The organism is Saccharicrinis sp. 156 (genome assembly GCF_050589685.1).
Taxonomy (GTDB): domain Bacteria; phylum Bacteroidota; class Bacteroidia; order Bacteroidales; family Marinilabiliaceae; genus Saccharicrinis.
Window position 1 is genome coordinate 115,343 of sequence record NZ_JBNGOS010000001.1, and the last position, 57,671, is coordinate 173,013.

33 protein-coding genes and 1 pseudogene (1 of these 34 cut by a window edge) are annotated in these 57,671 nt (G+C 39.9%); 2 read left to right on the forward strand and 32 right to left on the reverse strand.

Going from position 1 to position 57,671, the window contains the following annotated elements:
• From ACRD64_RS00345 to ACRD64_RS00430, 18 genes and pseudogenes are all read right to left on the reverse strand, one after another.
• On the reverse strand, positions 1 to 204 hold the beginning of the coding sequence (locus ACRD64_RS00345; protein ID WP_430931154.1) for a sulfatase-like hydrolase/transferase. 1,302 nt of this gene lie to the left of the window's left edge; the window shows 204 of its 1,506 coding nt (coding positions 1-204); it begins with the start codon at positions 202 to 204; its stop codon lies off the left edge, out of view.
• A 296-nt stretch (positions 205 to 500) separates the two neighbouring features.
• Positions 501 to 2,015: a sulfatase family protein gene (locus ACRD64_RS00350; protein WP_430931155.1), complete on the reverse strand. Its 1,515-nt coding sequence runs from the start codon at positions 2,013 to 2,015 to the stop codon at positions 501 to 503.
• A 28-nt stretch (positions 2,016 to 2,043) separates the two neighbouring features.
• A complete protein-coding gene (locus tag ACRD64_RS00355) occupies positions 2,044 to 3,531 on the reverse strand; it encodes a sulfatase-like hydrolase/transferase (RefSeq protein ID WP_430931156.1) in 1,488 nt (495 codons plus the stop codon).
• 4 nt (positions 3,532 to 3,535) lie between these two features.
• Positions 3,536 to 6,328, reverse strand: a complete 2,793-nt coding sequence (locus ACRD64_RS00360; RefSeq protein ID WP_430931157.1) for a right-handed parallel beta-helix repeat-containing protein — start codon at positions 6,326 to 6,328, stop codon at positions 3,536 to 3,538.
• A gap of 151 nt (positions 6,329 to 6,479) precedes the next feature.
• On the reverse strand, positions 6,480 to 7,937 hold the full coding sequence (locus ACRD64_RS00365) for an alpha-L-fucosidase (protein WP_430931158.1): 1,458 nt from the start codon (positions 7,935 to 7,937) through the stop codon (positions 6,480 to 6,482).
• A 155-nt stretch (positions 7,938 to 8,092) separates the two neighbouring features.
• Positions 8,093 to 9,508 carry a sulfatase-like hydrolase/transferase gene (locus ACRD64_RS00370; protein WP_430931159.1) on the reverse strand — a complete coding sequence of 472 codons (1,416 nt, stop codon included), beginning with the start codon at positions 9,506 to 9,508 and terminating at the stop codon, positions 8,093 to 8,095.
• A 196-nt stretch (positions 9,509 to 9,704) separates the two neighbouring features.
• Positions 9,705 to 12,416, reverse strand: coding sequence for a two-component regulator propeller domain-containing protein (locus ACRD64_RS00375; protein ID WP_430931160.1), 2,712 nt, complete (start codon positions 12,414 to 12,416; stop codon positions 9,705 to 9,707).
• Positions 12,417 to 13,056: 640 nt separating this feature from the next.
• A pseudogene (locus ACRD64_RS00380) lies at positions 13,057 to 13,394 on the reverse strand (alpha-L-fucosidase).
• Positions 13,395 to 13,400: 6 nt separating this feature from the next.
• On the reverse strand, positions 13,401 to 13,745 hold the full coding sequence (locus ACRD64_RS00385; RefSeq protein WP_430931161.1) for an alpha-L-fucosidase: 345 nt from the start codon (positions 13,743 to 13,745) through the stop codon (positions 13,401 to 13,403).
• A gap of 336 nt (positions 13,746 to 14,081) precedes the next feature.
• Positions 14,082 to 15,635 (reverse strand): T9SS type A sorting domain-containing protein, encoded by a 1,554-nt coding sequence (locus ACRD64_RS00390; RefSeq protein WP_430931162.1) that lies wholly within the window; start codon positions 15,633 to 15,635, stop codon positions 14,082 to 14,084.
• Between the two features lie 33 nt (positions 15,636 to 15,668).
• Positions 15,669 to 17,045 carry an alpha-L-fucosidase gene (locus tag ACRD64_RS00395; RefSeq protein ID WP_430931163.1) on the reverse strand — a complete coding sequence of 459 codons (1,377 nt, stop codon included), beginning with the start codon at positions 17,043 to 17,045 and terminating at the stop codon, positions 15,669 to 15,671.
• 89 nt (positions 17,046 to 17,134) lie between these two features.
• A complete protein-coding gene (locus ACRD64_RS00400) occupies positions 17,135 to 18,715 on the reverse strand; it encodes a sulfatase (RefSeq protein WP_430931164.1) in 1,581 nt (526 codons plus the stop codon).
• A 67-nt stretch (positions 18,716 to 18,782) separates the two neighbouring features.
• On the reverse strand, positions 18,783 to 19,652 hold the full coding sequence (locus ACRD64_RS00405) for a dienelactone hydrolase family protein (protein WP_430931165.1): 870 nt from the start codon (positions 19,650 to 19,652) through the stop codon (positions 18,783 to 18,785).
• A 286-nt stretch (positions 19,653 to 19,938) separates the two neighbouring features.
• Positions 19,939 to 21,069: a glycoside hydrolase family protein gene (locus tag ACRD64_RS00410; RefSeq protein WP_430931166.1), complete on the reverse strand. Its 1,131-nt coding sequence runs from the start codon at positions 21,067 to 21,069 to the stop codon at positions 19,939 to 19,941.
• 58 nt (positions 21,070 to 21,127) lie between these two features.
• On the reverse strand, positions 21,128 to 23,272 hold the full coding sequence (locus tag ACRD64_RS00415) for an alpha/beta hydrolase fold domain-containing protein (protein ID WP_430931167.1): 2,145 nt from the start codon (positions 23,270 to 23,272) through the stop codon (positions 21,128 to 21,130).
• A 10-nt stretch (positions 23,273 to 23,282) separates the two neighbouring features.
• Entirely contained in the window at positions 23,283 to 25,835 is a 2,553-nt protein-coding gene (locus ACRD64_RS00420) for a hypothetical protein (protein WP_430931168.1), read from the reverse strand.
• Positions 25,836 to 25,885: 50 nt separating this feature from the next.
• Entirely contained in the window at positions 25,886 to 27,322 is a 1,437-nt protein-coding gene (locus tag ACRD64_RS00425) for an arylsulfatase (protein ID WP_430931169.1), read from the reverse strand.
• 38 nt (positions 27,323 to 27,360) lie between these two features.
• Positions 27,361 to 31,299, reverse strand: a complete 3,939-nt coding sequence (locus ACRD64_RS00430) for a T9SS type A sorting domain-containing protein (RefSeq protein WP_430931170.1) — start codon at positions 31,297 to 31,299, stop codon at positions 27,361 to 27,363.
• 1,062 nt (positions 31,300 to 32,361) lie between these two features.
• On the opposite strand from ACRD64_RS00430, the gene ACRD64_RS00435 reads away from it, so the two are divergent.
• On the forward strand, positions 32,362 to 35,487 hold the full coding sequence (locus ACRD64_RS00435; protein ID WP_430931171.1) for a glycoside hydrolase family 2 TIM barrel-domain containing protein: 3,126 nt from the start codon (positions 32,362 to 32,364) through the stop codon (positions 35,485 to 35,487).
• Positions 35,488 to 35,995: 508 nt separating this feature from the next.
• On the opposite strand, the gene ACRD64_RS00440 is transcribed toward ACRD64_RS00435, so the two are convergent.
• Positions 35,996 to 36,241: a hypothetical protein gene (locus ACRD64_RS00440; protein ID WP_430931172.1), complete on the reverse strand. Its 246-nt coding sequence runs from the start codon at positions 36,239 to 36,241 to the stop codon at positions 35,996 to 35,998.
• Between the two features lie 278 nt (positions 36,242 to 36,519).
• Entirely contained in the window at positions 36,520 to 39,132 is a 2,613-nt protein-coding gene (locus ACRD64_RS00445; RefSeq protein WP_430931173.1) for a fibronectin type III domain-containing protein, read from the reverse strand.
• Positions 39,133 to 39,932: 800 nt separating this feature from the next.
• Between ACRD64_RS00445 and ACRD64_RS00450 the strand changes: the two genes are divergently transcribed.
• Positions 39,933 to 40,421, forward strand: coding sequence for a hypothetical protein (locus tag ACRD64_RS00450; RefSeq protein ID WP_430931174.1), 489 nt, complete (start codon positions 39,933 to 39,935; stop codon positions 40,419 to 40,421).
• A gap of 1,004 nt (positions 40,422 to 41,425) precedes the next feature.
• Here ACRD64_RS00450 and ACRD64_RS00455 read toward each other — a convergent pair.
• From ACRD64_RS00455 to ACRD64_RS00510, 12 genes are all read right to left on the reverse strand, one after another.
• On the reverse strand, positions 41,426 to 42,004 hold the full coding sequence (locus ACRD64_RS00455) for a DUF6939 family protein (RefSeq protein ID WP_430931175.1): 579 nt from the start codon (positions 42,002 to 42,004) through the stop codon (positions 41,426 to 41,428).
• On the reverse strand, positions 42,004 to 42,309 hold the full coding sequence (locus ACRD64_RS00460) for a hypothetical protein (protein WP_430931176.1): 306 nt from the start codon (positions 42,307 to 42,309) through the stop codon (positions 42,004 to 42,006). Before ACRD64_RS00460 ends, ACRD64_RS00455 begins: the two co-directional genes overlap by 1 nt.
• Positions 42,309 to 46,463: a DUF6531 domain-containing protein gene (locus ACRD64_RS00465; protein WP_430931177.1), complete on the reverse strand. Its 4,155-nt coding sequence runs from the start codon at positions 46,461 to 46,463 to the stop codon at positions 42,309 to 42,311. Before ACRD64_RS00465 ends, ACRD64_RS00460 begins: the two co-directional genes overlap by 1 nt.
• Complete coding sequence (locus ACRD64_RS00470) at positions 46,460 to 47,740, reverse strand: hypothetical protein (protein WP_430931178.1); 1,281 nt, start codon at positions 47,738 to 47,740, stop codon at positions 46,460 to 46,462. Before ACRD64_RS00470 ends, ACRD64_RS00465 begins: the two co-directional genes overlap by 4 nt.
• 101 nt (positions 47,741 to 47,841) lie before the next feature.
• Entirely contained in the window at positions 47,842 to 49,608 is a 1,767-nt protein-coding gene (locus ACRD64_RS00475; RefSeq protein WP_430931179.1) for a type VI secretion system Vgr family protein, read from the reverse strand.
• 60 nt (positions 49,609 to 49,668) lie between these two features.
• Positions 49,669 to 50,061, reverse strand: coding sequence for a type VI secretion system tube protein TssD (tssD, locus tag ACRD64_RS00480; RefSeq protein ID WP_430931180.1), 393 nt, complete (start codon positions 50,059 to 50,061; stop codon positions 49,669 to 49,671).
• Positions 50,062 to 50,169: 108 nt separating this feature from the next.
• Positions 50,170 to 50,559, reverse strand: a complete 390-nt coding sequence (tssD, locus tag ACRD64_RS00485; protein WP_430931181.1) for a type VI secretion system tube protein TssD — start codon at positions 50,557 to 50,559, stop codon at positions 50,170 to 50,172.
• Between the two features lie 231 nt (positions 50,560 to 50,790).
• On the reverse strand, positions 50,791 to 52,167 hold the full coding sequence (locus ACRD64_RS00490; protein ID WP_430931182.1) for a DUF5458 family protein: 1,377 nt from the start codon (positions 52,165 to 52,167) through the stop codon (positions 50,791 to 50,793).
• Positions 52,168 to 52,187: 20 nt separating this feature from the next.
• Complete coding sequence (locus ACRD64_RS00495) at positions 52,188 to 52,631, reverse strand: type VI secretion system contractile sheath small subunit (RefSeq protein ID WP_430931183.1); 444 nt, start codon at positions 52,629 to 52,631, stop codon at positions 52,188 to 52,190.
• A gap of 33 nt (positions 52,632 to 52,664) precedes the next feature.
• The gene (locus ACRD64_RS00500) at positions 52,665 to 55,115 is read right to left on the reverse strand and encodes an ATP-dependent Clp protease ATP-binding subunit (protein ID WP_430931184.1); all 2,451 of its coding nucleotides are present in this window, start codon (positions 55,113 to 55,115) and stop codon (positions 52,665 to 52,667) included.
• A 374-nt stretch (positions 55,116 to 55,489) separates the two neighbouring features.
• Positions 55,490 to 56,002 carry a T9SS type A sorting domain-containing protein gene (locus ACRD64_RS00505; protein ID WP_430931185.1) on the reverse strand — a complete coding sequence of 171 codons (513 nt, stop codon included), beginning with the start codon at positions 56,000 to 56,002 and terminating at the stop codon, positions 55,490 to 55,492.
• Positions 56,003 to 56,041: 39 nt separating this feature from the next.
• Entirely contained in the window at positions 56,042 to 57,511 is a 1,470-nt protein-coding gene (locus tag ACRD64_RS00510; protein WP_430931186.1) for a hypothetical protein, read from the reverse strand.
• Between the last annotated feature and the right edge of the window lie 160 nt (positions 57,512 to 57,671).

Below are 57,671 nucleotides of genomic sequence, written 5' to 3' on the forward strand. Positions count from 1 at the left end.
ATGGTGTGTGTTGCTAAAAACGATTCCCTCCTGAGCCATCTTATCGCAGTTTGGGGTCTTTACATCCGGGTTATTAAAACCAAAACAATCCCAACGCTGGTCATCGGTTAGTAGGAAAATGATATTGGGTTTTTCCTGAGTGTATCCCTTGCTGAAGGACACTATGCATAGTGCAATTAATAATAACTGTTTAAAATAATTCATTGATTTTATGTTGATTTGGTTATATAGTGCATCTAAGAAAACTCTCTGTTTTTGAATATTTCTTCATCATTACCCCTAATCCCTAAAGGGGAATTGGCTCTCTTCGGAGGTTCTGGTTCTCCCTTTGGGGAGTTACCTGTCTGCCACAACTTGTCCCGAACTCGTTTCGGGAGGCAGGGAGGGTATTTAAAGGAATAATGTTGCATGTTCTTATAGCCACTAGATAGTTGTTAATGTATATTTTTAATTCTTTTAAATACTCTAAAGCATCCTGGCTTAGGTGTATAACATTATAATTATTCAGTCTGTTTATTCTTCCAAATTTCGATATTTTCGATATCGTTGCTGACTTTCGTACCTTCTGTACTTCTTCCCCGGGTGACATCGGATTGCAATTGTTGCAATAGTTGATTAACAATTTTGGGATGTGAATCGTAAAGGTTATTCATTTCTTCAGGATCCTTCTCCATGTCGTATAATTGAGCCTCCGGGCTACCTTCCGGCACTTCTTTTTCCCTTGGCGATGTCCATCCTCCGGAACCTTTAGCAAGTACCAGTTTCCATTTGCCTTGCCGGTAGGCAAAATACCCATCAATGGAATGATGAACCACACTTTCTCGCTCAGAACCGTTCTTTTTCCCCTTTAAAGCCGGTAAAAAACTAAAGCTGTCTTCCCCTGCATTATCAGGAAGTTTGCTACCGGTGATGTCGGCGCACGTCGCCATTAAATCGGTCAGGCAAAGAAGTTGATTGCTGGATGACCCAGCCTTCACATTTGCCGGCCAGCGAACAATAAAAGGAATCCGGTGGCCTCCATCCCAGATATCGGCTTTTGAACCGCGATATTGAGCACTTGGATAATGCCCTTGTTCTTGCAGCCCTTTAATATTTGCAGCTTTAGAACACCCGTTATCGCTGGTAACTATTACCAATGTGTTTTCTCCCAAACCTGCATCATCAACAGCTTTCAATATCTGGCCAACTACCCAGTCGGTTTGCATTACAAAATCGCCATATTTCCCGAGTCCGCTTTTGCCCTGCCATTCAGCTCCCGGCAGTATTGGTGTATGCGGCGAAGTAAGAGCCACATAAGCAAAGAAAGGTTTATCCTGTTTTTGTTTTCGAATATAATCTACTGTTTTTCTACAAATTTCAGGAAGTACCTCCACTCGTTTAAAATCCTTTTCTGTAATGGTTTTGTCATCCTCTTCAATTTTCCCAACAAAGCGATTGTTCTCAATATAGATATAGGGAGCCATGTCTAAAGAAGCTGAAATACCATGGAAATAGTCGAATCCCCTATCTACTGGTCCATCTTTAATTTCTTCATCCCATACAATATTTAATTTCTTTGGTTTTCTTCCTTGCGGTAAAATACCGTTTGTTGTAGGCATTGTCATTCCCAAATGCCATTTACCAAAACATGCCGTGGTATAGCCATTTTGTTTCATCACGTTGGCCACAGTTATCCGATCCGAATCTATCAAAGGTTCGCTAAATCCCCAAAGTACTCCTCTTTGTAAGTTGGTTCGCCAGTTGTAGCGTCCTGTTAAAATCCCATACCGTGTTGGTGTGCATACCGATGAACTGGAATGAGCATCTGTAAAAAACATGCCCTCCTCTGCCATTTTATCAATGTGTGGAGTCGCTATTTTTCCTCGCTCAGGGTTCAAATGGTGTACGTCGCCATATCCCAAATCATCGGCCAAAATATAAATGATGTTTGGCTTTTGAATCGTTTGGGACATTGAAAACATAGGGATAAAACCCAAAAGAAATAGTGCTGTTGCGGTTAGTATTAGTTGTTTCATTTCTGATATAAAATTAATACTTGAAAAATTAATTTCTGCTAAAGAAATTTACATAATATTCTGTTACGTCCAGCGGATCTTCCACTTCCTTCTGCAATTCTTTAAACTGTTTAAAAAGCTTATCCATTACTTTTTTGTATTTCATATTTCCAGCTAAATCGTTTATTTCATCGGGATCGTTTTTTATATCGTATAAACGAACCATATTGGCAAGTGGATAGATGATCATTTTATACCGATCGGTGCGAATCATTCTTTGATTACCCACATAGGCTCCATAAATCGCATCGTATCCTTTTTTTGTTTTTCCCTGTGAAAGGGGTAATAGTGATTTAAAATCGACCTCATCAATGGCTTTACTTCCGGCAATATCAAGCGATGTAGCCATGGCATCCTGCAAGTAAACTTTCTCATCAATTACCTTCCCGCCTTCAATACCTGGTCCTGCTACAAACATCGGAACCCGGATACTTCGATCGTACATATTTTGTTTTCCGACAAAACCGTGGTCGCCCAAAGCCAAACCATGGTCGGCGGTAAAAATAACATAGGTATTTTTGGCTTTACCACTTGCTTCGAGCGCATTTAAAATACGTCCAATTTGATCATCCATGTGCGTAATTATGGCATAATATTCCTGGCGGTTTACCTGTATCGAATATTCGGTTCGTGGATAAGGTGCCAATTTCTCGTCGCGAAGTTTATGACCAGAACCAGCTTCTTCGCAATATGGATATTCCGGCAAAAAGTTTTCCGGTATCGAAATATTTTCAACAGGATACATATCGACATACTTTTTAGGCGACTGACGTGGATCGTGAGGCGCATTAAAGGCCACGTACATAAAAAACGGATCGTTATCGTTTTTTGCCGTTTCCAAAAATCCTAAAGCTTCATCTCCCAAAACCTCACTCCAGTGTTTTCCACCTTTCCAGAAGCCATTTTTCGACTTATCATAAGGGCTCCATGTGTCGGATTCTCCTTCGATAAACTTTCTGTCGTAGCGTTCCCGGGTTTGATTGGGCATGCCGCCCCTAACGGTTCCTGTAACATCAAAAATTTCGTTTGCCTTACGTTCCACATGCCATTTTCCTGCAAAATAGGTATCGTAGCCTTCGGCCTTCATAAATTCCGGCCAATACCCTTTTGGCGTTTTCATTCCAACTGTATATTTGGGCATATTCTCCGGTAAATTCTTGTCTCCGCGTGGCTGGGCATTTTTACTGTATTGGGCAGCCCGCCACACAAATTTCCCCGTATTTAACATGCATCGGCTGGCAACACAAACGGCAGGACACCACGAGCCCTGATTAAAAGTGTGTGTGAAAGTTGCACCCATATCTTTTAGTCGATCAAGGTTGGGGGTTTTTATTTCGTTGTTATTGAGCGAGCCAATACTTTCAAAAGTCTGGTCGTCAGCAAAAATAAACAGCACGTTTGGTTTTTTTTGGTTTTGTGCATTTAAGCTTATTGTAAGGATTAACCCAAGTAAACCTGTAATTAAAAACTTCTTCATTTTATTATAGCTTGATTTTAAATTCTTTACTTCCATAATTTCGAACAGCGATAACTTTCACTGTTTGTCCTCTGTATTTTTTCAGTTGTTGCTTTAGCTCTTGAATATTCGTTACTTTATTTCCATTAAGCTGCTGAATAATCCAGGTTTCTGCCAGGCCGGCTTTCAACCACATTTGTCCATTTTCAGCATCGATTGAACGAATAAAACAACCCGAATTATACCCCCCCGATGCATCAATTAAATCCGGATCGTCGCCAATATTAACGAATAAAGCTCCCATTATCGTTTCTTGCAGCGCCTCTTCAGTTTTCTCAATAATTTCATCATCATATTTTCCAGCCAGCAATGTTTTTAACCAACTGGGGTAAGTTAACACATCAACCTTGTTAAATTGGGCCTCGTTTACAAAACCAATTGCATTTCCTCTAATATCAAACGACTGTGCTTTTACTAAAGCGGATGCGTTTAAAACGATTTCTTTGTTGTAAATTGGCGATTGATTATCAGGTTCAGAACCATCTGTTGTATAACGTATTGTTCCGTTGGGTTTCATGCGCGAATCTGCCCGGAGCGTTAGCCTTAGTTCCTCGGCGAAGTCTCCGCCAAAGGGAAGTATACGTGTCATTTCGTGACCAAACTCATCCATGGGAAAGTTTTTAAAACCCAGTTGTAAAGCCGGTGAATTTTTGCTTAATGAATAATCCCCATTTTGTGGATCGACAAATAATGGATCAGCGATTATTGCGTTAAGATCATAACCTTCCACTTGCCACTGTTTCAACGATTTATCTTTAATTATTTCCGGAGTTTCGGGGAAGTTTACATTCCAATACAAATTGTAGTCGTAATTACTGCTCCATTTTGCAGTTGAGGGTAAACGAATAGGGCGGGCAAACTGTTTGGTAGGCTCTCCTTTTCCCGGAACGGCTCCCGAAATCACAAAAACATTTTGGTAAACATCATCTTCCGAATTCTCGGGCCATACATGCCAGCCCAATGGAACGGCACTAACCGTGATGTTATTGTACACTTTCCGTAGCACTCCATCGCGTAACTTTATGGTCGATCCCAGATTTAGGTTGTTGTAAATTTCAAAATTACTCGATCCGTCGTCTAAATCGATGGTCCAGTTTCCTGCACTAATCGATTTTCGGTAATTGGCAATTCTGTTGTTTCGTATAATTACTTTATCAATCGCATCGAGTAAGGTTAGTTCCTTTTTAAAATCCTTATTCGAGCCGCTTCCACTCAGCCATTGTCTTTCGCGCCCCCATGAATTAAAAGGGCCATGCTCCCCGGTTTCGCGAACGGTTTCCCAAATATCACAATTTTCAATAATGTGTCCTCCCCAGGTTCCATCGTTAATACAAATTCCGGCACGCGGACAGTTGTAAATGGTATTGTGCGAAACCCTGATTTTATGGCTCATTGAAATATACACTCCGGCAACCTGTTTCCCAACATTGCCAAAATCGTGCATCACACAGTTCTCTACCACACAGTTTTTCGGATAATCGGGCGTTTTGGGGCCAGGTTCCAAGTCCATGTTTTTACGCATTTCATTCCAATCTTTGCCATCGATTTCTTTGTCGTCCCAGGTTTGATAAAAACGTACTGCTTTGGGAGAACCAACAAAACAAACTCCACTTTCGCCCAAACTTACAAACGCACAATTTTTCACCTGGTTGTTGCGATTGTAAGCGCTCATAAAAACACCGTTTCCACCTAGTTCGTTAAAATTACAATCTTCAACTGAACAGTTTTCTGCACCTTCCATAAATACGGCACCTCCACGATGAATGGCCCAATCTCCACGGGCAACCGGCTCGTAGTCTTCCATAAAAGTAAATCGGCTATGGGTAAATGTAAATCCCCTAAAGTGGATATTCGAAACTGGATTTTCTTTGGTTCCTTTTAATTGAATTAAATCTTTTACAACGGGGACTTCAATAATCAGGTCATTTATAGCCACATCTGCATTGGGATAATAATAAAGTTGGTTTGTTTCGGTATCTAAAAACCACTCTTCGGCCACATCCAATTCCTCAAAAATATTATCGATAAAAAACCACGACGATTTTTCACCCTTTCCGCCAATACCATGAATACGTTGTAACTGCCAGCCCCCTTCGTCAAGAAGTACTTTATTCTCCTTGCGGTCGATACCTTTTATCCGATACTGCATATTTCCCCAGTTGTGGCTCTGAAACGCATGTACTATTCCTGTTTCCGGGTTTTCCCATTCCTTTTTGGTAAACTGTTCAGGATCGAAAGAAAACCATTCGTCGTAGCGGTGATTGGTACCATCGGTGACCTGTTGATAACCGTCCCCTCCACGTAATGGATTATTGTAGTCGTAATTCGGAAAGCGCGCCCTGATTTGTTTTTGCCCATTTACATATAACTGGTCGAAACTCAGACCCGCAGGAACGTCAGTTACATAAATTCCATTTTTGTATTTCTCCCATTTAAGCTCGTCTAAAACTTTCGATCCTTTTACCGTAACTTTTGTACCCGCTATTGCCGAAAATACAACTGGTTTTTCAAGCGTTCCCGAATATTTATTATCGAAAAGTAAGGTTTCATTTAAATAATAGCTTCCTTCCGAGAACCAAAAGGTAACCCCCTCTTTGCCGGCATGTCGGGCAGTTTCAGTTAATGCTCTCTCAAACGATAAGAATGGTAGTTCTTTACTGCCCGGATTTTTATCGTTTCCTTCGGGCGAAACAAAAAAGTCTTTAGCAAATACAACGTTTGCTATTAGTAAAAAAGTGATTAGTGTTTTAAGTTTCATCGGTTTAAAAATGTTTATTGAAAAAGGTATCTTATTAAGTCTTATTCATTCTTCATATTAAGAAGACAAACATAAAAGACGAATTAGCAAACTGGTATTTTTGAGCTAATTTCTTGGTTTCACTAAATTTAGAAGGAGAAATTAAGTGGGATTAGTTCCCTTTCACTCTTATTCTAACCTGTTCCAACAAATCAACAGATTTTTGAGAAACAGTCCCATCCTCATACATTTCAAGATTTATAGAAAGAGGGTACCTATTTTTTTGCGCATTTTGAATGAATCCCACTAACTGATCAACAGAATATTTAGGTGAAGTAATATCTTTATTCCAATCGATATGCCCCCATCTTTCTTCAAGAATGAAACAAGAATGTGCCATTAATCCTTTGTGTTTTCCATTCCTGAAAACACCATCATCAAGATCCTTAAATTGTTTTAATCCCTCGCCTCCGAAATAATCCTGATATTCTGTTAATCGAGGTAATATCCATGAATTGTAGGCTATGATGCGCTCACCATTACCACTGCGAGCTGCCTGGCTTATCGTCCTAAATGGTGCACTTAATATCCCACCGGTTGAACCATCAAAATGACAATCGTAATAACGTTGGCCTCCATCAAACCACCAGCCATTCAGCTTATCTTTATACCGGTCGCCAATCTCTGCCAAAATAGTTGATATATTCTGAAATAATTCTGTTTTATCTGCTTTGTAGCCACCTGCAGCTTGTAACCAGGCGGAGTCTTTTGAATGGTAACAATCGTATCCGTAGTGGTAATAGAAAATGAGTTTTATCCCTTTTTTATGTAACAGAATGGCCATTTCGCCCAACAAATCACGCTTTGTAGTTCGTCCTTCAATAATTTTGTCCAACGATTTTATTGGTGCTGAAATATATTGCTGCCCCCAGGTAATCGACCAAAGCACATAAGCTGCTCCTGTTTGCTCAACCATATTGGCAAAACGTTCAACGTCAAAATCGTTTACTTTATCTTCCCAGTTTTTTATCGTATCACCCTTTTGAGGTGTTGCCCTATTAGTCCATTGAAACATTAATCCATATCCAGCATCACGAAACCAATCATTATATTGCCTGTTAGCTAAAGCTTCTTCGTTCATATTTTGCTGTACTCCTGACTGGGTTAGTTCGATACTGGAAAGGTTGAATTTGTTATCAGTCTTAACAAACATTCTAATTGAGTTTTCCCCCTTTTTCAATTTTACTTTTCCCAGATTAAGCCTCGTCCACTCTGATTCTTTGTTTACTACCTCCAATTTTTGTCTGTTACAACTCAATTCAATGCTAGCCTCCTTTCCTAAAACCAAGGTAGTTACTTCGTAATTACCAGCTTTAGGTAGGTTTACTTTCCACTCCAGGTAATAAAGTTCCGGTGCTACCGACTCCACCCACAAGAACATGTAGTTTTTAACTATGGGGTTCAAATTTGGGCTAATGCGCGCATAACGGGCGGTAAGAACATTTATTTGATTGGGATTAATGTCTATTGTGGTAATTTCTTCCCCCGTTAAATGAGCTTCTGTTTCGGCATAGGGATCAATGGTATTTTGGGAATAAGCACTCAATGTAGATATTAGAGTGAACAACATAAAAGAGGATATAATTCGACACATACAAGATAACTTTCTGATTATTTTAACTTTAATACAATTGGTTTTGCAGATAACCTACATGAACACCATCCATAACAAACAAAATGAATGATATAATTAATAATATACGCTTCATTTTTCAGTGTTTATAATTAATAGTCATTTCCTTCGTCGCTTCTTTTGCACGACTCTACCCACTCTTCCAGTTGCAATTTCATCTCTTCTACTACTTTAGGATGAGTTGCGGCAATGTTATTGGTTTCTTTGGGGTCGTTCAACAAATCGTATAACTCAAACTTTTCACCATCGATTGTTATTAACTTATATTGCTGCGTTACCAGCGACTTTTGCGTTTTACTTTGAAAACCAATAAATCCATCTCGTTCCTTTTTATCTGCCTTTATAGCCTTTATTAAATCAATGCCATCATACGGTCTGTCATCGGGAATATTTATTCCTACTAAACCTAAAACAGTGGAAAAATAGTCGTTGGTTACACCCGGGAAATCAATGCGCTCATTGGGTTGAATTTGGTTCGGCCATACAATAAAAGCGGGAACACGAACACCACCTTCGTATAAGGAACCTTTTCGCCCCCGAAAACCACCGGAAGTACCTTGCTGACGTTTCCCCGGATGTTGTCGAATCCCTCCGCCTTCGCCTGCAGGACCATTATCGGAACAGAAAGTAATTACCGTATTTTTATCAACGCCCAATACTTTTAACTCGCTTTGCAAACGTGCCATTTGCGCGTCCATTGCAGTAATACAACCATAATAATGTTGTTTGTTTTCATCGTATTCTTTATACATATCCAGGTATTTTGGACCCGCAACAACGGGCGAGTGTGGTGTATGAAACCAAATAACGGTAAAAAATGGTTTTTCATCGGCTACCGCTTTTTGCATAAACGGAAGGGCTCTATCCATAATTACACGCGAGTCATCACCTTTAAGGTTCTCTGTTTCGTATACACCCGGTGCAGTCCAGTAGCGTGTTGGATTTTTCAGCGATTGATTCTCCATTGGATTCCAGGTTGGAACAGCCTGTTCGGTCGAGAAACATTCATCGAAACCATTGTCCCAGGGTGTGCTCAGATATTTTGTTTCAGCACCTCCCCGACGGCCATCAAGAATCGTATTTGAAATTGCTCCCAAGTGCCATTTTCCAAAATGCCCGGTTGTATAACCTTCCTTTTTCAAAACCTCAGCCAGGGTAATTTCTTCTTTTTTCATGAATCCTACATTGGCAAAATATATCCCGTAGCGGAAAGGATGCCTTCCGGTTAAACAGCTTCCCCGGGTAGGCGAACAAACAGGTGCTGCCGAATAAAAACGGTCGAGAACAACGCCGGATGACGCCAGTTTATCCAGGCCGGGAGTTTTTATGATTTTATTGCCGTTAAAACCAACATCGCCCCAACCCAAATCATCGGCCATTACTATAACTATATTTGGTTTTTGTTTTTTTAATTGACTTGAAAGTACCTGAGAAAAAGATGTGGCTAGAATAAGCGAGACCAACATTAGTTTTTGCAACTTTTTCGAAACTGATTTTTGATTTAGCATAGATTTAAGATTTTAAAAGTGATTTCAAAAATAAGATACAGGATTCTAAACCGCTACTCTTTAAGGCAATTTGAGGTGTCACTAAATTTAGATGGAGAAATTTCTGTAAAAAACTGATATATTGAATTAACCAGCTGCGCACATTATTCACTAATTAACAAACACTTACACACCAACAATTAAAACTCAACCGATTCTAGCTTTTTTCTTTTAACGACTTTGCAAATTGTGCCGGGGTGATACCTTTTTCGTTTTTAAATGCACGGTAAAAAGTAGATTTTGATGTAAAACCGCACTTTTCGGACAGGGCAGTTAGGGTCAATTTTTCGGCTTCGGGAGTTTGCAGCAGGCAAATAAATTCTTTTACCCGGTGTTTGTTTACGTATTCGTAAAAACGGGTTTGCAAATATTCGTTTAAAATTTGTGACAGTTCGCCCACACTTATATCCACCATTTTTGCCAATTTATCAGCGGTTAAATCGGCTTGTAAAAATGGTTTATCATCCCGCATAATTTCCGAAAGACGTTTAGCAGTTTGCGCTGATTTATCGTCGGTTAATTTCGAAAACTCGTATTTTTTTTCTTTGGGTTTTGGTTCTATTTCATGTTTGTTATTTCTAAGAGACAAGACCAAACCAAGCGTTAGAATTATTAAAAGGCCAAATATAACATACCACCGAAAGTTTGATCGAACCACAACTGGAATAAACACCGGAGCACCTAGGTTTCCTTCTTTTGAAGCCGCACGTATTTTCAGTGTATACGCTCCCGGAGTTATATCTTTTATCACCAACTCTCTATTTCGCGTAAATGTCCATTTTTTATCCTGTCCTTCCAATTTCCATGCAAAAACCTGTTTGTTGGGCGACAACAAACTGGAAGAACCAAATTCCACTTTAAGCTGATCAATTATTCTCCTTTTACGAATAGTGGCTACAATTTCAGATTCATTGTTATTTACCTCCACAAGGTCGCCATTTAATACTACTCTATTAATTAGAACATGAGGTAAAACCATGGTTTTAAACTCCTTCAACGGATTAAAATAATTTACTCCATTTACACTTCCAAAATAATAAGTATTGGTCTTTTTATCGCGGTAAATAGCGTTGCGATTGTATTTCTCGTCGATTAAACCATCTGAAAAAGTAAAGGGAATAAAGCGGCATAAGCGAATACATTCGGGATCGTATTTCATAATTCCCTTCCACGAACTCAACCAAAGCACACCATTTTCCCCGGGCAATATTCCCGACACATAATTATGTGTTAAACCATTTTCCTCAAAAAATCCTTGAAACTTGATTTTTTCGAGAGCATTTTGAAAAATACTGTCGTTGGCCACCTTATAGAGTCCATCCACCGAACCCAACCAAAGGTTTCCATTAGAATCCTGGTTTATTGCCTGAATTTGGTTTGTTCGAAAGGCGGGCTGATTATTTGTATCAAACTTTAAAAAAGTGCCTTTTTCTGGCTTAATCAAAAGGAGTCCTTTATTCGTTCCTCCCCAGATTCGCCCAAAACTATCAACAAAAAAACGAATAACATAGCCTATGTCTTCCGTATAAACATGAAGTACCTGAAATCCTCTTTCCGAAATCCTTTCCAATTCTACGATATCCTCTCCGATTCCCATCCAATAATTCCCGTCAGGATGTTGAACAATTGCAGTAATAAATCCATGCGGGTAGTTTTCACCTGCTTTATCAATAATATTTACTGACGACAAATCGGTATTACCTGTCAAAAAAAGTTTGTTGTCAGCGACTATCCAGATTGAATTTTTATTATCGGTATATATGTATCGAACATGTTTAATATCAACACCAGTTTTACTGTTAAAAGCGGTGAAAATATTTGTTCGTGTATTTAGTTTTGCCAAGCCATTTCGATAACTTCCAAACCACACATTTCCGAGTGTATCCCCATCAATAGGAAAAATATTATTATCGTGTAATGAATTAGAGTCTTCCGGATTGTAACGATAACTACTAAACCAAAGGTGTTGTGGATCGATTTTATTTAATCCGCCATAAGTCGATAACCAAATAATACCTTCGCTGTCGGTATAAATATCGTTAATTTGATTGTTTGATAAAGAATAGGGATCGTTGGGTTGATTGTACAAATGTAGGATTTCGGAAATTTGCCCGTTTTTATTGAGCTGTAACAAATTTAAACCCACTCTTGTTCCTACCCATAACTGCCCTTGGTAATATTCAACTGTAGTTACATCGTTATTGGTGAGCTTATACTTTTCGCCCGACTCGGTAATACGTTTCAGCGCTTTGTTTTCCTTCCCCAATTCCGACTGAGGAACAATAATTAATCCGTTGCTGGAACCCACATACAAATCGCCGTTTGGCGTAAAACAAATATCGCTTACAGCAGTTTCGAAATCAAGCACGGTATCCTGGTCATCATAGATAATCAGACCATCGGAAGTCGATTTCCAAACAGACCCCGAATTATCGACAATTACGGAAGTTATTCTTGCACCCTCACTGGTTTCAACAAAAGAATTTGTAGTACAATTTATCTCGTAATTTCGTTTATTTCCACACGAAACACCCAAGGTACTATCGTTTAACAAATGTAAAAGTTGAACATTTTTTATCGTATTTGGAGCAACTTGTTTAAAGGTATTCTCTGAAGCATCGAGTTTATGTAATCCTGAACTTCCACCCACCCAAATATGGTTTGATTTATCCTGAATAACATCGTAAAACCTGTTGCCTCGAATATACCGGTTTAAGGAATCGGAATGTTCGGTATAATTCACCACATGAAAACCATCGTATTTTGCAACACCGTTTATTCCGGCTATCCACAAATAACCGGAATTGTCGCGGTATGTTTTAAATAATCGATTGCTATAAAGCCCATCCTGAGCGGTAAGTTTTTCCATCCTTATGCTTTGGCCTTGCACCAAGTCATAACATAAAACAATGGCTAAAAGAAATAATAGGCTATATACCGGTTTCATTTGTCTCAAATCAATAAGCCGTAAAAATATGTAAGATTCGATTAATCTTGTTTATAAAAGTATTTTTTTTGTAAAGGTTTTTGTGCAAAAAAAAGAAGACTCCAATCAACGGGGTTTCTTTGTAAAAACATCTACCCAACTTTGTACTGCAAACAAAACAAACTCCATCTGGATTATGAAATTTATATTTTCTACTCATGAAAATTATTCTGGATGAACTGTTTATAAAGATAAAAATAAGTCCGTTACGCTGGTGTCACCTAGTAATTGGTGCCATTGCTGCAAACAATAAAATACTTTTAACCCGGATTGTGTATTGGAGGTTCGTCATGAGCATTGCAAGTACAATAAAACAAGGCATTACTGAAACGAGGCATAGCATCGTTCTGGTGAGTTGAAGTGATGCAACGAAGTGTCTTGTTTTAAAGTAATTTCAATGTGTAATAGAATTTCTAATGCATATTGCGGGTTGAACAACTTAAACCACATGACTACTTTTTGTTTTTACAAAACAATACACTGATCACAGATCAGCGCCAACTGGGCAACTGGGGGCACTATTTCAGCTCGCCGATTGCAAATCGGCGCCAGCGAGTGGAATATCGCGGCGAGCTTTTGCATCAACTACATACTTTTTTGTGGTAAAAAAGCTGGTATGCCTCTCACGGTGATAAGATGGGGCATATTTTAATCCTTTCGCGCGCACTGCTTTACCAAGGTCGCCTACCAAGTCGCGTTTAGGTCCCATATCGACCACATTCCACGGCGTAAGGTCCGAGTCCCAGTTGCCCACCCATCGTGGTGTTCTGGGGTAAGCACCACATACTTTGCTCCAACATTTGCAAACAGTTCCGCCCATTCATTGGGATTCCAGTTTTCAGCCTTAAACTCAGGGATGATATCTTTTTAACCGAATTCCGGAGGCTTAGCACCCCAGCGTTCTTCAACATAAGGATAATAATACTCCGGATCCTCATACATCATTTTGGGAACATGTTCGGCATATCCCCAGCCTCCCTTTCTATGCCCGATTACACTATAGGATCCCCAATGGATAAAAATACCGATTTTTCCATCGTCGAACCAATCAGGAACAGGCATCTTTTGCAAAGATGCCCAGCTTCCATCATAGGGTTTAATATCATTACTTTTTTCCTGCTTATGGTTATTACATGCAACAAGTGCCAATACAACCAGAACCAGGAAAGGTAGATTTTTAATTATTTTTATGCCTTTATCATTTATTTTCATTTATCAAATGGAACTCCCGAATAGCTTTAATCATACGCTGTTAATTAAAGAAATCCTGATCGTAATAAGCACTTTAATAAACCAGCCTGTAACTTTACGGGTGACATAGCCTCTTTGACCAGGGCTTTGGCCTATACATAGCAAGTTTATATTTCTCCGTCTAATAATTCCACCCCACACCTTCGTTCCAAAACCTTTAGTATCGGGCAATTTATTATTTTCGAAACAAAGAATCCCGTCTTTCCAGGATTTGTAGTACGCCACATTGATTTTGTTTTTTCTTAATTTATCAGATATGATATCATAGATATCCTTGATATCAGAAATAGTTCTAACTTATTGTTTAATTACCTTGTGATTTGAAACCTCTCCTCTGTTATTTATTTTTACTAAATATATTCCTGAAGTTAAATCCTGGATATCAACCCTATATTGATTGCTTTCAACAGCATTACCAAGCACTAATCTGCCCAGGCTATTGTATACTTCAAATGTGGCACCAATATTATCTTTGATAGTGAAAAAACTAGATGCAGGATTTGGATAAATCATTATTTCCGGTACTGACTTAAGAGGTGAAGATATATTGTTGCTTACGTCTCCTTGATAAACTTCAACTTCTGCCAATGTCAGCGCATTGGTAACGTTAAGTTTAACTTTTATAATCTGTCCTTGTACATTACCAGCATTGGTTGTAACCGCAAAATCAGGGTAATCAGTAAATGTTTCAGTATGGGTGGTTGTGCCGCTACTATTGATAACAGATACCGTAAAATTGGACATTCTGTCTTTGCAGCAAGCATCGGTTCTATTATATATCCTAATATCACCAATTGTTTTGTCTGCCCCAAGATCAACCTGCCACCAAGCATTAGCCTCACTGTTTGTAACGGTTACCGAACCACTTCCCCAGTTCCCATTGGTATTCCCGTCAATGGCCCGAGAAGCAGGAGAACTGTAGTTTGTGGATGACTGTGTGGCGGTGCCGTTAAGCGCAAGATTAACACCCTTAGTGTAATTCTTTAAACATAAAGTCATAATTTCATCACCTGCCCTATTAATGGACCCATCCGTTAAACTGACTGTATTCCATATATTGTATAAAACCAAACCATCCACCTCATATTGTAAAGCTTTTTCTAAACGCGTACCATTACCTTTAGCATCATTGTGGTTCACTTCGGAATCCCAGACTGGTAAATTCTTAGCATCAGCTGCAGAAATAAAGGTAGGCCAGGATGAGTGATTGAAACCCAAATTATGAGTAGCAGCAACAGTAATATAATTGCTTATAGTCGTATTATTAAAAACATCAATACTGGCCGGTATACCCCATACACAAGGACCTATTAATTCCGCTCCGTTCACATTATTATAAAGAGAGGCGTAGATGGTATTCATTTGACTCGTACTCCAGGCAGCATCAGGCCTTCCATCTTCATTAAATGGATTGATCCATTTGCAAGGGTATTCAGCGGCAAAATCCTTAATTCTATTGATCAGGGTGTTGGTAGCAGCGGCATCGTTAAGAACAGAGGTCAGATCGCCGTTAAGAATTCCATTGGCTATTCGGTGGCCGCCACTTGATTGCGCCGGGTTAGCAAAAATTGGAAAGCCTTCGGCTACTGCTTTGTTATAAAAATAGTCGAACATGGTTTTGTTGGGATTAAGTCCTGCTGCATAAATAGGAATACGTATCCCATTTACGCCCAGGTTTTTCATCCCCTTAATTAGATTATCAGCCTGCGCCTCTGTTGTAATACTATTTGTGATAAAAGCTTGCTTTACATCCCCCAATACATAATCCATATCGTTGGTATAAACGGTACTTTGTGCATATATGCTAGTAAATGATACTAACACAAAAATCATTGAGATCAACTGCTTCATTTTAAATTCTTTAAAGTTTTACCAGAATGGGAATTATTGTTTGTCATTTAGAATTATTTCAATCACGGGAATCTCCACATTCGGTTTATTTACCGGCAACAACAGATTAATGTCGTTTTTATTTGCTTCCTCGTTGCCCCATGCTCCTGATTTTTTACCAATCTTAATTTCGGAAGCATCGTGCAAGAACTGGGCATACTTTACTTTGTCGCCAAATCCTTTCATTAAAAAGTTTCGCATTGGGTAATCCAGTAAATGTACATACAGTCGGTTTGTTTTAGGATTGTAGGTTAACAGTGTATTATCCGGTGCAACAAAATCATCAGGTGCCTGCGTACAACCATAAATTGAACGACTATTGTATTTCATCCATTTCCCCATTCCAGCCAGGGCTTCATCTGCTCTGTAATCAAATGTACCACGCGCAGTTGGACCTACGTTTAACAATACGTTCCCTCCTTTACTTACTGACTCTATCAACAACACCAAAAGTTGTTTATTGTCTTTCCAGGTATGTTCATCGCGATAATACCCCCACGATCCGGAAAAGGTCTGACAAGTTTCCCAAGGGATACGGATACCATTTTCTTCGGGCCACTTCTCTACTTTAAATTGCTCAGGGGTTGTAAAATCCCAACCTCCCTGATACTCTTTCAGGTCTAACCGGTCGTTAACCATAATCTCTGGTTGAAGTTTACGTACCATTTTTATTAACTCCACCGATCCCCAATCTTCTTTACCTTTTCCATACTCTCCCGGGTATGAAAAATCCAACCAAAGCATATCTACCTTGCCATAATTCGTCAGCAATTCCTGAACCTGGTTCTTCAGGTACTCTCTATAAATGGCCATGTCACGACCTTTATTCAGCTTTTGATACTCTTTGTTATTTTGAGGCTTTTGCGGATGTCTGCTATCTATAGTAAAATCAGGGTGATGCCAGTCGATCAATGAATAGTAAAAACCAATTCCCAGCCCTTCAGCACGGAAAGCTTCAACCCATTCCTTTAAAATATCCTTACCATAAGGCGTGTTCATGATATTATAATCGGTATATTCCGAAGCAAACATGTTAAACCCTTCATGGTGCTTTGTGGTAATCACTGCATACTTCATCCCCGCTGCTTTTGCTTTTTTAGCCCACTCTGTTGGGTCAAAAAGATCAGGGTTAAACATCTCGAAATATTTTTGATAATCTTCATCAGAAATACGCTCGCGTTTTTTTACCCACTCGTGACGTGCTGCCTGGGCATACAAGCCCCAGTGTATAAACATGCCAAACCGGGCTTCTGTCCACCAGGCCATACGTTCCGTTTTTTCCTGTTCTGTTTCGTCCCATATCTTTTTTTCCTGCCCGTTCATATTCATTAAAACAAGGCAAGCTAATACTAGAAATGTTAGATTTTTCATCGTTATATATTTTACTAATTAAAAAATTTTGCTTTTTAACCCGGACAGGCGTATAACCCATTTGGTTTTAGTTTGTCCCAATAAGGGTGTTAATCTTTAGTAACCATACTGCCCCACCAGTTATTGCCAGGATCAAAATCTTTGGATAATAATTTCAGGCGTTGTTTTTCAAGCTTAGGCATTTGTTTGTTGATGACATTATTCAGGTGTTTCTTTTCACGTTCTGCAGTCCATGTTGGATCTTTGGCTGGAAAACGTGCCCCCATTTCGTTGAGCATTTCAAACAGTTTCGTACTCATCTGTTTAACGCGTTCACTATTTTCCGAAGCAAGGTCGTTTGTCTCTCCCAAATCATCTTTAAGATGATACAATTCTTCATGACCATCTTCGTAATAATGGATGAGTTTCCAATCGCCCTCACGAATGACTGATGAAGGCTCTCCACCCTGGTTTCCGTAATGAGGATAATGCCAGATTAACGGACGTTCTTCTATACTTTCACCTTTTAAAAGGGGTACTAAACTAACTCCATCCGTATGCTCTTCCGGTTTTAGCTGTGCTCCTACCAATTCAAGCAAAGTTGGGTAAAAGTCAGTTCCGCTAACGGGCGTATTACACCTTTGCCCATTTCCCAATCCGGGTACATTAATAAAAAATGGCTCACGAATACCACCTTCAAACTGGTAACCTTTACCTCCTCGCAATGGAAAGTTTGACGTAGCATACGCATCTCCGGCCACCACACCTCCATTATCACCTGTAAAACAGATAATGGTATTTTCATCCAAATTCATTTCTTTTAATGCATCAAGCACTACTCCTACTGCATCATCCATCGCTTCCACTAAACCAGCATATACCGGATTATCCTGCGATTGACGTATAGGCAGAAAGTGTCCCATTTTAAAACCCGTCTCCGCAATTCCCATGGCTTCGGCTTTGTCTCGATATTTTGCCCATTTCTCCTGAACCGTTTGTATTGGGCCGTGAACGGCGTAAAAGGATAAATAAGCAAAAAATGCGGTGTCCTGATTGTTTTTTATGAAGTCGACTGTTTCATTTGCCAGACGCATAGAGAGGTTCTCTCCGTCAGGACCATTTTCCAAATTCGGATTTTTATATGGAGAAAAGTATCCGCCATGTGGACTACCGGCGTCCCAACCACCTTTGTTTATATCAAAACCATGATCTTCAGGCCACGAACCTTTACCGCCGATGTGCCATTTGCCAGCAAAAAAAGTTTTATAACCGGCCTCTTTCATGGCTTCTGGCAAAGTAGTGTATTCGAGTGCTAAAGTATGTTTATACTCAGGAGGGAGCAATTGTGTTGCCCGTCCTTTTTTACTCCAGGCTTCACCTGTTTTGGCACCTATCCAATCGGTAATACCATGTCGTGCCGGAAACTTACCCGAAATAATACTTGCCCGTGAAGGACTACAAACCCGACAAGCGGCATATCCATCGGTAAAAATCATCCCCTCATTGGCAATACGATCAACATTGGGTGTTTCGTAATATTTGCTACCCATTACGCTGCAGTCTGTATAGCCATAATCATCTACAAGAATAAAAAGTACATTCGGCTTTTTTAGCGCTTTCTTTGGTGGTTGATTTTGGCATGAAAACAAAAGGAACATTACAACCGGAAAAAGAATAATTCTTTTTTTCATTTTTTTTTAGCGTTTTATATAAAATTTTACTTATTCGTTCACCACATTAGGTGTTTTGGCCTTGTATTTATTTGTGCTTCTCCTGACTAAAAAGCCATTCAATCAATTCGGATTCTTTCCAAGCCCGTGCGTACGAGTTATGACCAACACCCTCATAAATAGTTACGCGGGCTTTGTTTTTCTTGAGGCTTTTCAATGAATTGATCATATCTGTTGAACCCGTTAGTGGCACTACCTTATCTTTATCGCCATGAAAAGCCCATATTGGAATTTTCCGGATCTTTTTTACCATCAACGGATCTCCTGCGCCGCATATTGGAACAGCCGCCGCTACAAGTTTGGGATAATGCATAACAAAATTCCAGGTACCATAACCACCCATTGAAGCACCCATCACATAAATACGTTTCTTTTCCACAGACTCTTCTTTTACTATTTTGTCAAAGATTTCCTTTGCCAGTTTCATGGGTTGACTAATAGGAATATCTTTCAACATATATGAACCTTCTTTCCAGGGAACGTTCACCCATTGCTTTTTGATAGGGCATTGGGGCATAAGAATGATACACGGGTATTCATTCTGTACCTTTTCATCCATCCACCCTGCTATCCACGGGCGCAATTGTTTTAAGTTATCATCTCCCCTAGAGCCTGCACCATGCAATGAAAGTAACAAGGGATATTCCTTATTTGGATTATAGCCAGGAGGTAAAAACAACCTGTATGGCATTTTCATCCCGTTTTCATCTGTATATATGCAAGCTATCGTATTCTTTTCATAAAAAGCCCTATCATGTTCTGAAATACCATTATTAAGATGAGAATCAACTTTATCTAACGGTAATGTTTGCGCAAATGCTAGCTGCGCAAATAAACAAACAAAGAATACTATGAAGTTTCTGTTTTTCACAAATAAAAGTATATATAGGTACATCATCGAGTCTGTATTTTTTGAATAAAGGTTTGCGTATTTCAAGGCACTCCACTTTTAACCCGGATTATGTATTGGGGCATTGCAAGTACAATAAAACAAGGCATTACTGAAACGAGGCATCACTTGTCCCGATTACTTTCGGGAGCATCTCTCTGGTGAGTTGAAGTGATGCAACCAAGTGTCTTGTTTTAAAGTAATTTCAATGGGTAATAGAATTTCTAATGCATATGGCGGGTTTAAACTTTATTTACATGTATCACCAGCCGTTTACAATATGCATAGGTGGTAATTACTTGCCCAATTCATAACTTACAGGAATAGCAATATTACCACTTACATCTTTATCAGCAACGGCAACATAAAGCATGATGGGCTGGCCTTTTTCGTTGGTCAAAACAAAGGGACGCTCAACCCGTTTCGGTTTCCAGATAGTTGCATCTGAAAGGGTAAATTCCTTTTTCATAAATATTTTTCGTTCATCAGGCTGCCAGTCAACTCCATTTTCTGAATTAAAGAGTGCCAATTCACTTTTTCCTATCACATGACAAACCATATAATATTTATTCAATATTTCATCATACCATATACAGGCATCTTCGGTTTGGGCTTCGTCATATACTGGTTTTTGTTTAAAATCGAATGGGCCTTCAGGGTTATCTGCATTGCCAACTAACTGAATCCTGAACCACTTGTCGTACTTCATATCATCACCTTTCATAATCATTGTAAATTGATTATTACGGTAGATGACCGCCGGATTAACAGCTATGTTTTTGAATTTGCTATTGTCAGGTTTTACAACTGATTTCCTGGAACGAACAAACGGTCCTGAAGGATTTTCGGCCATGGCTACGCCAATACATTGGCTATTCCTAATTTGTGTTCTGTTTTCTTTAAACCAAATACTGTCAGGATAGCTGGCTTTGTTATTTCCTTCCTTAAAGAGTTCCCTAATATTGTTAGAAATATAGTATAAGCATATTTTCCCATCGGCTACAATAGCATATGGATTATGCGCGTTGTTGATATCCCATCCCGTAGTTTTTTTGTTATGTAACACTACATTCACAAACTCGAATGGCCCTTCAGGTTTGGATGAAACGGCATGCGCAATCTCACTATACGTCATCCATCCATTAAACGTATACTTTTTGTTCCATCGGGAATAGTATGCATGATATGCTCCATTCCATTTAACCACAGATAATCCCCAAACATAATAATCCGGTTCTACCAGAATTAGTTCCGTTTTGGAATGATTAGAAAAACTATCGACAGCACAAGTTGGTAAAGTTGCAAACTTCAACTTTTTGTAATCACTTATTTCTTCATTATTGCGCTGGCTCGATGATGAAGCACGACCACAAGAAAACAAGATGGTGATGCTAGAAAAGAGTATAAATATTGTTGTTAGTTTCATATAATATTAGTTTAATTATTTGTCGAATGTGTCCAATGTCTAGTTAGTTTTTCCTCGTCTATTGCTGAACCACAATTTTTTGCGTCGCTGAAAAGGAGTCTCCTAATACTTTTAAGATATAAGTGCCTGCAGCCGATTTACTATTTTCCAAACAAAGTTTACCCGATCCTTGATAAAGTAAAACGGTCTCGTTCATTATCCTTTGCCCTGTAATATTTACGATTTCAACATTTACATTATTGGCATTCAAATATAAGCCTAATTGGAAATCAAGACAGCCTCCTTCTTTAACCGGGTTGGGATAAACCATAATGTCTGTATTCTTATTATAGTTTGTGTGTCCTATGCCCGAATTTACGTCTTCGTTTTCAAGTACTTCCAACATAAAGTTGACCATCTCGAATAATACATCTTCGTACTCTTCTTTACCTAAATTAAAAAAAGCATGCACTTCGCCGGGATAAATAACCGTTCTTGCTTCTCCACCTTCCGCATTGATTTTATCCGCAAACAATTTACTTTGAGTATAAGGTATAGTTGTATCTTCATCGCCATGCATTAAAATAGTTGCCGGGGGATGGTCTCTTAATTGAAATATGGGAGAATTAGCTTCGGCACTGGGATCTTCCTGGCCATAGCCATTCCATTGGCCAAAACTACCTTGGTCATTCACAAAGTCATAAACGCCATTAAAGCCAATAAATCCAATTACCGAAGGATATCGCTGAGCGGCTAATGCTGCCAAGGGCGATCCTGCAGATCCACCACTAATAAACACCTTGCTTAGGTCGAAATTATAGGTTTCAGCATTGGCAATAGCCCATTGGTATGCCGCATCTATATCTTCCATGGCTAAAGTAAAATTCCCGCTGGAACCTTTGCAGCGGTATGATATCCCTAAAGTTGCCATGCCCAGGTTTTTTGCCAGGTAGGTGCCATGCGGCGAATAGCTTGCAGCTGATGCCGATGATGTACCTCCGGACCAGCCTCCTCCATGAACCCAAATATGAATAGGTATTTTATCATCTCTTTGTTCAGGCAACACCAGGTATAAAGGCAGTTTATGTCCTTCTTGTGGAAAATCAACAGTGGCCATGGGATCGATTACTACAGTTTCTACACCATAGTTGTATTCGGTTTCTACCATAAAATTGTATTCTGACCTTGAAGCAATATCAAGTGGTACCCCATCCGTTGATATCAGACCTTCATCGATTTTTACTGTTACTAAAGCACCCTTGGGCCAGTCTTCATTACGCGAATAAGTCATTTTATTGTCAACTATCGTCCAACTGCCATTAGCTACGGTTTCACTTTTGTTGATAAAAACTTTGGGGTAAGAAGATGTAGCGTCGATATTTTGACTCATAGATAAGATAATGTCGGCAGATGCAACTAAGTTTGTTCTTTCTGCAGGAAGCACTTCATCCATGGTGAATTCTGACTTTACCAATTCAGGATAATCACTCATTAATCTATTTTGCACCGCCTGAAAATCAGCTGTACTGAGGGCGTCATCCATAATCTTTAATTCAGCTACCTCAGTATGATCATAGGTATATGAACCACCTAACTGATGCACCAGGTTTATTACATGATTATCCGTATTATGCAGTATCTGCCCATCTATTTTTCCGGTTTTTAATAGGCTGGAACTATTGTCAAAATAGCTATAGTTCCCGTTCTCATCCAAGCTAAAACCAAAATAGAAAAATTCATTTTCGGGCAGGTTGTTTAAAACCATATGTTTATATGCTGGTCTTCCGTATTGAAAGGCTATATCCCCATTCGCTTTTCGCACAAAGCGCAGACCCGAACAGTTATCCCAACTGTCATTCACTTTAAAGTTGCCCAAAAGTCCGGCTACCGTTCCCACATCACCAACTTTCCCTACATAAAAAACGGTAAACGAATGATCTGAGAAATAAGTACTCGATTCTTCAAGTTGGAGAAATGCCCCATCCTTGCTAAATCCAACATTTACTTTCCCGGGATAGGTTTCCTGCAATTGCTCACCCCCTAATTCCGGGTTGCTTTGTATGGCATCTCCAAACGCCTCTATTTGGTTTTCCCAACGGATTACCGCCCCAAGGTCATCCTCTATTATTCCCTGGTTATTTTTAAGCCATAGCAGGGTATTCTGACTCAGAATATTTGATATTGAAAATATAAGTACTAAAGTAAACGTGATCGAATGTTTCATTACGTATTTTTTATTTGGCAACCTCATATCGCAAAAACTTAAAACTGGCTGGTTGCTCCAGCTCAAATTTCAATTCACCTTTTTCATTAATTGTATCTGACCTTATTTCACCGGTTTCGATATTTGTTAGCTCTATCGTTTTATTTTTGAAAAACCTGATTGCGATTTCCTTTTTTGATTCGCTATTGTTTAGTTCCCTGAAAATCATCAAGTAACCGGTATTACCGCTAGGATTTACCCATTGAAACCCGGTCCAGTTCCCATTGTTTGGTTCATCCCCCAGCGGAAAAACATAACTATCGTACATCTCTTCGCGATAGTTTTTATAGGTCGCCAGCAAAGGTCTTATTTGATTTCTTGCCTCATCAGAATAATACTGTGTTTCCTGAAAGAATAAGGGGGTACCAACTAATCCAATGGCTACAGCATAAGGATGGTTGTGCAAATATGCATCACTCACCCTTCTATTGGTCTTTTCTATATTTTGAATAGAAGTTTGAAATTTATTGATGTTCGTGTATTTAGATACATGCCAGATATCCCTCAAAACCAAATGCGGTATATAAACTACATTTTCCGGCTTATCGGGTTTGCGGTTTTCGAGATAGATACACCCATATTCACGGGCCCAGAAATAACCAAAACGGGGTGCATTTTCTGTTAAATCCCAATTTACTCGCACTTTATGGTCAGTATAGGCCACAAACTTTCTGATTTTACCGATAAGTTTCTCCATGTTGCTATGATTTCCCAAACTGGCAAAATCCAGTTTATAGGTTAAAAATCCAGCGTTATCATAATTCCATTTCAGGGATTCGTAGGTTACTGGCATCGCCGCTGCCCATAGTCCAATTTTCACCCCTGTTTCATTGGATTTAGCGACTACATTGGCCCATCCATCAGGATACCAGTCTTTGCGCAATGTCCATTGCTTGTTTTGCCAGCCATCGTCAATCTGCTGGATATCAATTCCCAGGTCAGCCTGACTTTCCAATTCACGTAACACATTAAGTTCTTTTGAAGCTTCCCGGCCATGGCCCGACCCCCATGTATTAGCCTGCACATATATATCCCGGTTCGGATCAACAGGATAACGCAAGCGATCGAATTGCTTCAATGCCAATTCACATTCATCCTGACCTCCTGCATATAGTATGCTCCATGATGCCCAGCACCATTTGTATTCATCTGCTGAAATTTCATAAGGAAACAAAGAGGTTCCTGTATTTCTCAGACCGCTATGGTCAATCAGGAACTCTCCGGTTTCCACTCCATACTGGTTTACGCATTTATGCGATTCTTTCACCATCATCACTCCTTTGCCATCTTTGTCGATGCGAACCATGTTAGTCCAGTTTACCTTTTCTACCTTATCAACATCCTCTACAGTAACTTTTTCTTTTAATATGGGTGTATCCGGCTTATTTCTGTGCTGCGTATCGTTATAATACCCCATGTAGGTGCGTTGGGTACCCGCTGTATTGACAGGTAGATAATCAACCCGTCCGGTTGCCATCCTTTTTTCGCCTTGAATAGGTTCTCCACAATCCAGGTATCCTACTAACGAATATCCCAATGGTTTATCAGCCCTTATTTCATCTAAACGTTCCAACGTGCCATTGGTCACTTCTATTTCGCGATCACCCTTTTCATAAATGAATATTTCTGAAACCTGTGCTTTATCCCCTTTTAACCTATCAAAAAAGATACGACAGGTTCCATCCATTAACGCTTCCGAGGGAAGATCGACGATGATTGTTTCATATTTTTTACGGCTATTTTTAAAATCAGGAAGCTTTGCGGATGAAACAACCTTCATATTGGTTTCTCCATCCACACTGGTAATGCGAACATCCTGAACGATTCCTTTACCTGAAAAATCCCACCAGGTAAAACCTAACTTATATTGTTTTTTCATTTCCAAACCTTTCGCATGAAACTGAACTGATGTTTCGCTCTGAAGGGTTGTTGTTATGCACCTCTCAGCAAAAGCACCGGCAGCATAATCGTTTTTTTTCATGCCGCTAACAAGATCAAATTGAACATCTTCCCTCTTTTTCAAACCAGGTTTGCTGAGGTATTTATCAGCTTTACCTTTAATATAAAGTTGCGTCCTGATACCGGGAGCATCAGGATAAGCCCATATTACATATTTGACTGCACTTTCTACTTGGGGGTAATTAAATTCTGCTACAATCTCAATATGGTCAGATGTAAAATTCTCATCGTTAGATTTTTTAGCCTTCAGGCTTATCAATTTCCCTTTTGTGTTTCCATCGATTAAACCAAAGTAAGCCCAGTCTGCCTCAATTCCTTCTGGTTGGACCGTTGGTATTTCTCCATTTTTATAATCCCGAAAACTGACTGTTCGTAATCCAGCATCCGTCATTTTCCAAACTCGCTCAACCTTCCCGGTTGAGACAATAAGTTTATCTCCACCGGTTTTCACTACCGCATTTTCAAACTTATAATCAATTACAGGTAACCGCTCCGTTTTAGAGCAAAATGTAAAAAGCAACAAAACGGAGATCGACAATAAGTTATTCCTGGTCTGCATCATCATAAATTGTGGATTACTCAAATTCTAATATTAGCTCTATGCCAGGTTCTGCATCATTTAGCATTCTTTCTTTTCCTTAAAGCCAGCGCCCTCGTTTCTAGTGGGAATTCACTATGCTCCGTTCTCACCTGTTTTAGTATTTCAAGCATCTCCTTTAGCTTTTCTGGCTCTTGTAATGCGAGGTTATTTGATTCAGCTATATCAGAGGAGAGATTATATAGTTCAGGCTCGCCTTCCAATTTCCAAACGAGTTTCCAATCCTTTTGTCTGATGGCCTGAATAGGGCCTTGACGTTCGTTAAACTCCCAATATAGAAATTCATGTTTTTGTTGGTTTTCCTTGTTACCCATCAGCTCAGGAAGCAATGAGATTCCATTGATATCTTTGTGCGTAGGTTCAACCCCTGCCAAATCGCAAGCTGTTGGCAAAAAATCCCAAAAAGCTGAGGGGTGTTCACTTACCGAACCTGCTTTAATTTTTCCCGGATAACGAGCGATGAATGGAATGCGGATTCCTCCTTCGTATAAATCACGTTTTCCACCACGCAAGTCCCCATTGCTATTGAAAAACCTATCTTTCTTTTCATATTCAGGGCCATTGTCACTGGTAAAAAACACAATAGTATTTTCATCAATCCCATACTCTTTCAGCTTATCAAACAGTACACCTAAGTCCCTGTCCATACGCGAAACCATTCCCGCAAATGAGGTATTGCCTTCCGCATCGTTTTTATAATGTCCTTTGGTATTCATTTTGCGTTTGGGCCAACCCAAATTCAAATAAGGCTCTTTTGATTCCTCGGGAACTGTGATTTCTAAATGTGGAATGGTTAATGCCAAATACAGAAAAAAAGGTTGGTTCTTTTCTTTTTGGATGTAGTTTAAAGCTTCATTTACAAACACATCGTGGGTATACTTACCTTGTTTGGTTTTAAAATCATTACCTTCAAGCAGGTAAATTTCATTATTCTGATATAAGGTATCCCAATAATAATGATGCGCATGACCATGTTTTTTGTAGCCTAAAAAATAATCGAAGCCATGCTCCGAAGGCATGTTGCTTTCGGTGTTACCTTCTGACAGACCCCATTTACCAATAATTGCTGTGTTGTAACCTGCTTGTTTAAGTTCGTTGGCCACCGTCAGCTCACTTGGCTTAAGATTAACTGGTTTGCCACTCTGTGTCCAAACAGGATTTCCTCTCACCGAAGCATGTCCCTGATCGTATCCGGTTAACAAACTGGCTCGTGATGGCATACATACTGTTGAGCCTGCATAATGATCTGTAAACCTCATGCCCTCGGCTGCCATTTTATCCAGATTAGGTGTCTTAATTTTAGTTTGCCCATAACAACCTAAGTCACCATAGCCCAGGTCATCCGCCATAATGAAAATGATATTGGGTTTATTCGTTTCTTTTTTTGCCTCAACGCTTTTACAACTTACGGTAAGTAAAATGAGTAAGACCGATATTACAACGTTTAGTTTCATAAATTTTTACTTCTTAATAATCATTTCATTTTGGCATATTATCTTACCTGTATCTTCCTTTGGAACATACCCTCCTCTGTAATAAAAAGAAGAATATATATTCCGGTTGACAATTCAGAAACCTGTATCTCTTCGTGTTCTATTACCTGTCCTGTTTTCAAAACTGTACCACTAATATTGATAAGTTTATAATGAATGTTACCTGGATACTGACCTACCTCAATATGAAGCATATCGTCAGCCGGAACCGGATAAATACTAACCGGATGGTCAAAATAACTTAAATCATGAACTGAATTTTCCTCCTCCCAGGTATCCACAGTGGTAGTAATAGTATATTTGTTTGAAGAATAAAAGCTCTCATCATTGATGTTTTCTGCCTTTACAGTATAAAACCACAATCCAGGCTTTTCTTTGGGATTAAAGGTATGTGATGTTCCTGTAACACCCTTTTTAACCAATTCATAATCGCTATAAGCCTTATCGCTTCGGTAAATATTGTATGTTGCCCCGTAAGCATAATCCAATGAGTTTTCCCATTGAATAGTTAACTCACCATTAACTGTATTTTCCGATAATCTGACCTGATGAGGAGACACGGGTCGCATTTCGGTGGTTGTAGCTTCCAGCTCATTTGATTCAGCACTTTCACCATAACCATTGTAAGCAACAATGTTAATATAATAAGTTTGGCCAACCGGTAAATTGCTCATCCTAAATCCAGAAACATTACCAGCATCAATCGTGTTGGTATAAGCGCCTGATGAAGTTCCATATTTTATTTTATATCCATGAGCATCTGGTACACTGCGCCATAATAAAGTAATGATTCCGTCTAATCGGGTATTAGTGCGTCCGTTGGCAGAAACCAGAACCGGGGCATCAGGAAATGCCATCTTTGCATCCACCACATTCGATTTCACTCCTTCCGCCACACTGTTTTTACCCGCTACTGCAAAGTAATAAGTAGCACCATCGGTTAATCCGGTAACCGTGCCCGAATTGGTTTTTCCTCCTGAGATTTCAAGTGACTGACTCAAGTTTTCCTTATCACTACCATAATAGATTATATAACTGTCGGCATTTTCCTTTGTCCACCATTTTAAACTAACCTGACCACTATTAATTTTTACATCGTATATTCTGCTGGGCGACGGCGCTATATCCCCCTGGAACCATTCGATTCTATTCACACTATAAGGACGAATAATGATATTGTCACTTTCTTGCGTCTCTGCTTTTTCACTAATGTCTGAATTCTCAGTGGTTGCTTTATCTGATGCAATATAAGTTACCTCTACTTCTGAAGGTAAGGTTATCCCTTGCACATCCAATTTATGCGGCACACCTGACTTATTGGTTATTATTATGTACCTCTTTCCATTGGTTCCTTTAAAAACGCCCGCTGATAAGGCCGGAACCTGGGTAACAGCAGTATGCTTATTGTCTGCTTCCACCATTACATCACCAGTTATGGTGGATTGATAACGATAATCACTTTTATTAATTCCGTGATTAATAATACGGTGGGCTTTCCCTTCTACGCTTAAATAGTAACCACAAACCAGCTCATCCACTCCAGTTAAAGTGGTTCCATTATTGTAAGCAGCTTCCAGTTCCGAAGAATAATAATTATATGGATTAGCTGTGGATACATTGCTGTGTTTACCTAATAATTTAGTATTCGAAAACTCAGTCATACGTAAAATATATTCAGCCATATAAATGCCGGTCATCATGATCTTACTAGATACAGTATTCCAAGTTTGATATTCAGTGATATAAACAGGAATATCGTTTCCATAATTATCCAGAATGGATTGGTATGATTCAGTTCCTCCATAGTACATCCCCCCAACCAACTCTTTTACTGCTTCATCCATTGGTATAGATGTATTTGTATTATATGCGGCATATGAATGCTTAGAGAAAGCATTAAAAAAGCGGGGTGAATAGTCTGCTATTCCTCTTGAAAAATCATTACCCGGATCGTCCCAACTGGCATTCGGAGCCATAACAGCGTCAGGCAAATAGGCTTTTATGGAATCCGCGATAGGGTGCATTTTTCGGGCAAAATCCGTACCGTCGTTCCAGAAATACGAACCCCGGTTAGGCAAATGAAAATACGGCTCATTGACAAACTGCCACATATCCACTTCTATATGATTGTCTTTACAGAATTTTGCAAACAAAGCTGCCTCCCACGGTTCTCCGATAAAACCCGACCACGTTACCACCAAACGGGAATTAATCTCTCCCAATCCCTGGTATAAATCATAAACTGTTTGCGGACCTTTGGCCTCTACCCTCTTATGACAAGTTACGTTTCCACTTGCTGTCTCTCCATCTTCAATCAATTGATCCAGGTCTTCAACTTCATACAAACCAATATTCATATTAAAAGCATTGTTACGTGTACCGGACATATATCGCAACCATCCTCCTCCAACGTCTTGCATAGCTTGTCTCCATTCGGGGTTCTTAAAGCTCCAGCCACTATCTGCCAAACGACTGTTATATCCGCTCAGTCCCTCAACAATATCATGTCCCTTGGCGTCATCCACCGTTAATGTGGCCACCTGTTTATTGGCGTCTAACACAAACTGACCGTTTGCATCCTGGATTTCTGATGTAGTAGCATCAATAGTTGCCTGTGAAGCATCTGGATTTTTCATTATATCTGCTGCAGCAACTAATGTAGCTTGGTACGTATCAAAAACATTTTCGGCATACTCTCCTGAACCGGTTCCTACAACTGCCTGTGATAATCGTTCCTGACCTTCAACCAGCGCAATCAGAAGCGCACTTCTTCCGGCTGGAATCACATAACCATCCATCGACAAATCATCAACCGTCCAGTATTCAGACTGGGCAGGATCGCCCCAACGATTTACACTAAACGTAAAGAAATGCTGGGTATCAAAGGTAAAATCATCGCTTATTTCCGATACTTTTAAATCACCGCCATTTACATCATCTCCAAAAATTTCCCGCCCAGCATAGCTGGTAAAGTCATCCTTTTTTACTAACACACCATCCTTACTTCTGGATATATCGCGATAAATACCTACCCTGCTTACCCGAGACTCACCCGCAACACCACTTCCTGCATGTGTGTATCGATATTGTTTAAGTACTATTTCATAACCAGAGTTGGGAGTGATATCGCAATATAATCCCATTGCTTTGTATCCAATAGAATTGGTATTAGAATTGGTTTTTAACCATATCCTGCCTCCACTGGTTACTCCGCTGGAATTAGCATTGACACTTATGTCGGAGGCTGACAATTGTGTTTCTCCGGAAATAACTGAACCCAAACTTGAATTCTCAAAATCGTAGCTAACCTTGAACTCAGGCAACTGCAAAATAGCCACATAGTTTCCTTCAATCTCTACCTTATCAATATACCAGTCAAATTCATCATTGGAATTAGATTTCCCTCTGGCAGCAATCCAAGCAGAAACATAGTTGTCGCCACCGGCTGAGTTTACACTCCCCCCGGGCAAAAAAGTATCAGAATGATAGGTATCATAAAAAACAATGTTCCCTGTGGATTGATCGGAATTGGAGGTCACCGGCGTTGACCCATTTAGCGTACAACCAATTCTAAACAAATAAGTTTGAGATAATCCTGTAACACCGGCAATGCTGCTTCTTTGGGTAACCGTTATTTTGCTAACTTTAATGGTATATCCTGACTTTGGTTTGATATCGAACCGAGCAAAAGTATTCGTATAGTTGGTTGCATTGTTGTTAACAATATGACTTTGATAAGCAGATGTCCCTCCATCATTTACTGTGCCTATTGAGGTTAGTTTATTACCTCCCATAACTGACAATTCGGGTGTAACCACATCAGCACCCGTTACGGATGCGCCCATATTCGATGAAAAATCGTATGTTACTTTAAACGTACTCTGTGCAAATGCCATTATTGGCATAATCGCTAAAAAAATATGTAGAAATCTTTTCATAAAAATTAAAACCCTTTATCAACTTACTAAACAAAATTAACGAATATTAACAGGGATACTTCACACACAAACGCCATTTCTCTTTATCTATGATTCATTTCTAATTTCTTTAAAAATTATAATTCATTTACTGTTGTTCATCAATCACATAACTAGCTAAAGCATTTATTACCTGCCTCATGATGTTGGTCGGAAAAAGTCTGGCTTAATAGATAAAGCATATGCCGATGAAAGAAATGCCACACACCGTTAACCCTTTAACACGGATTATGGACACGAACTTCGTCATGAACATGGATAGGCAAATTATTGCTATGAATGAAAGCAGTACCAAAGTTTACTTTGAAAATGGTGAGTAAAGCAATGATGTAATAAATAAAACAAATCTTTACCTGACCGAGGCATACCCTCGAAATCCTCCGTGAGGTAGTCCCATCGCATTACGGGAGCATCATTCTGGAGCGTTGAATCAAGTTAATGAAACGCCTTATCTTGAAGTAGTTTTCAACAACTTCTTTAATATAATGCCCGGTTCTTTGTGTCCGGCTATAGTCAAACCCTGCACAGTTGCTTTTGCCTCTTCAATTCGAATAACAATCGCCTCATCTATAATGTCCCGTCCAAGGGGAAGTGAAAAGCCCGGATGTACTGTTTTTCGATTCTGACAACAGTAAATTTCATCTTAAAGCAGGGGGTGAAAACTCCGAAATGAGCAAGAATTCATCATCTACGATGCTACCGGAAACACCCTTCAAGATGTGGCGGCTACTGTCTTTTTCTTTTTCGGTTTTTAATGAGCTCGCCCAGTTGGGCAAAATTATGTTGCAACATACTAATAATTCATCTGTTATTATTCACCATTCAGAATTCGATGTTTATGGTTGTATTTCTACACCTTACAATCCTTCATATTCACGCTTAAATATTCTTGAATTATATTTCTCCGGATTGGAAATTTCTTTTTTTAAGAACTTTAGCCATATAAATCATGTAGCCAACACGTAATTTATTTATACATTTGATTGATTTCTTTATTGATTTTTAAACCATAATTACGAACTCATGCAATTGAAGAATTTGATCTACACTGTTTTAATTTTCCTCAGCCAAGTTATTTCTGCTCAAAACCATTGGGAAAATCCAGAATTTTTTAAGCAAAACCGCGAAGAGGCCAGAGCTACCTTTTACACTTTTGAATCGTTGGATAAAGCGTTGCAAAACGATATCAATCAAGCCGATTATATTAAATGTTTGAATGGCAAATGGAAATTCAACTATGTTGGAAAAGCTTCCGAACGCCCGCTCGATTTTTATAAATCATCTTATGATGTGAACGAGTGGGACGAAATTCCTGTACCCGGCAACTGGGAGATGTATGGATATGGATTCAAAAATTACAAAAACTCCAAATACCCTTTTAAAAAGAACCCTCCATATATTGACGATAATTACAGCCCTGTTGGTTCCTATGTCACTTTTTTCAATATGCCGGAAAATTGGCAAAACAGGGAAATATACATTCAGCTAGGTGCTGTGAAATCCGGGTTCGACATTTGGATAAATAACCATAAAGTAGGTTACAGTCAGGATTCTAAGTTGCCTTCCGAATTTAATATCACCCCATACCTGCAACCTGGTAAGAATAAGTTATCGGTACAAGTATTCCAATTTACCGATGGCAGTTATCTGGAGGACCAGGACTTTTGGCGATTATCGGGAATTCAACGCGATGTATTTCTGTTTGCTCGCCACAAAGTGCATATCCGTGACTTTTTTGCCAAATCGTTGTTGGACGAAACCTATACCGAAGGTGATTTTAGCCTGAAAACGGAATTAGTAAATCATTCTAAAAAGAAATCGACAATAGAACTAAGCTATCAACTAATGGATTCCGAAGGGAACACCCAACTATCGGGCATTTCCGAAACAATATTATCACCTAAGAAGAGTGAATGGCTTCAGTTTAAGGGACACATTCCGAATGTTAAAAAGTGGTCTGCGGAAAATCCTCAACTGTACACCTTACTTCTTACCTTAAAAGATAAAAAAGGAACAGTAACGGAAGCTACTTCCGTGAAACTTGGTTTCAGAACTTCCGAAGTAAAAAACGGACAGTTATTGATTAACGGCCTACCGGTGTTGTTGAAAGGAGTGAACCGACACGAACACGATGCCTATCACGGCCATGTTGTTAACCGGGAAACCATGATAAAGGATATCGAAACCATGAAACGTTTCAATATTAATGCCGTCAGAACCTGTCATTACCCGAACGACCCGGAATGGTACAAGCTTTGCGATCAATACGGCATTTATGTCTATGATGAAGCCAATATAGAATCGCATGGGATGGGGTATGAACCGAAAAATACCCTGGCCGAAAAACCGGAGTACAAACAAGCCCATATCGAACGGGTAATGAACATGATTAAGCGCGACAAAAATCACCCTTCCATTATTGTGTGGAGCATGGGTAACGAAGCCGGAACCGGCCAAAACTTTTTAGAAGCCTACAAAGCTGCCCATGCTTATGACGGCAGCAGACCTGTTCATTACGAAAGAGCCGAGCGAATGACTGACATTACCGAACGACATACCGACATTAAGGGAGATATGTACCGGAGAATCGAAAGCATTGAGAACAATTGGGTCGGCACCGACAAAACACGTCCTTTTATCTGGTGTGAATATTCTCATGCCATGGGCAACAGTAACGGCAACTTTAAAGAATACTGGGATCTGGTTCATAAATATCCTCAGGTACAAGGTGGTTTTATTTGGGATTGGATGGACCAGGGCCTGGTTAAGACACATGAAAACGGCAAACAGTTTTGGGCTTATGGCGGCCATTTCGAACCTGAAGGAATGGATCATGACAACAACTTTTGCATGAACGGGATTATTAACCCGGATTGGACACCCCACCCAGGTATTTTTGAAGTTAAAAAGGTTTATCAAAATATAAACTTCAAAGACTTTAATCTGGATAACGGAGAAATAACTGTTCAGAATGACTTCTTCTTCAAAAATTTAGATGCGTATTCCATTCATTGGGAATTAATTGAAGATGGCAACCCTGTTTTATCCGGTCACATAAGAGCCAATGATATAGCGCCACAATCAAAAAAGGTTTTTAAGCTTCCTTTGGGGCACTCAGACCTGACTATCGGCAAAGAATATTTTATCAACTTTTATGCTACCCAAGCTAATTATCATCCATTACTACCCATTGGTCATCAGATAGCTTCTGAACAAATAGCCATATCAGGTTTTAAGTCACCTGACCTGAAAACCGATTCTAGTGCAAGTTTAAAAACAAAGGATACGGAAAATCAGCTTATTGTGATGGGAGATCACTTTAACCTGACTTTTGCTAAATCCTCTGGAGCAATTATTTCTTACCAAATTAATGGACAAGAAATAATGAACTCCGCTTTAAAACCCTCTTTCTGGAGAGCACCGACGGACAACGATTTTGGGAACAAACTTCAGAAAAGAGCTAAAGTATGGAAAAGAGCGATGTACAATGCGTCTCTAAAAACATTTACATCTGAGATGAAAGACAAGAATTCCTTTCTTATAAAAACAACTCACCATTTATCCGATGTTGAAGGAATAGTAAAAATGGAATATCAGGTTTATGCTTCTGGTCAGGTGGATGTTTCCTATGCTTTTAAAGCGGAAAAAGATAAGCTTCCTGAAATACCACGAATTGGCATGAAAATGCAATTTAAAAAGGAGTTTGAAAATCTGCAGTATTACGGAAAAGGTCCATGGGAAAATTATTGCGACCGAAACACAGCCAGTTTTGTTGGCCTGTATCAATCAAAAGTAGCTGACCAATACTATGCCTATAATCGGCCGCAAGAGAATGGTCACAAAACAGCAACCCGTTGGTTACAATTAACCAATCATACCGGACTAGGTTTAAAAGTTATTGCCCAGGAACAACCTATCGAGTTTAATGCTTTACATTACAGCACCGAAGAACTGGATCCGGGTGAGGATAAACAACTTCGAACACCAGCGGACTTAAAAGAAGGTGATTTTGTAGAGTTACATATCGACCATAAAATGATGGGTGTTGGCGGGGATACCAGTTGGGGTGCCAAACCGCATAAACCTTATATCTATTTTACGGACAAGGCGTATAATTATAGCTTCAGTTTGATGCCAGTAATTCAGTAATAATTTTAAGGCCGTTTCATTTAAACGGCCTTATTTTTTATTCCTAAAAGTTTCCCTTGTAAAATGTTGGGGTAAAATTATCCGAGAGCTGTCATTCGGAATTTGAAAAGTTCTTTATTGTCAGCAGGCATCAGCCGTCCGGATTGCTATCGGAATAGAAAATCTAACATTGCCATGTTTAAGTAATCATTCAGATTTTGTTGATCGAATTGGTATTTCGGTGAAGTCGAATGACAATTTTGGGATTATTCATGAGCGGCTAACAGCATTACCTCTATAGTTTCAATCTATTTTATTATTGTCCATTTTACCTCTTATTCCATTTCTCAGGTATCTAATTTGGGTTTTCGGATGGTAATTGTGCTTCTACTTCCTGCCTCCAGTGTTCTAATAACAAGATCAGCCCCTTTGCTTTTTGAGGTTTTATCCCGGATTATGCATTAGAACTTCGTCATGAACATTGAAAGTGCAATAAAACAAGGCTTTACTGAAACGAGGCATAGCATCGTTATGGTGAGTTGAAGTGAAGCAGCGGAGTGTCTTGTTTTGAAACAATTTCAATGTGTAATAGATTTTCTAATGCATATTGCGGGTTTATAGGCAATAGATTATTGCTTTCTCCGATATTGTCTTTTACACGATAAAGCACACAGGAATCATCTTTATACTTTTGAATCAACTTAAAATCTCCTTTTCGCACAGCACTATTTGGCGTAGATCCTTGAATATAGCAATGGGGATAATGCCAAAACATGGCTTCTCTTTATAACTCCATTCCCCTCTTTTAACCAGGCAACCAAACTCGTCCATGTTAGGTTTTACTTCCCGAGGGATGCACAGTCCTGCGAGTTCGGCCAGCGCGGGGTAAAAATAGGGAGCAATGACAGGCTGGTCACAACGCTCCCTTTCGTTTCGCTTGGAGGTAAGAAAATGATAGGAAGAACCCTCACTCCTCCTTCGTATATATTTCCTTTACCTGCGCATAATGGGTGGTTATTGGTTTTGCGGTTATTCCTCACCAAATCGCCATTATCATTTAACTTTTAGGTTTTTATGCGGCGGCAAACTAAAAATCGATTTCCCATTGGTATTTACAAACCCTTTAACGGCATAGGTCCTGCCTTTTTTAAATTTGTTTTTAGGAATACCAATAGTAAACGCTCCATCTTCCACCGCTGTTGTTTCATACAAATCTTCCTCAACATTCAGATAGGAGATATCGCTTACTGAAATTCCAAACCTGACATCACCGTCCAATTTAATATTGGTGAAGCTTACCGTTACCAGGTAAACCTGTTCTTCTTCTTTAATATCTTTTACCTCAATTACTATTTGGTTGTCGCGTTTTATAATAGTGGCCGTATTCGGGTAGAAATCACATTCACCATCCGTATTATATGATTTGACGGTATAGTAGTAATTATCTCCATGTTCAACAGATTCATCCAGGTAAGAATTTCCTATGATATCTTCCGCTAAGACTTCCAACTCATGCAATTTTTCACCCCTGTAAAGCCTGTATTTTACGTCAGGATTGACAGTGTCCTGGGCTACCCATTCTAAAAATACGTTACCTTCCTTTGTTTCTTTTGCTGAAATATTTCTTGGAGGGAACGGCAGATTCTTTTTACAGATTACCATTTGCACATCAGACTTATCGCCAACACCCAATCCATTATAAGCAACAACACTAATTTGATACGGAACGTCATACTTTAATCCTTCAATACGGTAACCGAAAACATTTTTAGCGTCATACTCGGTGATATTCTTCCCATCGTCCACAAGTACCCTGTATCCGCTTGCATTTTTAACACTCTCCCACATAACGGTTATGGTTGTATCTCGCCGGGCCGTTTTAAAAATGGCAGGTTGTCCGGGCATTCCGTATTTCAAATGAACCAAAGGCGACAAAGAACTTTCTCCTTCATTGTTATACGCCTTAACCGCAAAGTAATAATCCTTCCCAACCTTAACGTTTGATATGGTTGTGCTGGTGTTATTCGATCCGGACAGCTCCAGTTCGTTTTCAAGCCTATTCTCATCTGTTCCGTATACCACCTTATATCCGTTGGCAATATCCCGCTTCCACCAGGTTAGCGCAATGCCTTTCTCTACCACCTTTGATTTATAAATCCGCGGTGCGGCAGGTGCATATTTATCCTCCGATTCCCACATGATTAGGGTTACTGAATAAGGTCGGATTTGAATATCCTTGCTTTTCATCTCCTCTTCATGAACAGGAATATTTTTGTTTTCTGCCACTTTGGAATACATATACCTGCACAATACTTTTTCTTGAAGTCGACTGTTGTCGCGATATATTTCCAGAGGGAGATTTTGGGGTGAACGATTGGTGACAATTAAGTAATCATGACCATTGATCCCTTTAAATGCCCTGGCATATAAACCATCTACCTGTTCGTTTTTTAAACCGTTTACTTTTACATTATTTTCAATAATGGTATTCCAGGTATACACACTATTGTTGGTCGCCTCATGAATCAATTCTATCGCCTTGCCTTCGTCATCTTTTCGGATGCCCGTCCTCAATTCGTCGGTATTTATCTTCTCACCTTTCTTATAGGCTTCCCGAATAACATTGTTTAAGTTTTTTCCCGGCCAGTACTTGTTACTTATTTCGTGACTGCCGATATAAAAAGCGTTGGGGTGTTGCAATTGACGTAAAGTATATTCCGCATTATAGATAGCGGAAACAATCCCATTCAAAGGTTTGTTCCAAACACCAAACTCCGTAATCATCAGCGGAACTCCATCCCAGGTATAATCCTCGATTTCCTGCATGGCTGCCGGAGAGGTTGCTTCGATAACTTTGGTATTTACCCTTTTGAACCCTTTTTCAAAGGGCTCATTGCCTCCCACATGCGGTGCATAAGAGTGCTTGGAGAAAACATTCCAATAAGCCCCGTGTTCTTCCTGGTATTGATGAATTTCCTTCATAAATCCCCAAATTCCGTCCCAGGTGCAATTTAACGCCAGCTTAGCATCCGGGAATACTCCTTTAATAGCATCAGCATAGGGTCTCATCTTAACCGCATAATCGTAGCCGTCATTCCACCAATAGCGATCCCTATGCGGGACATAAAAATATGGTTCGTTACAAAACTGCCATGCTTCAACTTGTATATTGTTGTTTTTACAAAATCGCGCTAATTCTTTGGCCACTTGCGGGGTTTCCGTAAAACCATTGATTGTTATGATCAGCTTGCCTCCTACTTCCCCCAGTAACTCATATAAATCGATCAATCGATGTGGCCCTTTGACCTGGGTAAATTCGTAACCTGTAAAATATGCCTTTTGATGATCAAACATCATGGCATAATCCTTATCGTACAATCCTGTCGCACTGTTAAAAGCATCTCCCATCGTTCCGGAAAAATACCTTAACCAGCCCGGTTTTAAACCATGAACGGCTTTTCTAAAATCGGGATGCGAATAACTCCATACTTTGTCTGCTATTCGCACATTAAAACCACTACAACCTTCTTCTAATTCATGACCTTTTGAAGTGTTAATTATAATTTTTGTTTGGGCAGATAATTCCCTGCAAAGCAAACATGATTGAATAGTATTAAACCCGATAATAAATGCTAATACTAACGTAAAAAATTTCACTTTTTTCATAATTGATTTTAAATATTATCCTTAAATTCAAAAGTATACTATTCAATACCATTATGTTATAAACATACCTACATTATATAGGATTTAAAATCAATTATTATTACTTTAAATGCATTTGATATGAATTATTATTCACTCTTATCTTTCAAAGACTTTTGTTTGTTGGGGAGGTCTAAATTCAGCAACAACATACACAAGAAGTAATATTGTTGATGAATGAAAACAAAAAACTTTTTAACTACCATAAAATTCTTGGATCAAGTTCTGAAATTTAATTTTGCTCTCACTTCTTTAGTTTATTGCGCTTGTAAGTTTTGGAAATATTAAGCAGAATTACCCATCAATAGAAATCGTAGTCATTTGTGCACTCCATGGAGAACTTCATGTTAAAACTCTTTTTAACCCGCAATATGCATTAGAAATTCTATTACCCATTGAAATTACTTTAAAACAAGACACTTCGTTGCTTCACTTCAACTCACCAGAACGATGCTCCCGAAAGTAATCGGAACAAGTGATGCCTCGTTTCAGTAATGCTTGTTTTATTGTACTTGCAATGCTCATGACGAACCTCCAATACATAATCCGGGTTTAAACTTTTACAACAGATCTTTCTTCACCCTTTCATTCCGTACAAACCACAGCCCTACTTATATCCTGGCTATATTTTCACATGCAACATTGTTGTATTGAAAACAATTTGGCACAATCAGTTGAAACACTCTTTTTACATTGACACCCGGAAATCTATACACTAACTTGGATTCATTATTCCAATTAAAAAATTAGGAGGAGAAACAATGGCTTTAAGAAGAATTTTTCCAATGAGTAACAACTACTTCCAGGGCGCAGAACAGGGAATATGTACGGTGGCTTCCTTGCAGTGGGCAAAAAAGTGTCTGAAATTAGGTAGAGGCTTAGGCAGCTTTAACGAACTGCAATTAAGTGGACACCAAATGAACGCCCTAATGGCCGTATGGCGAAGGTATGATAACTCCCCTGCTGCCCAAACCTTAGGCATGGGACTTAGAATAGTGGGCAACGACCGTGCTGTTAACCAGTTTATTGATGTGCAACGTTTTGTAAACCTAAGCGCGTCCAAGACTTGCATTTTTTGGACCCACAACCATACTATGGGTTACCGTGTATCCACCCGACACGGCAGGGAATGCGAATTCTTTGATATTGAAGACGGACTGTGGGTGGCGGATAACGATACCGAAATAAGACAGGTCGTAATCCAGAATTATGGAGCAGCAATAACCGGTATGCGGATCGTTAGTTTGTAACCTTTGACCTTAAAGGAAACCTGTACCATGTTGGTGATATGGTTCCCAATGGCAAGCTTGATATGCCTCGTAAAGGAAGTGGTAGTAGAGGTCAGATATTACGAAAAGTATGGATATATAAAGGTTACCACTCGGTGGCATTGCCTATATGGATAAAATAATATCAATGACAGACTTGGGCTGGATTTAATATCCTTTTTCCCAATATCCTGCCAAAAAATGGAAGTAATTGGAGGATTTCTCAACCAGAGAATAAATCTATACCACCAGCGAAGATATTCATGCCGCCAGAGAGGAACCTATACCGCCAGAGAGGAATGATCACCCGCCCGATAAAGGTTTTTACCCGCCAGTTGGAACTTTTTTGTCGCCAGAGAAAAGGTGTCGGATGCCAGAGAGAACTTTTGAGCCACCCGTGAAGCGTTTTAGACGGTCAGAGAGAAAATTTGTACGACTTGAGAAGAAATATTGCTGTTAATATGTAATACCGATTGGTTAATGAACTGGGCGTTAAATTTGCTTCGCATTTAACGCTGTCATTAATCCATCGGCATAAAACCAAGTGCTAACTTCATAGTTAAAATGGTATAACTTTTACATCTAAAGCAGAAACATTGTCACCATTGTATTTGCCTTAATTTCAAGCTACATCACAACCCTTTAACAAAAATCCCGCTGTCGTGCGATTGTATCGTGTGACTCAAATAGAGTTAAATACAAAAACATTTACATTATTACGTATTAAATTTCCAAGCTTAACTCTTCATTATGTGTTTTACAAAGAATGATTAATATTAAACAAAAACTACATCATTTATAATAAAAGCTTATGTTTAAGTGTCAAAATCACACGATGCAATCGTGCGATAGCGAGGGCTCAAAGATAAATTGTTATTATAGAAAAAGCTCGGATTACAAATCCGAGCGAGCTGGGGCTTTTAGAAATTGGTTTAAAGAAAAAAATAAGTTAATTTGAAATCGAGAACAAAATTATTGGACAGAGTTCAGCTTACATTCCCGGATAACATTTCAAACCTAGGCCAAATATCCATTAAATATTTCTTAATTAAGCTTGCATGTGAAAGAGGTTTTGATAAATTACAAATATCTTCATTTGTCTCATAATCAAGAAAAACAATAGATTTATTAATTAGTAATTCTTTTAATTTCTGTATCTCTTCTTGTAAATTATTATCTAATACCCATTTATATGTTGGTAAATAAATAAATTTTCGAGCCTCAAGATACCCTAACAAAACATCTTCATTTATTCCTTTTTTATGTCCTAATACTTTACCATAGGATTTTATACTTCTTTTTAGACCTTTCATAGTTTTTATGTCAAGTTTTAATAAATCTATATCATTTCTTTCAAAAACTTTTAAGGCTTGCCATACACCTTCAACTGAGGTAGATTTTATATCTTTTGAAAATGGAATAGGTATATTTCCATGGGGAAAGAAAGGACTAAATTTTATCCAAGGTTGGATACCTTTGGTTGTTACATCAATTATCTCTGCAGATGGATATTTCTTTAGCAATTTATCTATTTTTTTTCTTTTACTCTCGATATATATTTCCATCAAGTGAATAATTTATTTGCCAATTCTGAAAGTTCGAAACCTGCATCTTCTATTTTACAAATCAGATCTTCTGAAAAAACATTCTCACTCACATAAAAATGATTTGAAATATCAACAAAACATAATGCAAGATCTTTTGGCACCATACTTTTGTCCTTATATTCATCAACTAAAAATAATACAGCTTCCTTCACCTTTGAATACTTCTCATTATCGAAGAATCTTTCCGTTCTTAATTTTACAGGAATAGATTCTTCTCCTAATAAACCATCTATTATAATATTTGTTGCATCACATTTGTTCATTACTTACAATTTGTTTTGAATTTATTTGCATCAACTTCTTCCATCGCATCAGCAGGTATCTCACCAACAAGTAATACTTCTTTGGATTTGGCAGGAATATTTGCAGATCCCGATCCCACCCCACTTGCAATAGCTTTTTCTTTGGTTGAGATATCAATAATTTGAACATTTGGCCCAAGTTTATCTGTATCAATCGCCACCATCTTTTGACCAGGACTATGCCATTTATCAGCCAAATAAGTGGGGTCTTTACTAGTAGATATGAATTGTGAACCTTTATTTCTACTTCCTGAAGAAACATGTCCATGAACAGTCATACCTCGATTTGGTTTTTTAGCTGACAGCCCCTTAGAAGGATCTTCATCAGACCTTAAAAGCCTATAAATAATTTCCAGACCAAATATATCGATAAAATAATTTACATCTGGTACATATGAATACAGATTAAGGTTTTGAGCCAACAATCCTATCGGATCCTGACTAACATATCCACCACTCTGCGGATCATAATACCTAAACCTATTATAATACAGTCCCGTTTCCACATCCTCATATTGCCCCGGATAACGGAACGGACAGGCATCTCTACGCCCTTTCAAATTTAATAAATCTCCGTAAATAGTAGTGTCTGCTGCCCAAATTTGTTTTCCGTTGGCATCAAACATTTGGGTGGGGGTGCCCAGGTAGTTGGAGATAATGCTAAAGCGTTCTTCTCCCACTAGCTTGGCCACAGGTGCAAAACTTTCAGGTTCAAAAACCCAGGTTGTTACAGCTGATGGTGGCCCATTGGCAGGTGCGTTTGAAATTAGTTCTTTAGCTTTATTTATGCTTTCCGGACCTTTTGTTGAATAATCTTGTTTTGTTTCCTGTTGTATTGCTGTTTCAACCCATTCATGTAACGGCACGTTACCGTCCCAAACCCAACGGGTGGTTTTGTTATGGAATGTTTTGGAGAGTCTTCGTCCCAGGGCATCGTAGGTAAAGCTTACCTCATAACCATCGGGTCGTATTACTTTGGCCAGCATACCGGAGGCATTCCACTGGTATAACCAGACTTTACCACTGGCTTCCGTTTTTTTAATGAGGTTGCCTTCGGCATCGTAATCGTAGGTGGTACCCATGGCTTCCAGCAACTGTCCGGCCGGACCGTACTTCCTGTCTTTTTGATCCTTTGCTTTAAACAAGTTGCCCACGGCATCGGGCATGCGGAACTCAAATGAGCCATCGCCATATTGTGCCCCGGCCAGGTTACCCAATGCATCATGATCAAAGGAGGTGGTTCCATGGTGGGCATCGAGAATTTTACGCAAACGGTCGTTTACGTCCCACTGGTAACGTTTGTCCATAAAATTACCACCTGAACCACGTATAATATGATGGATAGGTCGCCCCAGTTTGTCACGCTTGGTGATACTGCGTATTCCCCCCGGCAAACTACGTTCAATTTCCAAGCCCATCTTGTCGCGGTTAAAAACGGCATTCCATGTTATCCCATCACCTTGTTGGGCACCCAAATGTTCCACATCGCCCATGGCATTGCGGGTAATATCGATATTGGCACCTAAAGAAGAAGTTAATTTGGTTCTTCGTCCAAGTATATCATAAAAAGATGCTACCTCAAATTCACCCTGTACTTCTCTGCTTACCTGTCCGAACAGATCCCTTTCAAATTGTACTTTCTGATGTTGGTTTTCAGCTCCAAGTAATTCCCCATCACCCCGGTATTCATATTTTTCATTGGTTTCATCATGGTAGTTAACCCGGGTCACACGTCCTGCCGGATCGTACTCATATTTAGTCCACTTTTCCTCTGGCCGTTCAACTTTAATGACTTGTCCTGCCGTATCGCGATAATAGGTTCGGGTCAGTTGATCAAAACCGATTTCCTTAAATACATTTCCCAATGGATCTAACTCGAAGCGATATACCGAACCTTGCTCGTTGGTGATTCCCGTTAACTGATCTTCGGTATCGTAATGAAATTTAACTGTTGTACCTGCCTCGCTTCTCGAAGCCAGTCGGTTCATCCCTTTGTAAGTAAATGCCACATCATGTTGCTTGTCTTTGGCTTGCAGCACATTGCTTTCTCCATCGTATTTGAGTTCGCGGGTATTACCGTCCGGCTCTTCTACTTTTATCACCCTTCCCAGTTCATCAAAGTAACGTCGCTGAATGTTACCGTTGGGATCGGTAACGGTTATACATCTCCCAAGAAAATCGTAATCCCATTGACTTTCACCTCCATCCGGCGTTACCAGCTTCGAAAGGTTGAGCCACTTGTCGTAATCCAGCCTGGTATTGTTTCCTGCCGCATCGGTGACCATATTTAAAAGTCCTTGCCAATAGTTATATTGCGTGAAACGGTTTAGACAGTCTTTCCGCTGAACAAGGTTACCGTATTTATCATATTTCCATTGCCATTTACCACCAACCGCATCAATTGCTTCAACCAGTTGATCCTCCTCATCAAACTCCATGGAAATACCAGCTCCATCCGGAAGTACAATAGAAATTTGGTTACCCCTTTCATCGTAAGCGTACCCGGTCGTCCTGCCTAATTCATCCAATTCCTCGGCTACCTCGTTAAACTCGTTGTATTTAGTGTATGAACTGTTACCTAAAGCATCTATTACCTCAATCACAACCCCTTCGGAATTGTAATAGTGATGGGTTTTGTGGCCGAGGGAGTTTTCAACAATGGTCATGCCGTCCCCGGGAAAATAAGTCAGTTGATGATCATATATCCCATCATCCCCCCAGGTATGAATGCAATGGGCATTTTCATCATTGCCTTCATATTCGAAATAAAAATTCAAACCATTACGGTTGGTTTCTTTTATTAAAAGATGGTTTTTATAATCATAACAGAACGATTGCTTCAACGCATCATCCGCTTTGATTAAATCGCCATATTTATTGTAGTTGTACGAAACCAGTAATATTGTTTCATCTTTTTCATTGGGATGTGGCCCATATATTTCCCGAATGCGATTTTCTTCATCGCTTATTATCTGCAATTCTCTTCCCGCACTATCCATAACCTGTTCCAGGTTCCCCTTATAATCATACGTAAAGCTAATTTTGTGTTTATTGCGGTTTCCGACGGAAACCAAACGATAAATATCGGGCGAAGAATTCAGTTTTTTAAAGATTAACCATAAACCGGACTGATCCTTTAAAATATATCTTTTCCCATCATTAATCAGTGTCAGTTTTTCTTTTCTGTTAAAATGCCGATCGCCTTTTTTTAGGATTGGAAATTCGGCCATTCTGCCATCGGCCAACCGCACAACTGTTATTTCTTCTTCCCGGTCGCAATATAGCGCCAAGTCGTAGCTATGATGCCAACCATGACCCATAGGGCCTTCATACATCGATGTAGTAAAATAAACTCTTTCCCAGGAGAATGGTATTGGTCCGGGCAGTTGAATATCGGTATGTTCCGTAAATACTTTCCCTGTCGCAATGTCTACCGGGTGACCGGTAACCGAACAGATACCCCGATGAACTTTATTGCGAACACTGGGAGGAACGCCCAGCTTGTCCATTATCTTATCAGCAGCTTTATGAAGCTTGTCCGAAATTTTCTTCATCCGCTTGCTGCTTTTCTGCATTTTACGGAGTTTCCCGGCCAGCTTACCCAAACCCGCCATTCCCAGTTTCATCCCCACCGCCATTAAAGAGATTGTAGGTGCTCCACCCACAAGAACAGGTGCACCGGCCGGGATGGGCGTCACTATTGAAGTTGGCAGCATCAGTCCTCCTCCCCCGCCTTTTTTGCGCGGTGGAGGTGGCATGCCAATACAACTACAGCTTAAAACGGGTAACGACAAATAAGAAAAGGGTTCATCTTCGGCCAACACAGAGGAACTACCCATATATGCTTCACCTTCATTCCCTATGGGTTTAATGAAGGTGCCACCCATGGGGATGTGAAAAACAATGGAAGGAACACTACTCCCGGAACCTGCTTGTACCCTTGGCACTCCGTTTACATAGACCGTAGAACCAATCACCGGAGCATAATCTGCCGGGTCCATAAAAAAACCAACAAAAGGATGGGGGATCGGAACAGGAGGAACGGGTCCCGGAGGCTGGATCATATGGACATCCACTCCCATAACAGGGTCGAAATGTTTGGCTGCAGGCATCATACCACTTCGAGTTTTTCGGTCCAGTTTTCACCCACCAGGTGTATCATCCTTTCCTCTATTCTATCCACCTGATCGGCATGATCGGTTCTGTTTGCCAATAACTTTAATTCGTATCCTACAAAAGGGAGCGTGCTACTTTTGCGGAGCTGTTCATCCAACTTCTCCCCTGAATCCAGGGCCTTTGCGTAAGCCTCCCAAGCCGCATCATATTTCTTTAACCGGGACTGGCAATATCCGGCCATACGCCAGGCTTCCATCTGATTATAAAAGTCTTCTGTTTTAATGGCAAAAGGAATGGCCCGCTCATATGATTCAAGTGCAATATCAAATTTCTTCGCACCAATCATTGCCGAGGCTTGCGAAAAGAGTGTAGTTACGGCCAATTTACCACTAGCTATATCACCTTCCTTAAAAGCGTCTTCAGAATAGGTAAACGCTTCACCGTACAAATCATACGCTTTGTCGTAATCGCTTTTCCCTAAGAATGCTCCGGCTGTAGCCATTTTTACGGCCACCTTCATATGAGGCCATTTGTTTTTATCGGCAATTTTAAAAGCCTTTTCAGATGTCTTTTTCACCAGCGACATATCCTGTTTAGCAATAGCCTGTGTCAATAAAACATATGCTTTACGGAACTTAACGCCGGGATCGGAAGCATCCCCTGCCGAAGCTAGTTTTTTGACTGCCGCACTCATATTTAAATTGGGTTCAATCGTATGTGCTAATTGAGGATAGTTTTCGCACAACTCGTCAAGTAGTGGATCTTCCAAAGCATCCATCATCATAAACCTGACTCTTTCTGAAATCCCGATTTCGAGGGCAATCTGTAACCATTCAATCAGATCTGCTTGTTTTTTTAATGATGCAGGGGTAAGGTAAATTACCAAAAAACCCTCCGGAAGTTTCAGACACTCGGCAAAACGCTCAAATATCTTTAATGCGGATTCTAAAGTAGAATCTTCCATGAACTTTTTACTGACACCCCAGCTTTTTATATCTTCCTCATCCGATTCTTCCTGAATGGATTTTATTATATCCAGGAACTCATTTTTAATACCGGAGGAGTAATCAACAACAGAGTTTAACGGTGCGGAAAGTTGAATGAAGAAATCGGCTGTGTCATTTCCTTCCGAAGTTTGAAGCTGGTAAAATGTTTTTATCATACTTACCTCATCAGCTTTAACCAACCAACGACATATCCGTGCTTCTTTCTCATCGGTGAATTCCAACCATAAGAAGGTGAGTTTTTTTAACCGTTGTACGATAGGATTGTCCATAATTAAAGTCCCTCATTTGTGCAAATTGGTCCGATGAATGAATTGAACACGAGATCAACAATTAGTCCTTTTAAAAAAAAGTGCGAGAAATCATTGTTGGATCAATTAAGCTTTACCGTTGTTCCTTTCACAGCAGTTATACCTGTAGATGAAATTTCGGCACTTGCTTTCCCGTCAACTTTAACAGCTGCATTTGCGATTAGGTCAGCATTTGATTTTGCTTCGATCTTGACATTCATCCCTGATTGCTCCAGATCTTGCGTCGCATTAAACTTGATTCCATTATCCGCATTCAGCTCAATATCTTTGGCCTGAATACTAAGCTTATTTGAAGCTTTCAAACTGATCTCACCGTTAGCGCTGTCCAGTGTAATTTCATTTTTCCCGCCGGTATCATAGATCCTAATTTTTTCGCTACCCCCTTCATCATGCAACTCAATGGTTTGCCCGCTTTGGGTGCGGATAGCGTGTACCTTGGCATTGGCATCATCGTGGTTACCTGTCCAGGCGGAATCGGGTGTTTTGTCTTTATCGAACAAGGCACCAATACAATATGGTTTTTCCACATCTCCATCTTCGAACCCCACCAATACACGGGATCCGATGGCCGGCACGAAATAAAAACCTGAATCCTTTCCGCCGTATGGTGTCACTACTTTTATCCATGGTGTATCCTGTCGGTCTTCCATCCAATTAAAGCTTACTTTAACCCGCCCCAATTTTTCAGGATCCACATTGTCCGTTACTTTTGCAAATTGTTGGTAACTATTTCTCACAAAGTAAGGATCGGCATTTTCGGGAATGGCTGTTTCCGCCTGTATTGCAGTAAACTGGTTTTGATATTTTAGCGTACTCTCAAAATAATGCTGTACCGTGGTGATCCAATGCGTACCGAAATCCACCTTGTTTTTCCCTTCGGCATCGGGGCAGGCAATTTTCACTTTAGAACCTGCGGATAAAAAACCTGCAGTTGAAGAACCGGAGATATCACTAAGATTCACCGCATCAACAGCTTCTTCCGTTTCGCCAGCGTTATTCAAGGCCTTTTCTACTTTGGTTTCTTCTGCGTTGAGATGCTCAAAAAAGTCTCTTCCTTCTTCGGCATACAGTTCTTTGGATTTTTTCAGGGCATGTTTTCCGTACAAATTCAGGTTGGATTCTACTTTTGCGGATCCAGACTGGAAATTGTAAACATCAGACTTAAGCGGATCATTGGCGAACAGACTGAAATTTACCGGTTTCACCCTCAACTGATATTGCAAGTCATCTAGGTTAGTACCCATTATAAGTTCCTCCTCGTTAGAGGAAAGCTCTCCAAACACCACTTCCTGTCCATTAAAGAAAAACCATTCTCCATACCGGATGGCAAGGCGCTTTAAAAATTCCAGGTCGCTTTCTTCATACTGAACGGTATAAGGAAACATGTCGCTGTTACGCGGGGATACTTTTGACCTTAGGCCATAAGGTTTTAGAACTTCATTTACAATATCGCCGAGGTTTTTTTCGATAAATGCCCGGTTGGTAGGCTTACGGTTCAGGATGATCTCGGCACTGCCTCCTGAAATTACAATCAGGTTATTGTTGTCCATATAACTGCGGTTACCCTGCACCTCGGTGACATAACCTTTAAAGAAAAATCCGTCTTCTTCCTTTTCGTTTCTTTCGATGGTTGTTTGAATAACGATAGGAGTGCCCAAAAAGTCTTTTGTATTTTCAAGCACAAAACCATCCAGTTTCTCAAGGTCGTCATAACGACAAACAATCTCAAAGTTATCTATCCCATATAAGTTTTGGTTGACCGTGATATGCAGAAAACTCTTCAATTCGTTATCATTTATCCGGACATCTATTTTCGACAACAACGACATAATATAGCAGATTATAACAATGGGATTAATCTTGTGATAAGAATATTATCAACACATTAGCTAACTCTTGATAGGTGCGTAATTTACATCTTGCAGCGTAATTTCACCGGCAGCTATGGTCAAGTCAACAACAATATCAGTCATATCAGCAAAGGATTCACTATACCCTACCAACCTGGCATCCTTGAACTGAATGCTTCTGTGCGGGCCTGTAGCTATCACGCCGGAGAGCGATATTTCCCCCTCTTTAATACCGTTCATCACCATCCATTGCACAAAAGCCGGATCGTTAGGATCCTGAACGGAAACATGGATCATACCTATTTGAACCCTTCCACTTACCCTATTTGCCTCATCAACTTCTTGAGTAAGGCTTAAGTTATATGAAAGTATTTTAAGACCATTTTTTTCGGAACTAACTCCTTTCACATGTAATCGAGCGGCACACGACATAACTTTTTTTTTACAAAAAAATAAAACCGAAACTGTCTCCAACAGAAGCTTGACCTAATACACCTCCATTATTGACAGTTACAGTCTGCAGGATTGCATTTTCACCCGTTATACAGGCCATTCATTTTCATGCTGGCCATTTCCCATGGCAATGCTTTTGGCTGACATTGAGACAGATTCTACCATTGCGCCGGATCCTGTGTTGTCAAAAGATTCTTCGTAACTTACCATATAAGCCTCCTTGATCTCCAATTCCTTCATCTTGGAATCTTCGTCTCGCTTGTTAAAGGTAATTTTGGCATCCTTGCGCATGTAACTGTCGCACATCCATTCAAAAAGGCTGGTATTATCCGTGGATTCCACTACAACGTTAACAACACCGCCTCGCGCCGTTGAGGATGGCCGGCCAGTATCATCAATTTCCTGATGCATGCTGTAACTACAATTCAATACTCGGTACTGCGTACCGTCGATATCCATAATCGCTTTAAATGACATGATGTAATTTTTTAATAACTTAATATCAATCATTAGGGAAATCTGGCATTCATATCATTAATGATGCCGTTCGTAAGAGCAGCGTTAGCCCCAATTATTCGCCAGAATAATTGCTGTCTCCGACAGCGATTAAGTTCAGCTAAATTTTGGGATACCCAAAATCAAGCGTCTCTATACCGGGATTAACCCACACACCCATTCATATTCATAACAAGATATGAATTATGCGGGTTAGCTTTGTTCGTATTCTGTATCCCAATCGTTACCATCATCACCTTTCTGCCCATCCATCTTTATCATAAAGCTTTTGGCCGGAAAATAAGGAGTCATATGTATATCCAGGTAAATACGGTCTTTTTGAACTTTGTCCTGTTCGAATCGTTTGATGGAAAACTTCTCTATCAGTCTTCCGGGACCTGTAATCCCATCCAGGAATCGGATAACCTGACCCATTATTTCCTTTCGTGTTTTCATGTTAAAATTCTCAAACGCCCTTCGGTTCAAAAAATCCATTAACACTTTGGTGACATAGTCAAACACACGCACCACCGAATAAGTCTGAAGTCCGAGGTTATCTCCATTGAACAGTGTTTTGGCCGAAAATGCCATCACCTTTCCATACTCGTTTACCATTGGAATTAACCCAAGTTTTTCCAGATTGGCTATCTCGCTCTTTTTCAGGTCGAATTTAACACCATCCACCTCGCTCAAACTACCGTGTTTTTTACCGGCAGCCACCTGCGACATCAATGTTTTGTAGATGGTACCGGCCAAAGCTCCGGAAGGAGTCACATATAGTTCCTCTTCTTCACCTATTTCCTTGTGCCTGTCGCGTCCCACCAAATAATTACAGGTCATTATGGTATTGGATTTATACATGTCGCCAGCAGTAAGGTTGGCCATTTCGAACATCTCCATGGTATCGTCAGGGGTATCCAGGTGCTCAAAATCGGTAACCATCATCACCTTATTCTCATGGGCAATCTTGGCCCATTTTTCCACTACCTTGTTCGATCCCAAATAACCGGGAACCACCAAAATACTGTAGTTACCCCTCAGATCCAGGCGATCGAAATTTTGTACCAGCTCATCCCGAACAGCATCAATAAAACGGGTATCGTCCAAATCCTTCAATTGCTCTTTGGAAGCATTCAAAAAGGTGATGTTCTTGATCTTATCACTTTCGGTATTTTTAAAGAACAAGGCCACCGAACGGTACGATTGTTCCAGTTCGCGACAGGAGTCGATAGCTTTGGACAGATTCTTTTTCAATGTTTCCTCGGCTACCTTACTTCCACTTTCGCAACTCTCCACCAATTCTGATATATCATCGGACGAGGAAAGCACGGCTGCCCAAAGTTCCAGTGTTTTTTTCAACTCGTCTCTTTCATCTGCCTTGGCCGATTCGGTCAAAAATATTCTCTTTCTGGCTTTTCTTTCCGGATTCAGGTTTTGAACACCATCGATGGCCATTTCCAACATATCAAATTCGCCCACCTTAGCCAATTGATCCAAACTCTGTTTTAGAAGATCAGGTGCATTACTTACTTCTTTCGTTTTTTCAATTACCTGTTCTTTATATTGTTCTATATTTAACTCCTTGTCCATGCTTTTCAATTTTTAATTCATTAGGCCTCTTCAATTTCTTTGATCATTGCGTAAATCGCATTCAAGACCGCCTGTTTGGTCTCCGGATTCTCAAGTGCCTTCCGCAGCATTTTATTACTCTTGAGTTGCTTGATAATCTTAAAGAACTGTTCCTTTTGATTGGTCAGATCTTTTAAAAATTCGCTTTGTGCAGTGATTCCTTTAATATCGAAATCGGCCAAACTTTTGAAGCTTAATGATTCTTCCTTGGTGGCTCCTTCCGCATCTTCAAACTCCAACTCCACTGTGGGGGAGAAATGATTGAAGACATCGGAAATCGAAGTCAGTCCTCTTGTCATTTCCGGCTTCATCGGTTCTTCATCCGTAAGTTTTTCAATCATTAAAGTCCTATTCTGAGGGATTTCACCAATAGCTTCACTGGCATCTCCCTTAACCTCCGTACCTCCAATTCCGTATTCTTGCATAGTATATGTATTTATGATTTAGTCAACTACAAGTTAACTAATTTTTATATCAATTGCATCTTTTTCATCCAAAGCGACTAAAACTTTGGAGCCAGGTTTTATTTTTTCCGTAATAATCAACCTCGAAAGTGGCCTTCGTAACTGATTTCGGATAACACTAACAATAGGTCGTGCTCCGTATTTAGGAGTATATCCGGCCAGTGCCAATTTTTCTTTTGCCCGGGTTTCTATTTCGAATTCAATACCCTTATCTTTTAATAACCTTAACAAATATTTAAGATGGATGTCGAATATCTTCACCACATTTTGCTTGCTTATTGGTGCAAAAGGTACAATCTCAGTCAACCTTCCCAGAAACTCAGGCCGGAAATAACTGGTCATAATTTCCATCAGTTGATCGGATGATGGTATTTCGCCTCTGCCAAAAGAGTCAACGATAAAGTCGCTGCCAATGTTGGAAGTGAACAGGATGACGGCGTTTGAAAAGTCGCCTTCCTTCCCCAATCTATCATGTAGTTTTCCTTCATCCAAAATCTGCAGAAAAATATCAAAAACCGAGGGATGAGCCTTTTCAATTTCGTCGAAGAGTACCACGGAATAAGGTTTCTGCCGGATTTTATTAACCAGCAACCCACCCTCTTCGTAGCCTACGTATCCCGGAGGTGCTCCATAAAGCAAGGCAGCAGAGTGCTCCTCCTTGAATTCTGACATATCGAACCGGATCAGATATTTCTCGTCCTGAAAAAGAAACTCCGAAAGTGTTTTGGCCAGCTCTGTTTTCCCGGTACCTGTGGGGCCCAAAAAGAAGAACGAGCCAATGGGTTGACCTGCTTTTTTCAGTCCGGAACGAGACTCCAATATGGCCTCTGCAATGCTTTTTAAGGCATGATCCTGACCGATCACCCGCTTTTTAAAATGATCTTCCATATTCACCAGGCGGTCCTTTTCCTTGGCCTGAATTTTCCCCATGGGGATTCCGGTTCGTCGGGCAACCATGGCGCCTATATCCGAGGTCTTTAGGGCTTCCGGTTTCTCTGTGGCAGCATCTTCCAACTTTTTGATTAAATCACTACACTTGTCGAACAAGGCTGACCCATCACTGTCTTGCTCTTCCCCTTCGTTCAGTTTGGCATAGAGAACAGGCGACAGTCTATTTTTAATATTTGCGTAGAATATGGCCAAGTTATTTGAAGTATCTTCTTCCTGGCCTTTCAACTGCTCCAATTCATTTTTCAGGTCTTCGATGGTCTTTTCCGAAGTATCTGCCATGAGCTTAACTCCTGACATGGTATGATCAATCAGGTCAATGGCCGAATCCGGTAAACACCTATCTTTCAGGAATCGTTTGGCTAAGCGCACAGCCTCCGAAATGACCTCTTCACTAACCTTAAGCCCATGATGTTGTTCATAGGATGGAATGACCTCGGCCAACATTCTAATTGAAGTTTGTTCATCAGGCTCTTCCATCTTAATGATTTCAAATTGTCGCTGAAAGGCGACATCTGTCTCGATATGCCTGGTATAATTCTCGATACTGGTGGTTCCTATTATCGTTATGTTACCCCTGGAAAGTTCCGGTTTTAAGAGGTTAACAGCCCCTGAAGCACCGCCTTGCCTGTCGAGTAACACATGAAGTTCATCTATAAACAGTATTACGCTTTGAAATTGCTGTATCTCGGCAATGATATTTTTTAGCCGATCTTCTATTTCACCTTTGTAAGAAGCTCCGGCGATCAACGCACCATAATCCAACTCAAACACTCTCGTTTCGTTTAAACCGGTTGGGACTTTTTCTTCGATGATATGCTGAATGAATCCATGTACCAGAGAAGTCTTTCCGACACCTCCGTCGCCAATGATTAAAACATTAGATTTATACCTTCGCCCAAGTATCTCGGAAATCTCTCGTATCTCTTTATCTCTTCCCACTACCGGATCAAGCTTTCCCTGAATGGCCTGCTCATTTTTGTCGATACAAAACTTCAGCAGAGCGTTTTGACCTGTTTTTTGCCCTACCTTGTCAGCCTGTTCCGCCTTTTCACCTATGGCACTTTGTATGTCCTTATTTTCCATCAAGAAATCCAGAATCTGATTGGAGGACAAGGGTAAAGTTTTGAGCTGTTCGTAATTAAAGCCAACACCAGGAATACACAAAGCTACCAATGCACAAACCGCATCAACTTCATCGTTGGAAAGTTTAATACTGATTGTTTCGGCCTCCCTGAATACCGCTTTTACCATTTCATCACCCGGAGGGTTCTCCGGGATTTTTGATGCCTTGGGAGCGGACTCGATTCGCACCTCAGCCCATTCTTCCAGGTAATAGATATCCTGATCCAAAGCCGTCAGCAGGTCTGTTAATTCAATATCTTTATGCAACAGTGCTTTTAACAAATGGGCAGGCGAAAACACTGCATTGGAAAATTCCTTTGCCAACGATTGCGAAATTCCAATGGCTCTTTTAAGATCATCAGCATATATCATAATGAGGCCGGTTTTTAAATAAGCTTACAATAAGCTCAATAAACCCGCAAGTATGTATTAAAAAATCTAATACATATTGAAATTGCCTCAAAACAAGACACTTCGTTACTTCACTTCATCTCACCGGAGCGGTGCTCCCGAAAGTAATCGGGACAAGTTATGCCTCGTTTCAGTAAAGCTTTGTTTTATTGCGCTTTCAATGTACATGACGAAGTTCTAATACCTAATCCGGGTTAAAGTTAATTATTGGACTAAATTAAATATAATCATTTTGTAACTGTATGTCAAATTATTAGATGAAGACTTAGTGTACCTATGGGGATTACGGTAATATAATTAGGAATCTCTATTTTATTTAGTTGATTTACCCAGACTTAATACTTGATCACCTTAAATACACCTACTTTTTGTTGAACTCCAGAATTATTCACACGTACGACTTGAAGCAGGTAACTTCCGGATTGAAATTTTGCCATATCAATGATGGTTTGTGTTGCCACCAGTCTTTTATTTAGCAGCAACAGACCTTTCATATCGTATAAATGACAATACCAAGCATTTGCTTCGTCCAACAATTGAGCATCCACTTTTAAGGTTAAATAATCGGTAGTAGGATTGGGGAAAGCGGAGAGCTTAAGGTCCATACCGGGTATATTTTCAATACCTGTTGACACAGATATCTCGAATGGCTGCTGCACTCCTTCTACCACGGAACCCGTGGTTGCTTCATAGGTTGCATAAAATATCTGACCAACAGTATAACTTGCGGAACCAGCTGTGCCAGACGCTTCACCACCGGAAGCAGCTACTACTTCTTGCGCCAGCGTTGAAACGGAAAATAAAGCAAAAACGAAGAAAAACATTAATGAGTTTTTTAGCTCTGTCATGACTTTACGAGTTTATTGAGTTTCACCTGATTTTTTAAGTTAATGGACAACCTTTAGCAGATCACCTGTTCTGTAAAAGGCTCCAATGGTAAGACCTGCAGCCAATGCCGCCGCATTGTCTGCATATTCGGGCAATCCGACAACTTGTAGTTTTGTTTTAGGATCAATGGTGCCGATTCCCACATTACCTGTAGTAGTGACAACAAACATATCGGAACCACCCGAATAACCACCAAATATTGAAAACCGCCCGTATGGTCCACCGGCTCCGCTGTCATAAGCTCTCATTTCCCAGAATAGATCGTGAGGGCTTCTAAGATTTGTAAGTCTAATGGCTACAGGGTCGTTCGTTGCATCAGGTCTTTCAGCCACCTCCAATCTTGCTCCCGGATTATCTGTACCGATGCCAACATCATCATTAAACTGCGCCTTACCTTGCAAATAGAATCGGCCATCATAGGAGCTTAGACTCATCCAACCTATTCCCTCATAATTTCTCCATAACCAGCCATACCCCTCACTTGCGCCTCGCCAGGTATAAGCATTAGACCAACTGTTTACTGAGCCCAATTGATCACCATAAGAAACGCCGATGGCATAACCTGTAAGGTTTCGCAATAACTTATATTTATGATAATTTTGATCGTCGCCACCCGTCACATACTCATTGGCTCGAATGCCGCCATTTACATCCAGCTCTTCCTCCGGTTCACTGGTATTAATGCCTACGTAACCAGTCCCACCGGCAATTCTCATCACCTCCCCACTATTATTCAGGAAGCGTATGGAATTAGCATAATCTGCACTGGAAGAAGCTCCAAATAACTGTATAATTCCTCCGGTACTTATCCATCCGTCACCGCCGCTAAGCCCCAGAAAACCGTAATTCCCATCCGCCCTAACGTAATTGTTATAGCTTAATCTCAATGATCCGTTAACATGCAGTTTATCTGCCGGATCCAATGTGCCTATACCCACATCACCATCATCAAAAATTGAAGATGCCACCAAAGCGCTGCCATCCCATTTTGATAGATAATTAAGTGTATTTATACCCACACCTGGATCTGTTTCATCATAGTTTACCGCGCTGTCTGCTGTTTTGGCGTACAGGGCGTAGGGCACACTCAACAATTGGCTCGTACCCGATATGGTATAGTTAGATCCACCTTCCGGGTCGGTTTCTGTTTTAATAAAGTATGGTCCATCTGCCCAGTTTATAGATGTAAAAATATGGGTAGTAATCCCGGCTCCTATTTCAACACTAACCAGTCCGTTGTCATTGGTGGTGGGTGTATGGGTTTCAACGTAAACAGCACTGCCGCTGACTGTACCTTGTAAAATACTGATTCGCATCCCTACCGTTGTATTATTTATTAGGTTATTTCCGGCATCCCTTGCGACTGCCTGGTAGCTCAGTTTTTCCGGTGCTTGTGCCAATGTCATACATGGGAATAGCAATACCAATCCCAATAATGCGATTAAAATGAAGGGTCTTTGTCTTTTCATAACTAGGATATTTTAACAGTTAATAATGGAAGGAAAGAGGAGTTGACCAAAGAAGTATTTTCAATACTTAAATTTACTCAGAAATCGAGAGATTGTCAATGATGTATTGAGTTGCGATTGCCGATAATTGATTAACTGCAGGTTAAAAAATCAAAGTATT

Coding starts and splice junctions, on each gene's coding strand:
- tssD (WP_430931181.1), bottom strand. CDS start 50,559: ATGTCATTTAAAGCGATTATGGATATCGACGGTACGCAGTACCGAGTA.
- ACRD64_RS00400 (WP_430931164.1), bottom strand. CDS start 18,715: ATGAAAAAAAGAATTATTCTTTTTCCGGTTGTAATGTTCCTTTTGTTT.
- ACRD64_RS00460 (WP_430931176.1), bottom strand. CDS start 42,309: ATGAACAAATGTGATGCAACAAATATTATAATAGATGGTTTATTAGGA.
- ACRD64_RS00350 (WP_430931155.1), bottom strand. CDS start 2,015: ATGAAACAACTAATACTAACCGCAACAGCACTATTTCTTTTGGGTTTT.
- ACRD64_RS00395 (WP_430931163.1), bottom strand. CDS start 17,045: ATGAAAAATCTAACATTTCTAGTATTAGCTTGCCTTGTTTTAATGAAT.
- ACRD64_RS00455 (WP_430931175.1), bottom strand. CDS start 42,004: ATGGAAATATATATCGAGAGTAAAAGAAAAAAAATAGATAAATTGCTA.
- ACRD64_RS00505 (WP_430931185.1), bottom strand. CDS start 56,002: ATGACAGAGCTAAAAAACTCATTAATGTTTTTCTTCGTTTTTGCTTTA.
- ACRD64_RS00475 (WP_430931179.1), bottom strand. CDS start 49,608: ATGTCGTTGTTGTCGAAAATAGATGTCCGGATAAATGATAACGAATTG.
- ACRD64_RS00355 (WP_430931156.1), bottom strand. CDS start 3,531: ATGAAGAAGTTTTTAATTACAGGTTTACTTGGGTTAATCCTTACAATA.
- ACRD64_RS00495 (WP_430931183.1), bottom strand. CDS start 52,631: ATGCAAGAATACGGAATTGGAGGTACGGAGGTTAAGGGAGATGCCAGT.
- ACRD64_RS00415 (WP_430931167.1), bottom strand. CDS start 23,272: ATGAAACATTCGATCACGTTTACTTTAGTACTTATATTTTCAATATCA.
- ACRD64_RS00370 (WP_430931159.1), bottom strand. CDS start 9,508: ATGCTAAATCAAAAATCAGTTTCGAAAAAGTTGCAAAAACTAATGTTG.
- ACRD64_RS00385 (WP_430931161.1), bottom strand. CDS start 13,745: ATGAAAATAAATGATAAAGGCATAAAAATAATTAAAAATCTACCTTTC.
- ACRD64_RS00510 (WP_430931186.1), bottom strand. CDS start 57,511: ATGAAAAGACAAAGACCCTTCATTTTAATCGCATTATTGGGATTGGTA.
- ACRD64_RS00490 (WP_430931182.1), bottom strand. CDS start 52,167: ATGGACAAGGAGTTAAATATAGAACAATATAAAGAACAGGTAATTGAA.
- ACRD64_RS00450 (WP_430931174.1), top strand. CDS start 39,933: ATGGCTTTAAGAAGAATTTTTCCAATGAGTAACAACTACTTCCAGGGC.
- ACRD64_RS00445 (WP_430931173.1), bottom strand. CDS start 39,132: ATGAAAAAAGTGAAATTTTTTACGTTAGTATTAGCATTTATTATCGGG.
- ACRD64_RS00375 (WP_430931160.1), bottom strand. CDS start 12,416: ATGGAAAAACTTACCGCTCAGGATGGGCTTTATAGCAATCGATTATTT.
- ACRD64_RS00500 (WP_430931184.1), bottom strand. CDS start 55,115: ATGATATATGCTGATGATCTTAAAAGAGCCATTGGAATTTCGCAATCG.
- ACRD64_RS00420 (WP_430931168.1), bottom strand. CDS start 25,835: ATGATGATGCAGACCAGGAATAACTTATTGTCGATCTCCGTTTTGTTG.
- ACRD64_RS00470 (WP_430931178.1), bottom strand. CDS start 47,740: ATGGACAATCCTATCGTACAACGGTTAAAAAAACTCACCTTCTTATGG.
- ACRD64_RS00360 (WP_430931157.1), bottom strand. CDS start 6,328: ATGAAACTTAAAACACTAATCACTTTTTTACTAATAGCAAACGTTGTA.
- ACRD64_RS00430 (WP_430931170.1), bottom strand. CDS start 31,299: ATGAAAAGATTTCTACATATTTTTTTAGCGATTATGCCAATAATGGCA.
- ACRD64_RS00390 (WP_430931162.1), bottom strand. CDS start 15,635: ATGAAGCAGTTGATCTCAATGATTTTTGTGTTAGTATCATTTACTAGC.
- ACRD64_RS00410 (WP_430931166.1), bottom strand. CDS start 21,069: ATGAAACTAACAACAATATTTATACTCTTTTCTAGCATCACCATCTTG.
- ACRD64_RS00440 (WP_430931172.1), bottom strand. CDS start 36,241: ATGTTTTGGCATTATCCCCATTGCTATATTCAAGGATCTACGCCAAAT.
- ACRD64_RS00365 (WP_430931158.1), bottom strand. CDS start 7,937: ATGTTGTTCACTCTAATATCTACATTGAGTGCTTATTCCCAAAATACC.
- ACRD64_RS00465 (WP_430931177.1), bottom strand. CDS start 46,463: ATGATGCCTGCAGCCAAACATTTCGACCCTGTTATGGGAGTGGATGTC.
- ACRD64_RS00425 (WP_430931169.1), bottom strand. CDS start 27,322: ATGAAACTAAACGTTGTAATATCGGTCTTACTCATTTTACTTACCGTA.
- ACRD64_RS00405 (WP_430931165.1), bottom strand. CDS start 19,652: ATGATGTACCTATATATACTTTTATTTGTGAAAAACAGAAACTTCATA.
- ACRD64_RS00435 (WP_430931171.1), top strand. CDS start 32,362: ATGCAATTGAAGAATTTGATCTACACTGTTTTAATTTTCCTCAGCCAA.
- tssD (WP_430931180.1), bottom strand. CDS start 50,061: ATGTCGTGTGCCGCTCGATTACATGTGAAAGGAGTTAGTTCCGAAAAA.